Consider the following 57671-nt stretch of genomic DNA (forward strand, 5'->3'; position numbering starts at 1 on the left):
GGTGACGATGCCGAGCAGACCTTCGCTTCCGACGAAGAGTTTGGTCAGCGGCAGCCCCGCCGAGTCTTTGAGTTGCTTGCCGCCGAGCCGGACCGCGCGGCCGTCGGCAAGGACTACCTGGAGGCCGAGCACATAGTCGGTGGTGACCCCGTACTTCACACAGCACAGACCGCCCGCGTTCGTCGCGACGTTTCCGCCGATCGAGCAGATCTCGAACGACGAGGGGTCCGGCGGGTACCACAGTCCGTTCTCAGCGGCGGCGGCCTTGACCTCGCCATTCAGCAGGCCCGGTTGCGCGACGGCGGTCCGCGTCGCCGTGTCGATCGTCAGGTTCCGCATCTTCTCCGTGGATATGGTGATCGCGCCGTCGACGGCCGTCGACCCGCCGGACAGGCTGGTTCCGGCACCGCGGGTGATGATCGGGACCCTGTTCGCGGCACACCAGCGGACGGTTACCTGCACGTCTTCCGTCGTGACCGGTCTCACGAGCGCAAGCGGAGTACCCGCATCCGGATCGTTCGCTCGATCGAATCGGTATGCGCCGAGTATGTCCGGGTCGGTCACCACCATCCCCGGTGCGAGCGTCTCTGCCAGTCCTGTCACATCGGTGGATCCCATGTGGTCACCCTAGTGTCGTGCGCCACTGCGGCAGGCCGGGTCCGCCCGCCACGCGGGACACAACCAGTGAGCTTTCGGCGAGACGGTCCTGTGATTCAATCGTTACGAACCGGATGGCACCGGTTCGTCGAGGGGGGAGCCGCCACGCCCATCCGGGCCGCGCACCGTCTCCCAGCCGCCCGGCTCGTCGACCCCGACTGCCGGAACTGAATGGAGAGTGACCACGTGAAGTTCTTGAAGAAGGCGCTGGTGAGTGTCGCAGCTGTCGCCGCGACCGCAGCCCTGATGCCCGCCGCGACGGCGGACGCCGCACCCCGCGCCACCATCGGCGGCGGTTCCGGCATCATCGTCGGCGGCAACGCTCTGTGCACGCTCACCACGATCGGCCACGATCGTGCCGGCAGGCTCGTGGGTCTGACCGCGGCGCATTGCGGCAACATGGGAGCGTCGATCCGATCCGAACGCAATCCCGGTGCGGGCGTGCTCGGACAGATCGCGACCAAGAGCCCATCCCTGGACGTGGCCGTGATCGTCTTCAATCCCGCACGTACCCGCGCGGTCCGACAGGTCGGCCGCGCGCGGATCACCGGCGTCGGCACATACCCGCGCCCGTACGCGACGGTCTGCAAGTCCGGACGCACCACCGGCTACACCTGTGGTCCGACTCTCGCCAAGAGCAGGGTCGACACCATCAGTTACGTCTGCGCCGACCACGGCGACTCCGGCGGCCCGATCATCGTTGGACGACGAGTCGTCGGGATGTTGAACGGCGGCGTGCGCATCGCGGGAGCAGGTACCCCGTCGATCCCGTGCCTCACCCCCGCCGTTCCGATCCACAGCCCGATCGTGGCGACGAAGATGACGACGATCCTGGCGTCGCTCAACCGCACCACGTTCGCCGGTTCGGGCTTCCGCCCGCTCTGACCTGTACATCTTCGACGACCCCGCCGATTTCGGCGGGGTCGTCGTCGTTCATCAAGAAGGCCGGCCCGACAGGCATACGCTGGAGTGATGCGGGCGAAGAAGATCAGCACCAACATCACCGTCGACGACATCGGCGCCGCGCGGGACTTCTACCAGGACTTTCTCGGCTTGCAGACCGAGGAGTTCAACCTCGGTTGGGTCGCACGATTCACTGACGTCGAGTCCGGAGCACACGTCCAACTGGTGACTCGAGACCTCACCGCTCCGGAGGATTCAGCGATGTCGGTGCATGCCGACGACGTCGACGCCGCCTATCTGGAAGCACAGCGACGCGGCTATGACATCGTCTATCCGCTCACCACGGAGGACTGGGGCGTCCGACGGTTCTTCGTTCGCGCTCCCGACGGAACACTGTTGAACATCGTCCAGCACCGGGAGTGAACCGAGCGCCGCCGTAGCCGCCGAACGCACCGTGAGGACGGACACCCGATCCCGGCCGATACCCTGACGGGCGTGCAATTCGACGAGATCGTCGCCGTCCGACGGACCAGTGCGGCGTGGCGACTCCTGCGTGCGGACAACGCGCCGCTGGTCCTGTCATTCCTCGGCAGGGTGTTCGTCGACGACAACGTTCGCGAGATCTCCGAGTCGGGGCTGATCAGCCTCCTCGACGACGAGCTGTACTCCCTCAACAAACGACTCGGTGACGGGACATACCCCCGAACGCCGAAGGGATACCTCGATGAGTGGTCGGCTCCGGACACCGGTTGGCTGCGGAAGTACTACGTCGTCGAGAGCGACGAACCCCATTACGACGCGACGCCGGCAGTCGAACGTGCGGTCGCCTGGATCCGGTCGCTGGCCGATCGTGAGTTCATCGGCACCGAATCCCGTTTGAATACCGTCTTCGACCTCCTCCGACAGATCGTCTACGGAGCCAACGCCGACCCGGAGGTGCGCCTCGCCGAGTTGAGGCGCCGCCGCGCTGAGATCGACGCCGAGATCGAGGCCGTCGAACGCGGGGAGGTCAGCGTCCTCGACGCATCGCGGCGACGGGACCGGTACCAGCAGTTCGGTGAGGTCTCGCGTGCACTCCTCTCGGACTTCCGCGAGGTCGAGGCCAACTTCCGCACCCTCGACCGGCAGATGCGCGAACGCATCGCGACGTGGCGCGGCACCAAGGGCGAACTGCTCGACGAGATCGTCGGCAGCCGCACCACGATCACCGACTCCGATCAGGGCCGCAGCTTCCAGGCGTTCTACAACCTGCTGCTGTCCGCGGACCGTCTCGACGAGCTCGACCGACTCGTCCGCGAGGCACAGTCGATCGACACTGTCACCGACGCCCGCTTGACCAACATCCACCACGATTGGCTCGACGCCGGAACACGCGCGCAGACCACCGTCCGACGTTTGTCGGAGCAACTTCGTCGGTTCCTCGACGATCAGGCCTGGTTGGAGAACCGGCGCGTGATGGACCTGCTTCGAAGCATCGAAGCGACCGCGTACACGGTTCGCGACCAACGAGTCGACGACTTCGCACACGAGATCGACTCGCCGTCGCCCGGCGTCCACCTGCCGATGGAGAGGCCGCTGTTCCGGCCGACCGCGAGCCTCGAGGTCGATTCCGACGGCATCGAGGACGGAGAGTCCGACGGCGACTCCGACGCCTTGTTCGAGCAGATCCACATCGACCCCGCTCCACTCATCGACGGCGTGCGACGTGCCCTTCGTCGGACCACACAGGTCACCCTGGCCGATGTGCTCGCGACATCGCCGTTGACGCAGGGTCTCGCCGAGCTGATCACGTACCTGTCACTCACCGACGACAGTTTCACCAAGATCTTCGACGACACCTCGACCGAATCGATCACCTGGACCGACGACGAGGGCGCGTCCCGGACCGCACGTGTACCGCGTGTCATCTACACGCACAACCGATCGTCGAGCGCTGCCTCCGGCTCGTCGAGCGACGTCGAGATGGAGACCCCATGAGCCGCACTGTCCCCCGCGACGAGCTGAACCTGTCTCTCGCAGTCACGTCGTTGATGAAAGGCGTGGTCTACCGCGACTCGGGTCAGACCGCGTGGCAGCATGTGGTCGGCCTCGCAGCCCAGGTCAGCGACTACGTCGCCACCCTCGGGCTCTCAATCGTGATCGATGAGGCCGAGGGGTACGCGTTCCTCCGGTCCCGCAGCGACGACGAGCTCGCCGATCTCGGCATTCCCCGCCTCGTCGCGCGTCATCAACTCCCGCTGCACACGTCTCTGTTGTTGGCGTTGCTGCGCAAACGTCTCGCCGAGTACGACACCACCGACGCCGGCAGCCGTTTGATCCTGACAGGCGACCAGCTCCGTGAACTCCTCGCACCGTTCTTCCCGGCGACGACCAATGAGGCGCGCACGACCGACCAGACGGACACCGCGATCCGTCGTGTCACCGAACTCGGATTCCTGCGGCGGATGCCGGGGCAGGACGGCGAGTACGAGGTACGTCGAGTCATCAAAGCGTATGTCGACGCACAATGGCTCGCCGACTTCGACACTCACCTGGCCGAGTACGCCGCGATCGCCGGAGAGGAAACACGATGACCGGCTTGTTCTCCGCCACCGAACTGCAGTCCACCGACTCGGCGAAATCCGGTTTCCGACTCCAGAGGTTCCAGGTTCTCAACTGGGGAACCTTCGACCAACGAGTCTGGACGCTCGAGCTGAACGGCGAGAACGGCCTGCTCACTGGTGACATCGGCTCGGGCAAGTCGACTCTTGTCGACGCCTTGACCACCCTGCTCATGCCGGCGCACCGCGTGGCGTACAACAAGGCGGCGGGTGCCGAGTCCCGCGAGCGCGACCTGCGGTCGTACGTGCTCGGCTACTACAAGTCCGAACGCAATGAGAGCAGCGGCGCATCGCGCCCGGTCGCGTTGCGCGGCATGTCGAACTACTCGGTGATCCTCGGGGTGTTCGCAAACGAGGGGTACGACGAGACCGTCACCCTGGCGCAGGTCTTCTCGATGCGGCACGACAGCGGGCAGCCCGAGCGATTCTTCACAGTCACCGATCGAGCTCTGGACATCCCCACCGACTTCGCCGACTTCGGCACCGACCTCCGAGCGCTCCGGAAGCGGCTCACCGCGGGCGGCACCCGCATCCACGAGCACTTCCCGGAGTACGGCCGCGACTACCGACGCTCGCTCGCCGTCCGCTCGGAGCAGGCGATGGAGTTGTTCCACCAGACCGTGTCGATGAAGGCCGTCGGCAATCTCAACGACTTCGTCCGCGACCACATGCTGGAGCCGTTCGATTCGAGCGGCTGGGTCGACACGATGGTGGCGCACTTCGAGGATCTGACCGCGGCGCACGACGCCGTCGTCCTTGCTCGGCGTCAGCTCGACGAACTCACCCCGATGCTCGCCGACCACGACCGGTACACCAGCCACATCGCGATGTCGGAGGAGTTGAAAGAGCGCCGCTCCGCCCTCCGCCATTACTTCGCGCAGCGTCGTGTCGATCTGCTCGCAGGCAGCCTCGAAACCTACAACCGCGACCTCGCGGCGACGCGCAGCGCATTGGACGCGACCGAGCGCGACCTCGCCGACCTGCGGATCAGCGTGCGCGAGCTCGAATTCCAGCAGGCCGGTCTCGGCGGCAACGACATCGCGACGCTGGAAGCGCAGATCACGGAAGCACAACGCCAACGCGAGGAGCGCGCCGCGGCGTTCGAGCGTTACTCCGCACTTCTCGACGAATCCGGCCTCGGTCCCGTCGAAGACCGTGGACAGTTCGATCACCGCCGGTCGGAGGCGTCCGCCGCCGTCGACGAACTCGACGCCGAGGTCGTCGACATCGCCAACGCGATCACCGAGTTGGTCGTCGATCGTCGTCAACTCGACGGGGAGGGGCGGCGCGTCGCAGGCGAGATCGCCAGCCTGCGCGGACGCACCAGCAACATCCCCGAGCGCAATCTGCGGATGCGCGACATGATCTGCGCCGGTGTCGGCGTCGGGCACGACGACCTGCCGTTCGTCGGTGAACTGATCGGGGTCCGCGCCGACGAGAGCCGTTGGGAAGGCGCCGCCGAGCGAGTGTTGCGCGGATTCGGACTCTCCCTGCTGGTCTCGACAGAGCTCTACGACACAGTCTCGAGCTGGATCGATGCGAACCATCTCGGTGGTCGTCTCGTGTACTTCAAGGTTCCAGAGCGCGTGCAGGGCAAGGGCGCTCCGACTCCCCCGCCGAACGCGCTCGTGCACAAGCTCGACATCAAGGAGGGACCGTTCTACGCCTGGTTGGAGCGGCGGCTCTTCGAACGTGCCAGGCATGTGTGCGCGGACTCTCTCGACGAGTTCCGAACCGCTGAGTACGCCGTCACCGTCAGCGGTCAGGTCCGCTCCGGCGGCGGACGTCACGAGAAAGACGATTCGCGTCGCGTCGACGATCACCGCGACTACGTGCTCGGCTGGAGTAACGAGCAGAAGGTGAACGCGCTGTTCACGGCCGGGCAGCGAGTCCAGGAGGAGCTCAATCGGATCGACGCGGAGATCACCGAGCTCGAAGACGGCCGACGCCGCTCGATGGACCGGCGCAACGCGCTCACTGGGCTCGACGCCTACCCGACCTTCGACGCGGTCGACTGGATGTCCGTCGCGTCCAGGATCGCCGACCTGACCCGCCGGAAGTCCGAACTCGAACACTCGTCGGACGAGCTGGTCGAGATCACCGAGACCATCGCGTCCACCCGCGAGCAGTTGTCGGCGGTGGACGCCACTCGCGACGGCCTCCGCGACAAGGTGTCGCGTCTCGAGATGGCGCGCTCTCAGGCCGAGCAGGCCAGGGACACCGCGCGCATCACCGTCGAGGAGCCCGGATTCGAGGACGCCTCGACTCACTTCGACGCGATCACCGCTGCGGTCGACGACTATCGCGCCAAGGTCGACGGCGGAACCGACACCGAGCTGACCGTCGACGAGTGCGGCGAGCTGGAGACGGCCCTCGGTGAATCACTGACCGATGCATCCGAGCAGCACACGTCGCGTGCCGGGACGTACCAGACTCGTGTCGTGAATCGGATGTCCGAGTTCAATCGAAGCCACCCGGTGCTGACCACCGAATTCGACGCGGACATCAAGTCGGCCGACGAGTACCGCGAACTCCATCGTCGACTGTCCGAGGACGATCTGCCTCGCTTCGAGGACGAGTTCAAGAACTACTTGAACACCAACGCGATCCGCGACATCGCGATCTTCGCCGCGAAGCTGAACAAAGAAGTTCATCTCATCCATTCGAAGATCGACACGATCAACGAGTCCCTGTCGGGCATCGAGTACAACCCCGGGCGCTACATCCGTCTCGAGGCGAACCCGACCGCATCGCAGGAGATCCGGGACTTCCGCGCCGACCTGCGTCGATGCAGCGACGGCGAGATGGAGATCGGCACCGAGGAGGAGCAGTACAGCGAGGAGAAGTTCCTTCTCGTCAAGGCCATCGTTGAACGATTCCGCGGTCGTGAGGGCTTCGCCGACTTGGATCGCCGGTGGACCGACCTGGTGACCGATGTACGGAACTGGGTGAGCTTCGCGGCATCGGAGCGGTACGTCGACGACGACGCCGAGTACGAGAACTACACCGACTCCGACGGCAAGTCCGGCGGCCAGAAGGAGAAGCTCGCCTACACGATCCTGGCGGCGTCTCTCGCGTACCAGTTCGACCTAAAGTGGGGCGCGACCTGCTCACGAGACTTCCGGTTCGTTGTCATCGACGAAGCGTTCGGTCGCGGGTCGGACGATTCGGCACGCTACGCGTTGACCTTGTTCGCCAAGCTCGGATTGCAGCTGTTGATCGTCACACCGTTGACGAAGATCTACACGATCGAACCGTTCGTGTCCGCGGTCGGCTACGTCGAGAATCGCGGGGGCAACTACTCCCAGCTCCAATGCTTGACGATCGAGCAGTATCGGGAGTCGAGACGGTCCCGCGAGTCGTAGCGGTCGGTCGCAGCACTCAGTGCTCGCGCTGCGTCACTCCGAGGCGATCGCATGCCGCTTCGTAGACGGCGACCACCTCGCGCCGGACGGCAGGGCGATCCTCGATGGGCCCACCGGGCCACGGAACGCGGAGCTCACTGACCGCGCCGTTGCGGGTCACGTCCCACACCCCGCCGTCACCGTCGAATCCGGTCATCACTGCCGCGGTGGCTTCAGCGGCGTCGGCGTCGCCGAAGGCACGCGCTATGAGCAGGTTGTCAGCGGTGTGATCGTCGTTCATGTGTCGCAGAACCGCTGCGACCACGGCGTCGTCGAATTCATGGGGCACGCCGCCGACCCTACCGCTCCGATCGCCCCTGCCCGCCCAGCGCAACCCCGATCCGCTCACCTCACCAACAGTCCGCTCACTTCGGCAGACTCGTTCGTGGGCCGTCATCCTTGGGTGACGACGTCGGGACTGTCGGACCCTCGCGCTACGGTGGCGCCATGAACTCCACCAGCGCCGTGATCGGCGTTCCCGTCGCAGGTGTCGTCCAACTGTGGACCGACGCGCCGAGCATCTGGCAGGTCGACGACTTCGACGGCTTCGCCTCCCTGGTCGGCACAGGGCAGATCGCGCGCACCGAGATCGCGCCACGCAGGTTTCGGGAGGTCGGCCTGCTCGACGAGGAGGCGGGGACCCTGACTGTCGGCGACGCCGCCTTCACCCTCACTCCCGCAGATGCATTCGACGGTGACTTCTGGGATTCGCTGAACGCGTCGGTCACGCGCATCGCAACCGACGCGTTCGGACGAGCCGAAATCGTCGTGACCGAACGCGGCGGCTGGGAAACGTCCGACGCCGAGTACTGCCTCGCCGGCGCACTGATCAACGACGGGCAGCCGATCGTGCTCATCGAGACGGCGCCCACGCCAACCGACAACGACTTCTGGCCACCGTCAGACGACCCAGTCGGCCAGACGGTGACCGCTCCCCTGTCCGACGAATCGCTCCCGGGCATCGGCGTTCTCACCATGGCAGCGGTGAACAGCTGGGGCGTCGCGCCATGGGACGTCGCCGTCACCTACCTGGTTCCCGACCGCGACACGGCAGACGAGACTGACTGAAAGGACCCAGCATGACCTCACTGACTCACGACGTGCAGGACCGTGCCCGTGGCGCCCTCATCGGTGGCGCGGTCGGCGACGCACTCGGTGTGCCGTACGAGTTCAGTCAGCGTCTCGCGTCCACCGGCATACCGGTGATGCGAGGCGGCGGGCTCGGAGACTTCGCGCCGGGCGAGTGGAGCGACGACACGTCGATGGCGATGGGTGTCGCGATGGCGGGCGCCCGGCATCGCACGTTCGGCACCCAGTCCGCGCTCGACGACGTCGCCGCAGGGTTTCTCGACTGGTTCGAGTCGCACCCACCGGACATCGGCAATCAGACTCGTGCGGTCCTCGGCGCCGTCCAGCGCGGGGCGTCCGACACCGGGCTGTCAACGAGGACGCTCGACGCATCACGCGACTTCGCGCAGACCGCCAGACACACCGGCGGAAACGGCGCACTGATGAGGACGGCGCCCGTTGCGCTCGCTCACCTGAACGATCGGAACGCGCTCGCCGACGCAGCCCAGAACGTCGCGCGGCTGACCCACTTCGACGACGAAGCCGCCGACAGCTGCGTGCTGTGGTGCGAGGCGATCCGGGTCGCCGTGGTCGACGCTCGAATCGACGTCTACGCCGGTCTCGAACTGATCGACAACAGCCGACGCGACTGGTGGCGGACAAGACTCGACGAGGCACGTGACCAGAACCCGAACTCGTTCACGCCGAACGGATACACGGTCACCGCGCTGCAGGCGGCGGCATCGTCCGTCCTTCACGCTCAAGGCGACGGAGCAGACCACCTCCGGGACGGTCTCCACACCGCGATCAGGATCGGCGACGACACCGATACCGTCGCGGCGATCGCCGGCGGACTTCTCGGTGCACGGTGGGGTCGATCGGCGATCGACGAGCAGTCGCAGGCCGACATCCACGGTTGGCCGATCCGGTCCGGTGTGCCTGCACGAGTTGCGGGTCTGGTGACGCTCGCCGACGGACTCGTCGGCGCGTGATTCACGTCGTCTGATCGGTTGACCGCGTCTGTCGGACTCTACGATCAGCGCCGTGACGAACCCATTCGCCAACCCTTTTGATCCCAGCAACACCGGCGGCGGCGGATTCAACCCGCCTCCGCCGACACCACCGGTTCCGCCGCCTCCGGCGCCGGGCCCGTCCGAGCCGAACAGGCCAGGTACCGCGGCCAAGATCGGCGGCTGGGTGCTCTTGGTGCTCGGAGCGATCGGCGTGCTCGCGTCGTTCACGGCGTGGAGCGAACCGATGCAGGCGATCGGACAGCTCTTGTTCTGGGGCGCCGTCGGTTTCCTCGGGTCGACACTGATCTGGCGCCGGTGGCCGTGGAAGATCGGCGGACCCGTGGCCGCAGGCCTGATCGTCGTGAGCTTCGTCCTCATCTGCCTGGCCGGCCCCGCCGACAAGACGCCCACGCCGGCACCCCTGCTGGACACGTCGTCGTCGAGCACCGCCGTCTCGACGACCACGACCACAGCCACGTCGACGGTCGTGTCGTCGACGACGGTCACCGTCACCGCCGAGACCTCGTCGACGACCCCGGCGGAGGCGACCACCGCGGAACCCGACGTGGATGTCGACACACGTGCACCGCGCCGAACCACACCGGTCTACACGCCGCCGACCACTGAGGACACCGGAGCCGCGTACTACCCGAACTGCGCGGCCGTCCGCGCCGCCGGAAAGGCTCCGCTCTACCAAGGTCAGCCGGGCTACAGCACCGATCTCGATCGTGACCGGGACGGTGTCGCCTGCGACGGAGGCTAGCGGCGGCCACTTGCGGCACAAGCCTGTGGATACCGCCCTTGCGCGATCCGGGCATCGCGGCCATCCTTCACTCCACACGAATTCGTCGGTGACTCCTGCACGGACCCTCACCGCGAAGCCGCGGGCGACGGCCGGTGGCGGGGCCCGGCCGTCGCCCGCAGTCCAACGTTCCGGTGGACGACGCGGACAGCGGCGGCTCGCACCTCCACTATCCTGAACGTCGATGAACTACCCCGCAGAGTGGACCGACGACCGGATCGACGCGATCCTCACGATGTTCGACAACCCCACACTCGCTCGCGGCCGCGACTACGCGTTCAAGGGCATGATCGACGACATCACCTGGGTCGGCAACACTGTGTCGGGATACTCGGAGGGGTCGGGCCGAAAGCGGTATCGCTGCCGGGTGGCGGTCACCTTCGGGTCACGCGCTCGCGCGGTCGCCTCATGCACCTGTCCGGTGTCACAGAACTGCAAGCATTGCGCCGCGCTGATCATCGCGGCGACCAGCGACGCGATCCAGGCGGGCTTGCCCGCCGACGACTCGTCGATGCTGACGCTGTCGCGATGGCGGACACTCGTCGCCGAGATCGCCGCCGACACCACCCGCGTCGAAACGCGTGCGCTGCCGGTCCGCCTCGTGTTCACCGAGGAGTACACATCTACCGCGTCCTCGGTGAAGGTCCGGCCGACTGTGCTGTCGTCGACGGGCCGATGGGTCTCGACGCGAGTCACATGGAAAAAGCTCGTCAGCGGCCAGCACGTCGACCCGGTCGTGGGCCTGGACCCGCTCACCCGGCTGGCCGTCGTCCTGTCCACGGCCCGCGGGAACGGCCCGAACGACGAGTCGATGTCACTCATGTACGCGCCGAGCATCTTCTGGTCCATCCTTCGGGAGGCGGTCGACGCCGGCGTCGAGCTGAGGTACAGCCACACCCATGGACGCGACCTGCCCGTCGACATGGATGCTCCGATCACAACGGCCTTGCGCGTGGAGCCGTCCGACTCCGGGGTCGCTGTTGGACTCCAGGTGCTCATCGACAGTCGGCCCGTGTCGACCACGGATGGGCACCGGCGCTTGATCGGCAGGCCGCGGGTGCACGGCGTCGCGGCCGTCCTCGACGGGATCGCTCACCTCGGGCGACTCCCCGATCTCACCCCGACCGAGTCGATGCTTCTCGTGTCCGACGAGCCCCTCCGCGTCGCCGAATCGGAGATCGACGAGTTCCGCGACGCCCTCGCGTCGGTCGCACCGGAGCGAGTCATCGATGTTGCGCCCGACGCGTTCCCCGCCGCCACGGTGACCGGACCGTTTCCCGTCCTGCGTGTCGGTACGCGGGAGACGATCACCGCCGATTGGCTCATCGGCTACGAAATCGACGGCGAGGTCGTCGAGTACCCGCTCGACGGCGGCGTTTCAGGGCGATATCGCACCCCCGGCGACGAAGCGGCGATGTGGGATCAATACCGTCCGCAGCTCGAAGCCGTTGCTCGCGCAGGTCACGGGTGGGTGGCTGCCGCCGCACAACGACTGCAGGCCGAGCTTCCCCGCTGGCGCGGTGACTTCAAGAAGTACAACCGCCTGTACGCGGTGCTCCGGCAGCTGCAGGGCGGGTGCAGCGTCGACGCCGCGTTCGTGTCGGCGCCCGCCCACCTTCGCACGTCGACGTCCCATTTCAGCCAGATGGAGGCCGCTGTGCTGTGGGCCGAGGTGATCCCGCAGATCACCGACGGAACGGACATCCGGGTGGTCACCGACGGGCCGACGCCGGCCTTCCGCCGTGCGGAGGACGCTCCGACACTTCACTTTTCCGGCGACGCGACGACCGACTGGTTCAACCTGACCATCACAGTCGACGTCGACGGCCACAAAGTCCCTCTCCCCGAAGTCATCTCCGCCCTCGCCGGCGGCCAGACGCACATGATGGTGGACCACAGCACGTACTTCTCCCTCGACGTCCCGGAACTGGCGACACTCCGGGAACGCCTCGAGGAAGCGCGGGACATGGGCGAACTCGAGGGCGACCACGCGTCGTCGCAGAGCCTCAACGCGAGCCTGTGGGACGAACTCCTCGAACTCGGAGTGGTGGACGAACAGCTCGCCGCGTGGCGCGATCGGATGTCGCGGCTGGCGCGCGCCGAACCACCCGAACCGGTCACACCTCCGGTCGGTCTGCGCGCGCAATTGCGCCCCTACCAGCAGGACGGGCTCGACTGGCTGTCGTTCCTCTGGGACAACGGACTCGGCGGCGTGCTCGCGGACGACATGGGCCTGGGCAAGACGGTCCAGACCCTCGCGCTGATGCAGCGCGCCGTCGACGCAGATCCGACCGCGAGGTTCCTGGTGATCGCGCCGACGAGTGTCATCTCCAACTGGGCCGCCGAGGTGCGACGGTTCGTTCCGGACCTCGACGTCATGACCGTCACGGCGACCGAGAAGCGGTCCGGGTCGCCGCTGCACGACCGCGTCGGAAACGCGAACGTCGTCGTCACGTCGTACGCCCTCCTCCGACTCGACGTCGACGCCTTCGCTGCCATGCCGTGGGACGGCGCCGTGTTCGACGAAGCGCAGTTCTTGAAGAACCACAACGCGAAGACGCACCAGGCGGCGCGACGGCTCGACGCACCGTTCAAACTCGCGATCACCGGCACGCCGATGGAGAACCGGGTGATGGAACTGTGGTCGCTGGTGTCGATTGTGGCGCCCGGGCTCTATCCGTCTCCACTGTTGTTCAAGGACCATTTCGCCGGCCCGATCGAGAGCGGACAGGCGCCGGAGAAACTCGAGCTTCTCCGGCGACGAATCCGCCCGATCATGCTCCGCCGCACCAAGGGCCAGGTGCTCACCGATCTCCCCGAGAAGCAGGAGCAAGTGCTGCACCTCGAACTCGAGTCGGCGCACCGCAAGGTGTACGACACCCATCTGGCCCGCCATCGGCAGGAAACGCTCGGGCTCCTCGACGACTTCGACGGCAATCGCATTCAGATCCTGCGAGCGCTCACCCGGCTCCGGCAGCTGAGTCTGCACCCCGGCCTGGTCGACGACGAGCACACCGCTGTGACGTCCGCCAAGATCGAATACCTCGCCGAACAGTTGCCGATCTTGATCGACGAGGGTCACAGCGCGCTGGTGTTCAGCAGTTTCACCGGCTTTCTCGGCCTGGTCGCCGCTCGCCTGGACAAGGCAGGCATCGCGTACAGCTACATCGACGGATCCACTCCGGTCGACAACCGCGCGGATCAGATCGAGCAGTTCACGCGGGGCGCCACCCAGGTGTTCCTCATCAGCCTCAAGGCGGGCGGATTCGGGCTCAACCTCACCGCCGCCGACTACTGCTTCCTCGCCGACCCGTGGTGGAATCCGGCCGCGGAGGCGCAGGCCGTCGACCGCGCGCACCGCATCGGGCAGCATCGCGCCGTCACCGTCTATCGCATGGCGTCCGTCGACACCATCGAGGACAAGGTCATCGAGCTGCAGAACCGCAAAAGGGAACTGTTCAACGCTCTGATCGACGACGGCGAAGCGTTCTCCGGGGCCATCACGGCCGACGACGTGCGCAGTCTGTTCTCGTGAGCCCACTCCTCGACTCGCTGTTCGCACACCCGTGCGAACAACGCCTTGCCCGTGTGAGACAGTACTCATAGAATCCACTGCCTGGAAGGAATCACGCCATGCCTCCACGCCGTCGTTCGGCCCCCGCGTCGGAATCGCTGACACCTGACGACCTCGCGAGGTTGGCGACCGCGCTGGAGGCCGGCAAACGAGCGACTGTTTATCTCCGGGAGGGGATGTCGGGCCTAGGTCTCGCCGAGGGAGCGTCGGCGCGCGTCATCTCGATCGACGGCTCCACGCTCACCGTGAGCCCGACGGGCGTCGACGACGAGCTGCCTTTTGAAGCGGATGAGCTGCGGATGTCCAAGAAGGCGCCGCCGAAGCCCGAGGTCGCGAAACCCAAGCGTCAGGCAAAACCCAGGACTGCATCGGCGGGTGCCAGCGCACCGACGGCGCCCACCCGTACCGCGGATGCCCAGCGAAGCGCCGCACCGGCGCCGCAGCCGACCGACGCACCGCCGAAGCAGACGCCGAAACCTGCGGCCAAACGTGCGGCAGCGAAGAAGGCGACCGCGTCGGTCAGCGTCACGATCCACGGAACCGCCGACAACGAATGGTCGGTGTCTCTCGTGCGGGGTGCACGCAAGCCGCAACGTTCCCGTCCGGTGACCCCTGAAGCCGTCGACGCCGCGATGCGGAGCCTCGGCGACGCCCCTGCGCACGAGGCAGTGACGGCGCTCCTCAACGCGGCCCGCGAGGAGGCCCAACGTCGCGTTGAACAACTGAGCCGCGAACTCGACGAAGCGCGCCAGGCGCTCGCCGCACTCGACTCGCCGTGACGAGTCCCGCGACGTCGGAGCGGCGCCCACTCCTCATTGTCTTGGCGCTTCTGTTCACCACCGGCTGGGCGACGAATCACTTCGTCGCGATGATGCCGGTCCTTCACGAGCGCAGCGGCATCTCTGATGCGGCGCTGGAAGGAGCGTTCGGGATATACGCCGTCGGCCTGCTCCCCGGACTGCTCACCGGTGGCGGGATCTCCGACCGCGTCGGCAGACGTCCCATCGTCTTGTCCGGTGCGGCGGGGGCGGCGCTCGGCAATCTCCTGATGCTGGTGTGGCACACCGAGCCGGGAGTGTTCGTCGGGCGGTTCGCGGTCGGTCTCGGTGTCGGGCTCGCCGTCAGCGCAGGCACAGCGTGGGCCGCCGATCTCGGTGGAGGGCGGGGGACGGTCGCGGCCGGAGCGACATTGACCGCCGGATTCGGCATCGGCCCTCTGGTCTCCGGCCTGATCGCCCAGTTCAGCGGGTCGGCGTCCGTGGTCGCACCGTTCGTCGTGACCGTGACCGGCTCCGCATTGGCTGTCGTGGCCGGATTCAGTGTCCCTTCGGAGCGACACACCCCGGCTGCGCGTTCACGCCGCGACGACGAGAACACGCGCAGCCTGCGCCGCGCACTGGTGACCAGCCTCCCGATGTCCCTCTGGGTGTTCTCCGCCGTCACGACGTCGGTCGTGACGATGGCCGCCCGCATGTCCGACTTCGACGGCCCGTGGGTGCCGGGTGTCGCTGCGGTTCTCGCTCTCGGGTCCGGCGTAGCGATTCAGGTGCTCGCACGGCGAGGCGGATGGGGCCCTCGCTGCGGCGTCGGGGGCGCGCTGCTCGCCGCCGCGGGCTTCACGGTGGTCGCCGCGTCGGGTTCGGACCCGTCGCCTATCGCCTTCGTGGCAGCATCTGTCGCACTCGGTTCGGGTTACGGCCTGTGCCTCCGTGAGGGTCTGCTCGACGTCGAGACGAACGCGCCCACCGATCGGGCGGGCCTCGCGACCGGCGTGTTCTACGTCGGCACATATCTCGGTTTCGGCCTGCCGGTCCTGCTCCGCGCGATCCAGCCTTCGGCGGGCATCACCGCCCCGATCCTCGTGCTCGCCGCCGGAGCCGTCCTGTGCGCCGCGATTCGCGCATTCCAGATCCGGTCGGGAGTCGTCGCGCGCTGAGACGATCCGTCAGCCGAGGTGGGCTTGCACCTCGGCACTCGACTTGTCGAGGCGTTCGAGGCGCCCCTCGGTCATCGACGCGATCTGGTCGATGACGATGCGTGTGCGTTCGTGGTCGTTCTGCGCCCGATTCCATCGCGCGGCGAAGAACGGGTCGAGGCCGCCGGGTGAGGTGACGAGCAGCATCTCGGCGACGCGGTGGATGCGCTCACGCTGCCGATCCTGGCGGGCTCGGTGCCTCGGGTCGGAGAAGATGAAGCGCAATGCGACGGTCTTGAGCACTGCCACTTCGGCGGCGACGTCGTCGGGAACGCAGAGATCGGCGTCGTATCGGCTGACCGGTTGGAAGTCGACGGCTTTCCGAGTCGAGGTGATCGCGGTCGACGCGAAACGCCCGATCAGTTCAGAGGTGAGTCGTTTGAGGCGCACGGACGCATCGAGCGAACCGTCGAACTCACCGAGCCGAGCGAAGATGTCCATCTCAGACAGTCGCTGCGCCGCGTCGACCAACGACTCCCGGTCGTCCCCGCCGAAGTACTGCATGCCGAGATCTGCCAGTGCCGTCTGGTCGTCTTGTGAACCGAGTTGGCGGAGGTCGATTCGTCCGCCGATCACTCCGTCCTCGAGGTCGTGGACCGAGTAGGCGACATCGTCGGACCAGTCCATGACCTGTGCTTCAAGGCAGCGTCGGCCGTCCGGTGCGCCGGAGCGAACCCAGTCGAGTGCGGCTTCGTCTTCGACGTAAGCGCCGTACTTGCTTCCGGGTGCCGAACGCGACCACGGGTACTTCAGCGTGGAGTCGAGGGACGCTCGGGTGAGATTGAGGCCCGCGCTCTGTCCGTCCGGCCAGAGGATCTTGGGTTCGAGCGCGGTGAGGATGCGCAGATTCTGCGCATTGCCCTCGAATCCGCCTCGGTCGCGGGCGACCTCCTCCAGCGCACGTTCACCGTTGTGCCCGTACGGCGGGTGTCCGATGTCGTGCGCTAGACCGGCCAGTTCGACGAGGTCCGGGTCGCAGCCCAGACCGACCGCGATTCCGCGGCCGATCTGGCCCACTTCCAAGGAATGTGTCAGGCGCGTGCGGGGATTGTCACCCTCACGCGGCCCGACGACCTGCGTCTTGTCCGCGAGGCGCCGGAGTGCTGCCGAGTGCAGCACGCGGGCGCGATCGCGGGCGAAGTCGCTCCGATGGTCGGTTGTGGGATCGACGACGGCGAGCTTGGGCGCTTCGGCCACCATGCGTTCGACGTCGTCTGCGCTGTACACCGCCATAGGCGGGTCAGCAGCGAACCGACCAGCAGGTCCGGAATTAATCGTTCGACCACCCACGCGCAGCGGCGAGGTCGAGGATCCGCGAACGGATCGCCGTGATCTGACGCGCGGTCAGGTCGGGCGACGAATCGAGGAGCAGCTCGGTGATCTCGTTCGACAGCGGGCCGCCTGCGTTGCGACTCGGACGACGCGGGCCGCGGTCGCCGCCACGATCACCGCGGTCGTTGCGGTCGAAACGGTCACGACGGTCGCCGCGATCTCCGCGGTCGCGGTCGCCGAAACGACCACGGGTGTCTTCACGACGGTGAGCGCGCTCAGCGGCGGGATCGCCTGCCGGAGCCTCCTCGGTCACCTTCACGTTCGTGGCCTTCGAGCCACGGTCGGTGCTCTCGACGTCGAACTCCACAACTGCGCCGGGGCGCAGCAGGTTCTCGTCGATGCTGATGTCATTGATGTGCAGGAACACGTCGTCCCCACCGTCGACCGGTGCCAGGAATCCGAACCCGCGATTCGAGTCGAAATGCACAACCTTGCCGCTGACAGCCACCACAATCTCACTCTCTGAATATGCGCCCACATCGCGGACCCCTTGCCCGCGCGGCGCACTCGCCTTCAATCATGCCTTATCAGAGGCTTTCGCACCTAGAGAAAACGCCTGGTCTAGACGCGAATCACTCCCCGTGTGCATCGCGGTCGGGAGCGCCGCGGATCGGTCCACTACATTCGGCAGGGTGATCGTCCACGTGCCCAGCAGCAATGTCCGGATCGAACCTCTCACCTCCCCTCACCAGGTGAGAGAGGCGTTCGCCGTCTTCGGGCGAGCCATGATCGGACTCGACTTCGGCGATCTGGACGCGGCGACGATCACCGAGGACGGTCGCTACTTCGGTGCGTTCGACGGCGAACGGATCGTCGGCGGCGCCGACTCGTACGCAACGTCGCTGACCGTGCCCGGTGGGGCGCGTCTCCCGCATGCGGCCGTCACTCACATCGGCGTGCTGCCGACCCACCGCCGTCGTGGTGTGCTGACCGCCCTCATCGCCAGACAGCTCACCGAAGCGGCGGCTCGCGGCGAAGCGGTCGCGACCCTGCGAGCATCCGAGGCGGTGATCTACGGACGGTACGGATACGGAATCGCGTCGCACAGCCGCTCGGCTCGAATCGATCGGATCCGGACCGGCCTGCGCCAGCTTCCCGACGATCCCGGCGCCGTACGGATCGCGGACGACGTCGACGTCTCGTCGTTGGCCGCGATACACGAACGGATCACGACACCCGGCGCGACCACACGGTCGGCGTCCTGGTGGGTCAATGCAGAACGGCGGGCGCACGCAGAGCCGCTTCGCTACGTGATCGTCCACAGCACCGACGGCGTCGACGACGGGTACGCCGTCTACCGTCCGCTCGATTCCGCGACGTGGTGGACCAGCCGGAATCGGACCATTCAAGTCACCGATTTCGTCGCTCTGAACAGCGCCGCACATCGTGCGCTGTGGGCCCACCTGTTCAGCCTCGATCTCGTCGACACGATCACCGTCGCTTCGCTGTCCGTCGACGATCCGCTGCCCCTGCTCGTGACCGATCAGCGATCGGTACAGCTCGGCGAGGTCCACGATGAGATCTGGCTCCGGCTCATCGACGTCGAAGCGGCGCTGGCCGCCCGCTCGTACGGGCACGGACGACCCGTCACGATCGCCGTCCGCGACCGTCGGCTCCCGTCCAACGAGGGGCGGTACCGAATCACCGCAGACGGCGCAGAGCGCAGCTCGACCGCCGCGGACGTCACCGTCGACGTGGCCGACTTGGCGTCGGTCTACCTCGGCGGCACCCGCTGGCGTCAACTCGCTGCAGCCGGACGGCTGCACGAGGGTTCGGCCCATCCCGGCCCGGATGTGATCGCCGCCCTCGACCTGCTCTTCGCCACCGATCACGCACCTTTCTCGGGCACCATGTTCTGACGCCAGACCACAACAGCCCCGTGTAAGACGACGTAAGGGCCACGACAGGTCAACCGAGCAGAGTGCTCGGCATGACTTCAATTCTCGCGCCGCACGGCGCCACCGCATCGTCGCCGAGGGCCGGCGTGGAACTCGCCATCGACGCCCGCGGCCTGGTCAAGCGCTTCGGCGACAACACCGCGGTCGACGGCGTCGACCTGCAGGTTCCCGCCGGCTCCGTCTACGGGGTCCTCGGTCCAAACGGGGCAGGCAAGACCACCACCGTCAGCATGCTCGCAACCCTCCTGCGGCCCGATGCCGGAGAGGCGACAGTGTTCGGGTACGACGTGGTCGACGACGCCGTCGCCGTCCGCTCCCTCATCGGCGTCACCGGGCAGTACGCATCCGTCGACGAAGATCTGAGCGCCCGCCAGAACCTGATCCTGTTCGGCAGACTGCTCGGAAGGTCGAGGAGCCGGTCGAAGGCCCGCGCCGACGAACTCCTCACCGACTTCGCACTCGAAGAAGCCGCCGATCGCCCACTCAAGGACTTCTCCGGCGGCATGCGACGACGCCTGGACCTCGCGGCCAGCCTGATCGACACGCCTCCCCTCCTGTTCCTCGACGAACCGACGACGGGCCTCGACCCGCGTACTCGCGCCCAGATGTGGGAGACGATCCGGAAACTGGTCGCTCAGGGCTCAACCGTCCTCCTGACCACCCAGTACCTCGACGAGGCGGACCAGCTGGCCGACCGCATCGCCGTCATCGACCGCGGTCGCGTGATCGCCGACGGAACCGCCGACCAGCTCAAGCAGTCGATCGGCACAAGCACCCTGACGCTCACGCCAGTCGACCACGCCCACGCCGCGACTGTCGCCGAGCTCGCGGAAGCAGTCCTCGGCGAACCGGCGACGTTGAGTGCCGAAGCCGGCCGCGTCACCACTCCCCTGCACCGGCAAGACCTGGTGCCCGACCTCCTCATCGCCCTCCGGGACCGCGACATCACCGTCGACGAGATCGCCGTGTCCAAGCCCAGCTTGGACGAGGTGTTCCTCACCATCACCGGCCGCGACTGAGCGAAAGGACTCCTTCACCATGACAACCACTCTCGAGCGGACATCGATCAGCATCGACTCGGTCCGCAGTTCCGCAAAAACCTCGGTCAGCGTCGCCGACGCGGTCCGCCAGTCGTTCTCGTTCGCGTTCCGCGGCCTGGTCAAGATGCGCCGCAACCCCGAACAGTTCTTCGACGTCGTGCTGCAGCCGATCATCTTCACACTGATGTTCACCTACATCTTCGGCGGAGCGATCAGCGGCGACGTCAGTTCCTATCTGCCCGTCATCATCCCCGGCATCCTCGTCCAGACGGTCATCGTCACCTCCATCGTCACCGGCACGCAGCTGCGCGAGGACATGAACAAAGGCGTCTTCGACCGATTCCGGTCGCTGCCGATCGCACGGATCAGTCCACTCGCGGGAGCCCTGTTGGCCGATGTCGTCCGTTATCTGCTGGCGAGTGTCATCACGTTCACGGTCGGCATCGCGATGGGTTGGCGTCCCGAACCCCTCGGTGTCCTCGCATCTGTCGTCCTCGTCTTGATCTGCAGTTTCGCCGTCTCGTGGATCTTCGCGCTGATGGGGTGCCTCATGAGCAAGGCGTCGTCCGTCCAGGGCGTGTCGATGATGATCATGTTCCCGCTCACGTTCATGTCGAACGCGTTCGTGCCCGTCGAGACGATGCCGGGTTGGCTGCGCAGTTTCGTGAACGTCAATCCGATCAGTCATCTCGTCTCGGCCGTCCGTGAACTCTGCAACGACGGTCACGTCGGAACGCACGTCCTCTGGAGCCTGCTCGGCGCCGCTGTGATCGTCGTGATCTTCGCGCCGCTGGCCGTCCGGGCGTACATCCGCACCGCTAAGTAGCAGCCGCTGACCGGCGCTCGGCGAACTGCTCGTGCAGTTCGTCGAGCGCCTTCTTCCGCGACAGCGCAGCGGTGTCGGCGACGACCGCCTCCCATTCGGCGCCACTGCAGCCAGACAGGCTTTCCGCGTCCTCGATCAGTTCGTGGACGGCCGGGTAGTCGTGGCGGGGCCGCAGCCGCAGACCCAACGCCATCCACCGGGCCCCCGCGGGGTCGCCGGGCGCCTGGAGGCAGCGCCGGACACCGCTGACGAAGGCGACGCCCGCGCTGTGCGGGACATCGACCCAGCCTGCGTGATCACGCATCGACAACACCGCATCGGCCAATGCGAGGAGACTCTCGTCGACGCCCTCGGTTGTTCCGAGTCTGATGCGCGCGGCGACCGTCGCCGTCACGCACCCCATCAGCCCCGGGTCCCGAGACGTGTCGTCGCTCTGTCCGAGAAGGAGGTCGGCGGCTCGCTGCAGCAGGCCGACGATCGCACCGACCGGTTCGGTGGCGGCGAGCCGCTGGTACTCGGCCATAACGATCATCATCAGCGCGACTGTCTCCGGATTCCCTTGCGGAGTCGGATCATTCGGCTTCCACCCATCGCTGAGCTCATCGATCGCCACTCGCGCACGGTCGAGTTCCCCCAGCGAGAGCAGCATCGCGATGATGTACCCGTCCACCTGCCGTGCGTCGTCGACGGCGCCGAGCTTGTTCAACCGGTCGACGGCCCGTTCGTACAGGGTCAGCGCCTGCGCCCAGCGGCCCTGCTGTCCGATGACGCTGGCCGTCGTCATGTCGGTCATCGCCGCCGCGAACGAGTCCGGACGCTCGGCGAGAGCCGCGACCTCGCCGCTGTCGGCGAGCGCCCCGTCTAGATCACCCGCGTTCTCGCGCACGTTGAACCGGATCGTGAGCGCCACCCACCGGACACGGTCCGGCCGATGAGGTTCGAGGCCGCGCAGAACCGTGCGATAGGCCTTCAACGGACGACGCGCCAACGACACCGCGACCAGAAACTCCACCACGTCGTCGTAGGTCCGTTCCGGCCGATGCAGGCGGCGCAGTCGATACGCGGCGGTCGCGACCCGACGCAGGTCGCGGTGCGGGAGCAGGTGCACCGCACCGATCAGCAGCGTCAGTTGCCACGCGGTTCGTGTGTCGTCGTCCGGATCGGTCGGCGGCGTTCCAAGAGCGTCGATGACCCGGACACCCCACGCGCCCACCTCCTGGTGCAGTCCTCGGCTGGCCCAGAACGCCGCGATCACGGGAAAGACCGCGACGACGACGTCCACGGCGGGTGCGTTTCCGGCCGCGACTGCGCGGCGCAGCACCCACACGAGATTCTCGCTCTCGACGTCGACTTCCGCCGCCAGCACACTGTCCGGCGACTGGTCGTAGCGACCGCGCACGTCTCGGCACATCTCGCGCGCCCACTGTCCCATCCGGGCGGTCGTCTCGGCGACCTCACCCGCCTCGGACGCGCGTCGCTCGCCGAACTCTCGAACCATCTCGAGCATCCGAAAGCGGGTGCGGCCGCCGGACTCGTCCACCTGCAGCAACGACTGATCGACCAACGCCGTCAACGCGTCGGCCAACACCGCTCCCGACACGCCGACGACGACTGCCGCGGCCGCGTTCGAGAAACCATCAGGAAACAGGCACGTCCGACGCAGTGCGACTCGGGCATCGTCGTCGAGCAGGTCCCAACTCCAGTCGATGACCGCCTCGAGTGTCCGATGACGATGCGGCGCCGTCCGATCGGCGGATCGGAGGAGCCCGAATCGCTCGACCAGACCGTCGCTGATCTCGCCGACGCTCATCACTCGAGTTCGAGCGGCCGCCAACTCGATGGCCAGCGGCACACCGTCGAGGTGGGCGCAGAGTGCCGCGACCGCGACCGGGTCGAGTTCCGCGTCCGGACGCACGGACAGCGCGCGAGCGGTGAACAGTTCCACTCCCGCCGACGCCGCCCCTTCTGTGTCGAGCACGGGCAGCCGATACACCTGCTCCGCAGCGATGAGCAGCGGCGACCGGCTGGTGACGACGACGCGCAGCGCGGGCAGAGCGGTGATCAGCCCCTGGACCAGAACCGCGCAGGCATCGATCACCTGCTCGCAGTTGTCGAGAACGAGAACGGCGTCGACAGCGCGCAGCGCGTCACCGAGGCTGTCCGTGAGATCACGCAGATGCAGCCTGGGCACCGACGAGGTCCGCACGTCCGACTCGCCGACGCCGAGTGCCGACGCCACCACACCGATCAAGTCGTCGTCGTCGCGGACAGCGGCGAGCGGAACATAGAAGACGGATGCCCCGCTGTCCGAGAGGTCGTCGCCCATCGCAGAGGCGATGCTCGTCTTACCGACTCCGCCGGGACCCAGAACGGTCACGACCCGGTGCCGGGCGATCAGGTCGTGAAGTGACGCCAGATCCTCGGCACGTCCGATCAGGGGCTCGGGGCGCAGCCTGGGTGACCGACGTGTCGCCCTCGTCTGCGGTCTGCCTGCGACGAGTGCGGCGTTCAGAGCCGTCGCCTCCGCGCCCGGATCCGCGCCGAGTTCCTCCGCGAGTGTGCGCCTGAGCGCGGCGTACACGGCGAGCGCCTCGTTCTTTCGTCCGTCGGCGGCGAGTGCACGCATCAGCAGCACGTGCGCGGATTCGTCGAGACGGTCGTCGGCCATCCGGGCGCGGGCGATGTCGGAGGCCGTCGCATAGTCGCCTGAAGCGAACGCCGAATGCGCCCGAGCGTCGTCGAGGTGAATGCGCAACCGGTCGGCTTCGACGCGGAGCCGTTCCGCGGGGCCGTCATCGGTGCCGAGGTCGGCTCCCGGGATGCCGCGCCACAGGCGTACCGCGGCCTCCGGATCGCCTCGCGTCAGCAGCCGTTCCACTGATTCGAGGTCGGTGGCGAGACCGGTCAGGCGATAGGAGCCGTCCGAACCCGCGAGGTCCGCGTCACCCACCAAGGGACGCAGACGGGAGATCTGAGTGTGCAGCGCCGCCTGCGCCGACTTGGGCCGATCGTCGCCCCACACGTCGTCGATGAGGGCAGCCGACGACACCGGGCGTCCACCTGCGAGAACCAGTGCGACCAGGAGTCTGCGGGCGCGAACGCCCGGCACGGCACGTCCGTCGACTGTGACCGGACCGAGCAGCCCGATCACCGGCGGCACGAGCGGCTCCCGACTGTCCGACGACATTTCTCCAACCCTACAAGCGTCAACGGCGATCCACTCGGACCCACAGTCCGTCGTCGTCGACGATGCGGGCCTTGACGTCGAAGACGGACGCCACAGTCTCCTCGGTGAGAGTTTCTGCCGGAGTTCCGTCGGCGACGACTCTGCCGCCCGCCAAGACGACGATGCGGTCGCAGTAGGCCGCGGCGAGGTTGAGGTCGTGCAACGCGACGATCGCAGCCGCGGACGTCTTCTGAACGTGTGTCGACACCAGGTCGAGCAGACTGAGCTGATACTTGACGTCGAGATGGTTCGTCGGCTCGTCGAGGATCATCACCTCGGGCTCCTGGACGAATGCCCGTGCGATCTGGACTCGCTGACGTTCACCTCCCGACAGTGCGCCGTAGCGCTCGCCGAGCAGCCCTTCGATGTCGGTTTCCCGCGCCACGGTGGCGATCACTCGCCTGTCCCGATCCGAGCCGATCGCCCACGACCGACGGTGCGGCGTGCGGCCGAGTTCGAGTACGTCGGCCACTGTCGGATTCTGATCGGTGACGGCGGCCTGTTCGACGAACGCGATTCGACGTGCGGCGGTGCGCCTGGACACCGACCTGAGGTCGTCGCCGTCGAGGTCGACCCGCCCACGCGTCGGACGGCGGAGTCCGGCGAGGAGCCGCAGCAACGACGACTTCCCCGACCCGTTCGGCCCGATCAACCCGACGACGTCGCCCGCGCCGACGGTGAGATCCACCCCGGTCAGGATGGTCCGCCGTCCCACGTCCCACCCGATGTCGTGCGCCTGGAGGATCATCGTCTGCCCTCTCGGATCAGGACCACGACGAACGCCGGGACACCGACGATCGCGGTGATCACGCCGATCGGCAGTTCACGCGGTTCGATGAGCACACGGCCTGCGACGTCCGCCCACACGAGGAACAACGCTCCGAGCAGCGCAAGCGTCGGCATCATCACTCGGTGCCGCACCCCGACGATCGCCCGCGCTGCGTGCGGCAGCACGAGACCGACGAATCCGATCGCGCCTGCGACACTGACCACCACAGCGGTGATCAGGGCCGTGACCGACAGGAGCACGAGCCTCGTGCGCGCCACGTGGATCCCGAGGGACGCTGCCGCATCGTCGCCGAAGGAGAACGCGTCGAGCGCGCCGGCGTACAGCAGACACACGATGAGCCCGGCCACCGTCACGGCTCCGCACATCGCGACCTCGGTCCACGACGGAGACGACAACGACCCGAGCAACCAGAAGAGCACTCCACGGGTCTGCTCAGCATCCGCGGACGTGTAGACGATGAACGAGGTCAACGCCGAGAAGAGCTGCGTCACGGCGATTCCAGCCAGCACCACCCGGTCCGTCGTGCCGCCCGCGAGCCGAGCGAGGAGAAGGACGAGCGCAAACGCGGCGATGGCGCCGACGAACGCGCCGCCGGCCATGCCGATGACACCCGCGCCCACCCCGAGGAGGATCACCGACACCGCGCCGACCGACGCTCCCGAGGAGACGCCGAGGACGAACGGATCGGCGAGCGGGTTCCGCAGCAACGACTGCAGCACACCGCCGCACACCGCGAGGCCCGCGCCGCACGCGGCGGCCAGGACCGACTGCGGGAGCCGGAGCCGCCAGATGATCGACTCCTCGAGCCGACTCAAGCCGGACGTGCCGCCGACGATCTCCGCGCGTAGAGACGCGGCGACGTCGGACATGCCGAGACCGGAAGGGCCGATCGTCACCGCGAAGCCGATCGAGATCATCAGCAGCACCAGACCGCCCAGCCACAGTGCGGCGAGGGCGGTCGGTCGGGTCTGCAGGCGGTGGATCATCGGCCCAGGCCGAGCCGTTTCAATCCGGCCGCCACATCCGAGATGCCGTAAACCGTCCGCAGCGAGGGATTCATCGCGGCCCCGGACAACAGGATATAGCGCTTGTTCTTCACTGCTTCCATCTCACGGGTGACCGGATTGGACTCGAGGAACGCGATCTTGCCCTTCGCTGATTCGCCGGTCTGGATGTCGCGCGTCAGGTCTCCGAGGACGAGGACCTCCGGATCACGGCTCGCGACCACTTCCCAGTTGATCTGCGGCCATTCGTCGTGCGTGTCGTCGAAAACGTTCTTCAGGCCGAGTGCGGAACTGATCACCCCGGGCGCGCCACAGCAGCCTGCGAGATAAGGCGACTCGGAGTCGGAGAACCAGTACGCGACCCGCGTCCCGCGTGCATCGATCGAATCGGCGGCCGCCTGAGCGCGACTCCTCAGATCCGCGATCACCGCGGCCGCCCGGTCCGCAGTCGCGGTGAGAGTCCCGAGTTCGGTGATCTCCTTGTAGACCGAGTCGAGGGTCATCGGTTCGTCTCGGGAGCCGTCCCCGCCGGAGTCGTTCTTGCCTTCGCAGTCCGACGGCGCGAGGTAGGTGGGCACGCCCAGGTCGGTGAACCGTTGGCGCGGCGCCGTGCCGCCCTTGCCGAGCGTGGAACCGAACGACGCCGTGACCAGGTCCGGCTCCTCGGCGAGCACCGCCTCGAACGACGGCCAGTCGTCGGAGATCCGCTTCACGCGTGCATTGGCGTCGGCGAGCGACGGGAGGACAGGGTCGGTCCACGTCGCGGTACCAGCGATACGGTCGGCCAGGCCCAGCGAAAGCAGGACCTCCGTGCTGCCCTGGTTCAGCGAGACGATGTGTCGAGGCGGCGCGTCGACAGCCACCGACTGGCCGCAGTTCTGGAGGGTCACCGGAAAGCCTTCGGCGGAGGCAGTTGACGATTCCGGATCGGTCGCTCCACATCCGGCGACGGCGAGAATGAGAACGGTCGAGCCGATCAGGATATGACGTGCGGTGAGAGACATGGAGTCCTTCAGCGGGTCCGAGTCTGTTTTCGCGAGACTCTCAGCGGATCCTGCGGACCGCTGCCCGCCGGAGCCAGCAGGTCTTCGGACTCGAGGTCTGCCGCTTGCCGAACGCCTTCCCAGTGTTCTCACCAGTGGCATCGTGTCCGGAACGTCGCTCTCACCGCTGCGCGTCAGTTCCGGATTCGCACCGGATTCCCTACCCGACTCGTCGGGCGCGCTGGCCCGTCCATCGTACGGTCCGGCCACTCGCCGCACACAGCGCCGCCCTCCCCCGCCGATGGGCGGAGGAGGGCGGCTGCTGAGTACCGGCGAACTACTTCGCGGTCGCGATGCCGAGCGACGGGAAGAAGTAGCAGGTGGCGTCGCCCTTCTTCACCGATCCGTAGATCGCGGAGAGCACGGTTCCCGACCCGGTGTCGACGATTCCGCCGCGCACTCCGTTGGACGGAATCAGGTTCAGAGCAGGCTTGAGGGTCGTGTCGACTGCGAGCTGTGCGGCCCCTTTCAGTCCGGGCGCGAGCTTGCCGATCCGCTTCGCGACGCCGTCGAGGATGACATCCGTGATGCCACCCATCGGAGCACCGAGACCGCCCTTCATCGTGTTGATGTTGAACCACGCCGCCTGCATTCCGGACTTGTCACCGGAGTCGTTGAAGGCTCCGATCGGCACAAAGCCGTACAGGATCTCGCCCTTCTGCACCGCGTTCAGGTCGATGTCGACAAGCGGCACCGTCAGGTCTCCGATAGGCGGCGTGTACGGACCCGGAACTGCGCCGCCGAGCGCCAGCGGGAAGGTGAAGTCGGTGCAGGCGCCGATGGTGGGCGTGAATGGAGTGATACCGAACTGCTTGAGGATCGCGTTCGCGGCTTCGATTCCGCCGGTGACGTCTGCGGCGTCCGTCGGCTGGGGGTTGATCGAATCGAGCGCGTTCTTGGCGGCTAGGGATTGGCCGGTGGGCGCGGCGTGGGCCGGGGCGGTGGCGACACCGCCGAGCAGGGCTGCGGACGCGGCGACAGCGACGGCGGCGAGACGGATCTTCATGAGGGCACTCCAGAATTGACGAAGAACAGGGATCGGGTGCAGACGATGGTGTCGTGAAATCACTCTCGCCACATCGGTCTCGTGCCGAAATGTGATGAATGCGTGCCCAATCGTGACCTGCGTTCACACGTTCGTACTACACGGCGCTGTGCTGTCGTTCGTCCGTTCGAAGTAATAGGGACCTGGCGTTCGATCATCAGTGACCCGGCGGACGTACTCTGCGCTGGTGAACGAACGTCGTCGTCTGGTCGCCGTCGCTGTCCTGTCGCTCGCCACAGTCCTGGCCGGATGCTCCGTCGAAGGCTCACCGGCCCGAGTCGCAGGCTCCGCTCCGACGTCCAAGGCGATCACCGCGATCGCGCCGACAGCGTTGATCATCGACGCATCGGACTCGATGCTCACCGCAGATGCGCCAGGACCGCGGATCGATGCGGCGCGATCAGCCGCCACCGGTCTCGTCGACTCGATACCCGCCGGGTCGCGACTGGCAGTTCTCGCCTACGGCACCGGCACAGGGAACGCCCCGAAGGAGCGCCGCGCCGGGTGCCGAGACGTGCGAGTCCTCATCCCGCTGGGGTCAGTCGACAAGGATGCCGCGAGGTCAGCGATCGCCGGCGTCACTCCGCGCGGATTCACACCGATCGCGGAATCGCTGAAGCGCGCAGCCGAACAACTGCCGACCGCCACCAGCGCATCGATAGTTCTGATCTCCGATGGCGAGGACACCTGCGGCACTCCACCGTGCGACGTCGCGAAAGAGCTCAAACGGTCCCACCCCAAGCTGTCGATCTCAACTGTCGGATTCAAGACGTCAGGCGCGGCGAGCGACCAACTACGGTGCGTCGCCGGGAGCACCGGCGGGATGTTCGTCGGCGCAGCGAACCGGGCCCAGCTGGAAGCTCGACTGTTGGCCACACAGGACGAGAACGCACAAGCCACCGTGCTCAACGGCCCGTCGTTCAACGGGATCGAGTTGGGCGAGAAGATCGACGGCATCCGCCGGGAGCATGGCGACTTCCCGACGTCGTCGACACGAGACGGCGACCTGACCGTGTACCACTGGCACGACTGCGACTGGGCGTTCAACACAGACGGCGAACTCGTCGAGATCCGTCCCGGAAGCGGGACGACCACCATCGACGGCATCGGGAGCGGCAGCAGTGTCGCCGATGCGACCAGGTTCTACGGCGTGCCGGTGTCGGATACAGACAACGGCGACGGAACCCGCACCGTCGTCTTCGACGCGGGTACAGCTGACGGCACCGGGTACCGCGCGACAGTTCAGGGCGAGGGCGCCGCCGGACGCATCGTGGCCATCGTCGCCTGCGGCTGCGCCGCACAACCCGCCGCGCATACTCGACTTCCCGATTCACCGCCGCAGTCCGGGTCCTGCCCGACCTCGATGACCGGACAGACCGACGTGAAACACCCGCAGTTGGGAACGGTCCGGGTGTTCCTCGTCGCGCCGGGCGATTCGGCGGGCTCGGGATGCGTGATCTCGGTGACCGAGACGGGCGCGGTCCTTCCGACCATCAAGGTCGGTGTCTACAACAACAGCCTGTCGTTCTACTCCCCCGCGTCGGACACCACCGGCAACACGTTTGTGAAGTACAACCCGGGGCGATACGACGGGGTCCTGATCCTGGTCCCGACTCCGACCGGATTCGCCGATCCCGGCATCGACGAATCCGGATACACCGGCAAATTTCTGTTCTACTACGCCGAGGCGAAGGGCCCGGGGCCCGACGGACGGTACGTGATCGAACAGAGCAGCAACAATTGCACACCCGACTGCGCAGGCGGAACGATCACCAAGAAGACACTGCGGTGGAACGGACGCGACTACACCGAATGACGGTCAGGCGCCGTTGACGCGTCGACGTGATCGAGCATAAGTCGACCTGTGGCATAGTGATCGAAACTACTGGAACGTGTTTCAGTTTCTTGCTGCCGACCGAAGGCTGGATCGATGAGTAGTACACGCCGGGACCTCGGCTCCCGACTGCCCGCCAACGTCCGGATCCCCAACGTGGAGATCCCCGACGGTCGCATGGTCAACCTCCCAGGCCGCGGATCGACGTACGTCACCGACACATCCGGCCCGACAGACGACGCACCCGCCATTCTGCTGCTGCACGCACTGTCCACCACCGGCCTGCTCACGTGGTTCCCGAGCATCCCGGCACTGTCCAGGAAGTTCCGCGTCATCACGATGGACCAGCGGCTGCACGGCCGCGGCATCGACACCGACAAGTTCACCCTGCACGACTGCGCCGACGACGCTGCCGCCGTGTTGGACGCACTCGGCATCGACAAGGCGATCATCGCGGGGTTCTCGATGGGATCACTCATCGCGCAGCGGGTCTGGCGACAGCATCCCGATCGTGTCGGCGGACTTGTGCTGTGTGCCAGCACCGACCAGTTCCAGACCAACACGACCGAGCGGCTGTTCCACCGCGCCATGGGAATGTCCCTCGGTTCACCCCGACGACGGACGCCCGTCAAAGGCGTGGCACCGCGACCGGTTGATCCCGCCGACGACATCCACCGCTGGGCGCTGGCCGAGTTCAAATCCACTCGTCCAGCCGCGGTCGGACGTGCCGTCGCCGCCATCGGCGGCCACCACACCAAGCCGTGGATCCGCGAGATCAACGTGCCGACCGCGGTTGTCGTCCCCTTGCGCGACAAGGCGATACCCCCGGCCCGTCAGATGGCGATGGCACGACGCATTCCGGGTGCCACCATCCACGAGGTCGACGCAGGACACTCGTGCTGCGTGATGAACGCCGACGCGTTCGTCCCGGTGCTCATCGAGGCGACGAACACCGTCCTCGCGCGCTGGCGCGAGAACAGCACCCGCAACTGACTACCCTCCCGCTCGGTGGGAGCGAACACGCTTCGCCGGGGTGAGCGGGAGTACGCACTGAGGATGGACATGAACGCAACCCGCATCGCCGTTGTCACCGGAGCATCTCGCGGTGCAGGCAAAGGCATCGCCCTTGCACTCGCCTCGACCGGTGCCACCGTCTACGTCACCGGCCGGACCGCGGCCGAGGGTCAAGCCGACCTGCCCGGGACCGTCGCGCAGACCGCTGAAGAGGTCACGGCGCGCGGCGGAGTCGGCATCCCCGTGATCGTCGACCATTCCGACGACGCTCAGGTCGCCGCCCTGTTCGATCGAGTCCGCGCAGAGCAGGGCAGGCTCGACATCCTCGTGAACAACGCGATCGCCATCCCATCGGCTCTCACGAAGAAGGGGCCGTTCTGGGAGAAGCCGCTGGACCTCACCGATCTGTTCGACGTCGGCATGCGTTCGTCGTACGTGTCATCGTTCTACGCCGGCCCGTTGCTCGCCGCCAACGGTTCGGGGCTGGTGGTCAACACGTCGTCGTTCGGCGGATCCTGCTACATGCACGGCCCCGCCTATGGTGCCGGAAAAGCCGCCGTCGACAAGATGGCCCACGACATGGCCGTCGACTTCAAACCGTTCGGCGTCGCCGTGATCTCCCTGTGGATGGGCCTGCTCAAGACCGAGCGGACGATGGCCGCCTTCGCCGAGAACCCAGCGATGTACGAGGGTCTGGCCGCGACCGCGGAGACCGTCGAGTTCCCCGGTCGAATCATCGACGCTCTACACCGCGACCCGGCGCTGATGGAGCGCACCGGACAAGTCCTCGTCGGAGCCGAGATCGCACAGGAACTGGGAGTGACCGATGTCGACGGCAACCAGCCGCCGTCGCACCGCCCGTTCCTGGGCGACCCGCCGACGTTCAGCGCCGCCGTCGTCGAATGATTCCGCGGTCTAGTCGACCGCGCTGACGCCCTCTTCGGCCACTTCCTTGAGCCTGGCGAGTTCGCGCGGGAAGTGTTCGACCATTGTCTGCGGGTTCCGTACGCTCTGTTCGGAGGCGATGATCCCGACGTGCACGACACCGTTGTTCGACAGCACCGTGATGTTGAGGCCAGCGCCGTGGAACACCGGACCGAGCGGGTACAGACCGTCGATCCGCGCACCCATGAAGTAGAGCGGGATCGGCGGGCCGGGCACGTTCGAGATCACCAGATTGTGCACCACCGGATGCTTCTCGGCGAGGCGCAGACCCGCGTAGGCGCGGACCGCGAGGCCGAAGGTGCGCGGTGCCGCGAACTCGGCCCAGTCCTGCAGTGTGTCGGCGGGGATCGCCTTGTGGTGCTCTTTGGCATTCTTGTTGGCCTCGGTCATCGATTGGAGGCGCTCCATCGGGTCGTCGATGTCGGTGCCGAGTCGCGCGAACAGAGCAGAGACCTTGTTCGCACCGCCTTCACGCTCGGACTCGCCGCGGACGGATACGGGCACGGACGCGAGAAGCGGCGCTTCCGGCAGCTCGCCCCGCTCGTCGAGGTAGGCGCGAAGCGCTCCACCCGCAACACTGAGGACGATGTCGTTGACAGTGGCACCGGTGGCTCGGCGAACTGTCTTGATGTCCTCGAGATCCATGTCGGCGACGGCGATCGTGCGGTGACCGTCGATGGTCCCGTTGAACGAGGTTCGCGGGGCCGTGAAGGGAGGCGCCATAGCTGTGCCTTCGCGTGCGCGGCCGATCGTCGCGGTGATCAGCCCCACCGACGGCATCACCATCTTCGGGATCGACAAGGGACGAGCGAGGGTGTCGAGCAGCCCACGACCGAAGAGTTCCAGACCGCCGGGACCGCTCTCGTTGCGCGCGTCTGCGTCGGGAGCGAGCGGCGGCGCGTCCGGTTCGAGGCTGCACAGGTACGAGATGAGGTTCGAGCCGGACGCGCCGTCGACCGTCGCATGGTGCATCTTCGAGAAGATCACGACGTTCTCTACGTCGTTCGAGTCGATATACCCCTCGATCAGCCACATCTCCCACAGGGGACGGTTCCGATCCATCGGCAGGCCGGCGAGATGTCCGCATACTTCCACGAGTTCGGCGTAGCTCGCGGGTTTCGGCAAGGCCATCCGGTGGAAGTGGTGATTGATGTCGAAGTGGTCGTCGTTCACCCAGATCGGATGCCCGAGATCGAGGGGAACGCGCCGGATCTTGCGAGTGAACTGCGGAACCTTCCGCACTCGCGATTCCAGCGTGTCTCGCATCGTGGCGTACGAGTAGCCGCCTGGCATCGTCGTCGTGTCGAGGACGAGGAGTCCACAGACATGCATCAGTTGCTCGGGGGTCTCAAGGTAGAGGAAGCTTGCGTCAAGGCCACTCAGTCGGTCCATGCCGGCGACACTACATCAGCAAACTAGAACAGGTTCTAGTTTGTTTGGAAAATGTGCTCACCCGCACATTCAGCAGGTCACAGCGTCGCTCGAACGACCGATCGGTGTTTCACTGAGGCCATGGGAAATCGCTACCAGCACATCGTGTTCGGCGAATCCGCCCGCGCGCGACAACGTTCCGCCGGCAGCATCGGAGCCTACGGCGGTGAGGCCTCAGACAACTGCGTCTCCGACGACGAGGGCCCGCAGGAACTCGGCACACGCGAAGTGGCGATGCTGACATCCGCCTTTCAATTCCACCTCGCCACCGTCACCGAATCAGGTTGGCCATATGTCCAATACCGAAGCGGTCCAGCCGGATTCGTCCACCACCTCGGTGGCAACCGAATCGCTTTCGCGGACTTCCGCGGCAACCGGCAGTTCGTCTCCACAGGCAACATCGACGCAGACGGCCGGGTCGCGATCTTCGTCGCCGATTACCCCTTGCGCAGTCGTCTCAAGGTGTTCGGCCGCGCACACGTGTCCAACGACCCCGAGTTCCTCCGACGACTCCGCCGGGTGGACGGCGGCGAGATCTCCGCGACGTGCGAGCGCAGCATCGTCGTCGACGTGGAGGCCTTCGACTGGAACTGCTCTCGCAGCCTGGTCCCCCAGTACACGGCGGACCAGGTCCGTGAGCGGGTCCAGCCGTACATCGACCGGATAGCCGAACTGCAGAGTGAGGTCGCCGCACTCCGGGCCGCGGCCGAGGAGAAGCCCTAGCGAGTCCGCTGCCGGTACACCCAGAAGCCGAGGATCGCCAGCCAGACCGGCACGGCAATCGCGAGCATCATCCACTGCTGCTGACCGACCATCATGGCGCAGGCGACGAACATCAGCACACAGGCGAAGAAGATGAGAAATCGGGGGTTCACATGTGAACAGTACCGACTACGCTCTGCAGGAATGGCAGTCCTGCATCAGGCGACGATCACGCCCACCAAACTCGAACTCGTCATCGCACATCTCGATGCGGTCCCGTGGGGCGGATCGGGCGAAGTCACGATGATCGGCGGATATCGTTTCGACGACCCAGCGGGCAGAGTCGGCGTCGAAGCACTGCTGGTCAATCGCGGCGGCCGCGTGCTGCACGTTCCGCTCACCTACCGCGACGCTCCCCTGCCGGGCGCTGACGCACACCTCATCACAACCATGACCCACTCCGTGCTCGGCGACCGGTGGATCTACGACGCCGCCGCCGATCCCGTGGGCGTCGACTGCTTCACGCGAGCGCTGCACGGAGATCTGCAGCAGGCCGAACTCGAAGTCCACAAAGCCGACGGGACCGTCGTTCCGATGGACCCGCCCGTCCGGATACGCCTGGAGGGCACGTCGCCGGGGAACGACATCCTCTTCACCCACGACCTCGCCGAACCCGCCATCGGCGACGCACGGCTCGTGGCAGGTTGGGACGACGGCTTCGGCGTCGTCGCCGCACTCGCCTGACACACTGCGCCTACAACGAAGCCCGCCACCGGTCGTGCGGTGGCGGGCTCGTCGTCGAACGGGGTCAGGACCCGATGAGCTTGCCGCCGAGATACTCGACGACCTTGTCCAGCGAGACACGTTCCTGGCTCATGGTGTCGCGCTCACGGATCGTGACAGCCTGGTCGTCGAGTGTGTCGAAGTCGACGGTCACGCAGAACGGCGTGCCGATCTCGTCCTGGCGGCGGTAGCGCTTGCCGATGCCCTGCGCGTCGTCGAACTCGACGTTCCAGTGCTTGCGCAGTTCCGCGGCGAGGTCGCGGGCCTTCGGCGACAGCTTCTCGTTGCGCGACAGCGGAAGCACTGCGGCCTTGACCGGCGCGAGACGACGATCGAGCTTGAGGACCGTGCGGGTGTCGGTGCCGCCCTTGGCGTTCGGGACCTCTTCGTCGGTGTAGGCGTCGCACAGGAACGCCATCATCGACCGGCCGAGTCCTGCGGCGGGCTCGATGACGAACGGCGTGTACTTCTCACCGGTGGCCTGATCGAAGTAGATCAGATCCTCGCCGGAGGCCTTGCTGTGCGTCGCGAGATCGTAGTCGGTACGGTTCGCAACACCTTCGAGCTCGCCCCACGGGTTGCCGCTGAAGCCGAACTTGTACTCGACGTCGACGGTGCGCTTCGAGTAGTGCGACAGCTTCTCTTTCGGGTGATCGTAAAGACGCAGGTTCTCCGGGTCGATGCCGAGGTCGACGTACCAGTTGTAGCGGGCGTCGATCCAGTGCTGGTGCCATTCCTCGTCGTCACCCGGCTTGACGAAGAACTCCATCTCCATCTGCTCGAACTCTCGAGTGCGGAAGATGAAGTTGCCGGGGGTGATCTCGTTGCGGAAGCTCTTGCCGACCTGCGCGATGCCGAACGGCGGCTTGCGCCGCGAGGTGGTCATGACGTTCTTGAAGTTGATGAAGATGCCCTGCGCCGTCTCCGGGCGGAGGTAGTGCAGTCCCTCGGAGTCGTCAACGGGGCCGAGGAAGGTCTTGAGCAGACCCGAGAACGACTTCGGTTCGGTCCACTGCCCCTTGGTTCCACACTCCGGGCAGCCGATCTCCGACATCGGAACGGTGTCCGGGTCGTCGATGCCCTTCTTAAGCGCGTACGCCTCCTGGAGGTGATCCTGGCGCTGACGCTTGTGGCAATTGGTGCACTCGATGAGCGGATCGGTGAACACGTCCACATGGCCCGACGCCTCCCACACCCGACGCGGGAGGATGACCGACGAGTCGAGGCCGACGACGTCGTCACGCGAGGTGACCATGGTGCGCCACCACTGACGCTTGATGTTGTCCTTCAACTCGACGCCCAGCGGGCCGTAGTCCCAGGCCGAGCGCGTACCGCCGTAGATCTCACCGCAGGGGTACACCAGACCGCGCCGCTTGGCGAGGTTGACGACAGCATCGACTTTGGACTGCACAGCCACGGTTTCTGATCTCCACGACGTTGGGGTTGGGGAACAGTCACCAGGGTAGTCGTTGCGTGCAGCACCGCATCACTACCCTCCACGACGAAAGGGCAAATGACAATCACTTCCTTTAAGATGGTGGAATGGTTCACCCGAGTCCCTCCATGGCGCCGATGACAGACCATGCGGGAAACGCCGCTGCCGCCGATCTCCTGCGGTCCCTCGCCTCGCCCGCCAGAGTCGCCATCGTCCTGAGCCTGCGTGAACGATCGATGTGTGTCCACGAGCTCGTCGACACGCTGCACCTGAACCAGCCGCAGGTGAGCCAGCACTTGAGTGTTCTGAAGAAGTCCGGCGTTGTCGTCGGAACCCGGCGCGGCAGGGAGATCGACTACGCACTCGCCGACGACCACGTCGCCCACATCGTCGTCGACGCCCTCATCCACGCGTCGGAACTGCGTGAGACCAAGCCATGAGCGAGAAGCCCGCCAAGCCGGTGACCGGCCAACGATCCACCAAACAGCGTGCCGCGATCGCCGACGTGCTGGCGTCCACCGACGACTTCCTGTCGGCACAGCAGCTGCACGACAAGTTGCGTGACCGAGGCGAGTCGATCGGCCTAACCACTGTCTATCGGAATCTCACCGCTCTCACCGAGGCGGCCCAGATCGACGCCATCTGGGACGGCTCCGGCGAGACGCGCTACCGCCACTGCTCCACCGGCCACCATCACCATTTGGTCTGCCGGGAGTGCGGCACCACAGTGGAGGTCCAGGCTGATCCCGTCGAACGCTGGGCCGCCCGCATCGCGTCCGACAACGGCTTCAGCGACATCAGCCACACGGTGGAGATCTTCGGCACCTGCGCCGCCTGCTCCTGAGATCGGTCGCCCCATCCAGGTCCGACGGCATAGTGTCGCCGAACGTCGATACAACGACCGATCTTCGGAGTATCCCCAACCAGGATGGAACCGATTTCCCGTTCTGCGCGTCCAACCTTGTATGGACGACTCCGGTGTGTACACACGCGCACAACTCCTGGCGATGGGCTACGACGACGATCAGATCCGCCGAGCAGTGCAGTCCGGCGTCCCGGCCCGACGCCGCGCCGGCTGGTAGGGACTGGGACGGCGTACTTGCCATCGTCAACCAATGGTTGACGCGCAACTGTCTGTCAACCTACGGTTGACGCATGGCCGAACCGACACGACTCGACTCCATCAACCTCGACGACCTGATCCGGGGCATCACCGAGAACTCCGACGACCCACTGGACCGTCTCACTTCGGCAGTCCTGACCGGGGAACACCTCGATCAGACGTCAGATCATCTCGTCGGCCACTTCGTGGACGCGGCTCGCGCTGCGGGCGCCTCGTGGAACGACATCGGAGGGTGCCTCGGAGTGACGAAGCAGGCCGCACAGAAGCGGTTCACCCCGGGCGCTGTGAAACTGGACCCGAGCAAAGGCTTCGCCGCCTTCACCGAACGCGCTCGGAACGTGCTCGCTGCAGCGCACAACGACGCCACGTCGGCAGGGAATCCGGAAGTCACCGCCGCGCACTTGGCAGCCGCGCTGCTCGACGACGAGACGTCCCTCGCCACATTGCTCCTGACGCGCCAGGGCGTGGACCCGGTCGAGGTCCGGAAGGCCGTTGCGGCAGCGTCGCCGATCATCGACGGCGAGGCCCCCGACCTGGTCCCCTACGACGCATCGGCGCGCAAAGCACTCGAGCTCACCTTCCGCCACGGACTACGGCTCGGCCACGCCTACATCGGCACCGAGCACATCCTGCTCGCGCTCCTCGAAGTGGAGAACGGCGAGGGACCACTCGCCGATGCGGGCGTCGACCGCGCCGCACTGGAATCGGACCTCACCGCGATGCTCGACGCGATGACTCCCTGATCAGGTCAGGCGCTGCCGAAGCGGCGGTCGCGTTTGGCGTACTCGAGGCACGCGGCCCACAAGTCGCGACGGTCGAAGTCCGGGAAGAGCTTCTCCTGGTACACCATCTCGGCGTATGCGGACTGCCAGAGCAGAAAGTTGGACAGCCGCTGCTCACCGGACGGCCGCAGGAACAGGTCGACGTCTGGCATGTCCGGCTCATCGAGGTATTTGGCGAACGACGCCTCGGTGATCCGCTCGGGGTCTATCTCCCCTCGGGCGGCGCGGCGGGCGATCTCTCGTGCCGCGTCGGCGATCTCGGCACGTCCGCCGTAATTGACGCACATGGTGAGCGTCATGACGGTGTTGTTCTTCGTCAGCTCTTCGGCGACCTCGAGCTCTTTGATGACGCTGCGCCACAGGCGAGGGCGTCGACCGGCCCACCGGACACGTACACCCATCTCGTTCATCTCATCGCGGCGACGACGGATCACGTCGCGATTGAATCCCATCAGGAACTTGACCTCGTCGGGGCTGCGCGACCAGTTCTCAGTGGAGAACGCGTAGGCGGACAGCCACTTGACGCCGATCTCGATGGACCCGCACACCGAGTCCATCAGCACTGCTTCGCCGCGCTTGTGTCCTTCGGTTCGAGGCAGTCCCCGCTCCTGCGCCCATCGACCGTTGCCGTCCATCACCAGAGCGACATGATTCGGGACGAACTCGGCGGGGATCGCGGGCGGCACAGCGCCGGACGGGTGGGGGTCCGGCGGCCGGACCACAACGGGCTCCGTCGGCGTCGGACGTCGGCGCAAGCTTGCCATCAGCTGACCTGACCTTCCAGGGGATGTTCATCGGTGATGATCGCGTGCGGCGCGTGCCGTTCGATCAGCGGAAGTGTGCGTAGTTGCCGTTCCAGGTGCCATTGCAGGTGAGCAGCTGTGAGACCGCTCGCCTGCCGACGCTGGGAGTCGGTGGCGGCGCTGACGTGGTCCCATTCGCCGCGTGCGAGCGCGTCCATCACGTCGAGCACTCCGACCGACGGGGTCGCTGCACCCGCCGGACGGCAGTGGATGCACACGGCTCCCCCGACAGCGACGTGAAAGGCACGATGCGGTCCGGGTTGTGCACACCGGGCGCATACGTCCAGGGCCGGCATCCAGCCGGCCGTCGACATCGCGCGCAGCAGGAAGGCGTCGAGGATCCACTGTCGATCACGACGGTTCTCGGCCAACGCCTGCAGTGCTCCGACCGTCAGCCGGTGCAGCTGTTTGGCCGGTGCCCGCTCCTCCCCGGCAAGACGCTCCGCGGTCTCGAGCACCGCGCACGCCGTTGTGTATCGCCCGTAGTCGGCGGCGATGTCGTCGGAGAAGGCGTGCAGGCTGTGCACCTGGGTCACGATGTCGAGGTTGCGGCCAGGGTAGAAGTGCACGTCGACGTGTGCGAAGGGTTCGAGTCTCGCGCCGAACTTGGAGCGGGTACGGCGAATCCCCTTGGCCACCGCGCGCACCAGCCCGTGCTCTGCGGTGAGGAAGGTGATGATGCGGTCGGCTTCGCCCAGCTTGTGCTGGCGCAGCACCACCGCTTCGTCGGAGTAGAACCTCACCAGGTCATTGTCCCACCCGCCACCGACATTCGGCGTATCCGACCCGCCCGCCCGGGCTCTAGTGAGCGGTGACGAACAGATCGAGTTCAACCGCGACCCGTTCGGGCTGGTCAAGCGGCAGCAAGGTCCACGAGTCGTCGACCTCGACGAGCTTCGCATTGGAGAACTCGTCAGCCATCCGCCGCGCGTGTTCAACCGGCATCATGCGGTCCTCCGTCGCCCACAACAGCAGCACCGGTCCGTCGAAGGTGACGACTTCACGGTGCCAGTGATCGAGCACTTCGCGCGATGGAGTTCCCGTCGCGAACTTCTTGAGATCGCGCCTGATGTCGGCGTCGCGCAGTGCCGGCGCGAACCACGCGTCGAGCAGACCGTCGTCGATCCCCCGCTTCGCAAGGCCGCCGTATGCCTGTCTTCCTCGACGGAACATCGGTGTCCGCGTGAGTTGCATGAACAAGGAGGGTCCGCCCGGCAATCGGCACAGTGCAACGCCCGGTCGTGCAGGCTTGGGCGGGAAGTTGTCGTACGCCTCGCACGACGCGAGGACCAGTCGGCCGATCCTGTCGTGACGTGCCTCCGACACGATGAACTGTCCTCCGCCCCAATCGTTGAGGACGAGCGTCACCTTCGACAGATCCAGGGCGTCGAGGAAGTCGGCGATGATCCGGGAGATTCCCGCGTGATCGAGTGCCGCGTCGGCGTGCATAGGACGGCGGTGCGCACCAAGAGGCCACGTCGGCGCGATGCACCGGTAGCCGTCCAGGAGGGGAATCACCTCACGCCAGAGATTTCCGTCCATGAGCAGTCCGTGGCCGAAGACGATCACCGGACCGTCGGATCCGGTGTCGGTGTAGTCGATCGGGCCCGCGGGCAGCTCGACGGTCGGCATGTTCCCAGCGTGCAACGCGGGCACGAGTGTTGTCCACCGTTCGGGCCGGCGAATCTACTTCTTGGCCCTACGGTCGAGGGCGTCCTCGATCGCCTGGTCCTTCGCCTTCGCGCTGCTGCGTGCCTCCCGCCACTTGGTGACGACCAGGAACCCGATGCCCCACGTTCCGAGGGCGGTGATCAGCCAGATCAGCACAGTCGACGAGATCCAGGCCGCGGCGCCGGAAATGCTCAGCGAGCTCCCGACGATCGACGTGATGAGCAACGACAGCAGCGTCGAGACGAGGCCGATGCCTCCCAGGACCGCCGACGCGTACTTGCGCGCCATGTTGAACACGAACGGGCCCATCACCGCCTGCACGGCGGTGAAGATCGCGACGGCGATGACGAAGCCTTGGGCTCTCAGGTCGAAACCGTCGATCAGCCAGGCACACACGAGCAGTGCGACGGCCGACGAGACGAGACTGACCCCGACGTTCAGGAGGAAGCGAATCATGGCAGGGAGGAACCTTTCGCAAAGTCCGACGAAGGTCGAACACTTCCCATTCTAGAACCCGAGGCGACCGAGTTGCTTGGGATCGCGTTGCCAGTCTTTGGCAACCTTGACGTGCAGGTCGAGGTACACCTTGGTGCCGAGCAGCCGCTCGATCTGACCGCGCGCGGCGGTACCGACCTCCTTGAGGCGCGCGCCCTTGCGGCCGATGATGATGCCCTTCTGACTGTCACGTTCGACGAACAGATGCGCGTACACGTCGACGATCTCCGAACCGTCGCGAGGGACCACTTCTTCGATGACGACCGCGAGGGAGTGCGGAAGCTCGTCGCGGACCCCTTCGAGCGCGGCCTCGCGGATGAACTCCGCCATGAGGACCTGCTCGGGTTCGTCCGTGAGTTCACCGTCGGGATAGAACGCAGGACCTTCGTCGCACAGGGAGACGAGAACGTCCGACAGAGTGTCGAGCTGTCGACCCGACTTCGCCGAGCACGGCACCACTTCGGCGTCCGGGCCCATGAGCCGCGCGAGCGCCATGAGCTGTTCGGCGACCTTGTCCGGGCTCACCCTGTCGATCTTGGTGACGACGCCGACCTTCTTGGTCTTCGGCGCGATCGTCTGCACCTGCTCGACGATCCGGCGGTCGCCGGGACCGATCGCTTCGTCCGCAGGAATACAGACGCAGATCACATCGACCTCGGAGTACGTGTCGCGAACGACGTCGTTCAACCTCTGACCGAGTAGCGTGCGCGGCCGGTGGAGTCCCGGCGTGTCGATCAGGATGAGCTGCGCATCGGGCCGGTTCACGATGCCGCGGATCGCATGACGGGTGGTCTGCGGCCGGTTCGACGTGATCGCGATCTTGTCGCCGACGAGCGCATTCGTCAGCGTCGACTTGCCGGTGTTGGGACGGCCGACGAAGCAGACGAAACCGGACCGAAACTGCGGGCCGGTGGACGAGGGTGTGCTCAAGCGGATTCTCCGATCGGATCAGTGTGTGTCTCAGGCAGCGTAGCCCCCTGATGCGTGTCGGCGGATTCGTCGTCCGACCAGTCGTCACGGTCGGCCCCGTCGTCCCGCTTCTTGGCGCGCCGCACGACGACAGTTGTCACCCGTTGCCTGCCGAGCCGGTTGGGGCCGCCCTCTGCAGTCATCTTCAGGCCGTGCGACTTCACTTTGGCACCCGGCAGCGGGACACGACCGAGTCGAAGTGCGAGGAGCCCACCGACGGTCTCGACCTCGTCGTCGTCGATCTCGATGCCGAACAGTTCGCCGAGATCCTCGACGGGCAGCCGCGCCGACACCCGGTAGCGGTCTTCGCCTAGCTTCTGGATCGGGGCGACCTCGTCGACGTCGTACTCGTCGGAGATCTCGCCGACGATCTCCTCGAGCACGTCCTCGATGGTGACGAGGCCGGCGATGCCGCCGTATTCGTCCACGAGCAGCGCCATGTGGTTGCGCTTGGTCTGCATGTCGGCCAGCACGTCGTCGAGCGGCGCGGAGTCAGGGACGAACTCGGCGTCGCGCATCACGTCCGACACCGTGAAGCCGGCGAGTGGGATCTTCGGCAGGATCCTTCCGACGAGGTCCTTGAGGTAGACGACGCCGACGATGTCATCGGGGTTCTCGCCGATCACCGGGATCCGCGAGTGCCCGGACCGGACGGCCAGACTCATCGCCTGCGTCGCCGACTTGTCGTTCTCGATCCAGATCATCTCGGTGCGCGGGACCATCACCTCGCGGGCGTTGGTGTCGCCGAACTCGAACACCGACTGGATCATGCGGCGCTCGTCGTCGTCGACCACACCGCGCTCCTGCGCCAGGTCGACGACTTCGCGCACCTCGACTTCGGTCGCGAACGGGCCGTTGCGGTAGCCCTTGCCCGGCGTCAGTCCGTTACCGATGAGGATCAGTAGTCGAGTGACCGGGCGCAGCAGCACGCCTATCGCGGTCAGCACAGGTGCGGCGATCAATGCGATCGAGTACGCGTGCTGTCGACCGAGCGTGCGCGGGCCGACGCCGACCGCGATGTACGACACGAGGGTCATCACCACGATCGTCACCGCCAGACCCCACCCGACGCCGATGCCGTCGACGGCGATCACGGCCACCAGGCCGGTGGCGGCCGTCTCACACACCACACGCATCAGGACCGCGAGACCGACGTACGTCCCGCGTTGGTCGAGGATTGATCGCAGGCGTTTCGCGCCGGCGCGCTGGTCCTTGAGCATGTCGTCGACCCGGGCGGTCGACACAGTCTGTACCGCGGTGTCGACCGCGGCGAACAGGCCGGCAAGAACGGTCAGCGCGACGGCGGCACCGATGAAGACGATGTCGCGAGTCATATCAGTCAGCTCCCGGCCGCGTCGCCGGAGAAACCGGTGTTCCGAAGCAGCCTTGCGTCGCGTTGCGCCTGCTCCTGAAGCCGCACGCGGTCGTCACGCGCCGAATACCAGTCGACGATGATCTGCCCTTGCAGGCCGAACATCTCCTTCTCGTCGTCTGGTTCGGCGTGGTCGAACCCCAGCAGATGCAGGACCCCGTGGACTGTCAGCACGGCGATCTCGTGTTCGAAACTGTGCCGTTGGCTCTTGGCCTGGTCGGCCGCGAACTCGGGGCACAAGACGATGTCGCCGAGCATCGCCGGACCGGGGTCGGCGGCGTCGGGCCGACCGCCGGGGGTCAGCTCGTCCATCGGAAAGCTCATCACGTCAGTCGGCCCCGGCAGGTCCATCCACTGCACATGCAGATCGGTCATGGCCTGCAGGTCGACGAGTTGGATGGAGAGTTCGGCTGCGGGGTGGACGTCCATCCGTGCCATGGCGAAGCGCGCGGCTTCGATGATCAGTTGCTCGGGCACGTCGACGCCCGATTCGTTGAACAGTTCGATGCTCATCGGCGCCGTCCTCCCTGTCGCAGACCGTCACGCCTCATGGCCCGGTTGCCCTCGGCTTCCTCTTCCGCACGGCCGTAGGCGTCGACGATGTCGGCGACAAGCCTGTGCCGGACCACGTCGGCACTGGTCAACTCGGCGAAATGGATGTCGTCGATTCCGTCGAGAATGCGCGCTGCGACGCGCAACCCACTGGTGGCGCCACCAGGAAGATCCACCTGAGTCACATCGCCGGTGACGACCATCTTCGCGCCGAATCCGAGGCGAGTCAGGAACATCTTCATCTGTTCCCCGGTGGTGTTCTGCGCCTCGTCAAGGATGATGAAAGCGTCGTTGAGCGTCCTGCCACGCATGTATGCCAGGGGCGCGACCTCGATGACGCCCGCCTCCATCAGTTTCGGAATGGCCTCCGGGTCGAGCATGTCGTGGAGGGCGTCGTACAGCGGACGCAGGTAGGGGTCGATCTTCTCACTCAGCGTGCCCGGCAGGAAGCCGAGCCGTTCACCGGCCTCAACTGCGGGCCTCGTCAGGATGATGCGGTTGATCTCTTTGGCTCGCAATGCCTGCACTGCTTTCGCCATCGCGAGGTAGGTTTTTCCGGTGCCTGCCGGGCCGAGTCCGAACACGATGGTGTTCTTGTCGATCGCGTCGACGTAGTGCTTCTGGTTGAGCGTCTTCGGCCTGATCACCTTGCCGCGGTTCGACAGGATGTCGAGGCTGAGCACCTCAGCAGGCGATTCCTTCTGCCCGGTCGCGAGAATCGACGTGCTCTGCCGGACCAGGTCGGGAGTCAGCTGGGTGCCGGTGCGGACCAGCTTGACCAGTTCGGAGATCACTCGTTCGGATCCGGCCACGTCGGCGGGAGTCCCGGTGAGGGTGATCCTGCTGCCTCGGACGTGGATGTCGGCGGGAAGCTGCTGTTCCAGGGTCCGGAGATTCACATCCGTCGGCCCGAGAAGTCCGACCGCCAGATCTTGCGGCACATCGATCCGAGACGTCGCCACCGCGTCGGCCTTCACCGTTTCGCGGCTCAAGTCACTCACTAAATCCGTCACTCCTCGACGTTCAGTTGTTCCCCGCGCCCGCGGGGATGGTCTTCTCAGTCTATCGCCGACGCGGCAAACCGCATCTGAGATGATTCGGGGTCAGACGCCGATCACCCGCAGGGTCTGGCGCATGGCCGCCGACGTCGGGTTCACGAAGGCGTCATGGCCCTCCCCCGGCACCTCGTAGAGGACAGCGGATTGGCCGCGCGCGGTCGCGTCGGCGACGTAGCGCCGACTCATCTCGATCGGCACCGATTCGTCGTCGACCGTGTGGATCACGACGACAGTCGAGTCGAACGGAGACTGCTCGGACGGTGACGCGTCGCGGTACCGATCCGGGGCCTCGTCGAACGGCGCGCCCAACAGATCGACCACCGACGGCCGGTCGTGAGCGCCCGTCTCGGTCAAGTCGAGAACCGGCGACTGCGCGATCACAGCGCCGATGCGGAACCGCTCGGTGGCGCCGTTAAGGCGTGCGGAGGCCCATACCGCCAGGTGCCCGCCCGCAGAATGTCCGATGACGGTCGCACTCGATGCGTCGACCCGGATGCCCGCAGTCGCGAGTTGGTCGGTGACGGGGCCGTCCAGTGCTCGGATCGCGGCGATCACGTCGCGCCCGGTACCGGGCCAACCGCCGCCCGCCTCCTCGCGTCTTCGGTATTCGACGTTCCACACCACAACGCCCCGGTCGGCGAGGGCTCGTGCGACCCCCGTGTACACCACGAGCGAGTACTCGGTGGACCAGAATCCACCGTGAACGAGCACAACGATCGGAGCGCGTCCCTCACCACGTTTGTCGGCGTCCGGCAGGTAGAGATGACCGAAGGTGCTCGGCGCGTCGCCGTAGGCGATCTTGACGCGGCGCACGGGTCACCGGCTCCAGCGATCCGTGGCCGCCCCGAGAGCACCGAGTGCCACGGCACCGGCCGCGGCCGTGCGGAGAACCTCGGGGCCGAGGACCACCGCTTTCCCACCGAGCGCGGTGAGGTCGGCGATCTCGTTGTCGTCGAGCCCTCCTTCGGGCCCGATGACCAGAACGACCTCCGACGCCGACGCGAAATCGACAGACCGGAACGGCGTCGCTCCGGCTTCGTGGAGCAGAGCGACCACTCCACCGTCCGCGACGGCACGGGCGCACAGGTCGCGGACGTCGGTGGTGGTCGCGAGATCTGCAACGTCTGGAATCCACGGTCGACGGGCCTGTTTGGCGGCGGTCGCCGCGGTCGCCCGCCACTTCTCCACACCACGCTCGGCTTTCGATCCGGCCCAGCGGGCCACACACCGCGACGCCTGCCACGGGACCACCGCGTCCACTCCGGCTTCCGTCATGAGATCAACGGCGAGTTCGCCACGCTCCGATTTCGGCAACGCCTGCACCACCGTGACGAGGGGTTTCGGTCGAGTGTTGAACTCGACACGACCGACTCGGACGGACAGTCGGTCTTTTCCCGACACGTCCGTGACCTCGCAGTCCGCGAGCGTGCCCCGCCCGTCGCCGAGCGTCACCGACTGCCCCGGACGGATCCGGGTCACGGTCACCGCGTGTCTGCCCTCCGAGCCCGACACCGTCGCGGTGTCACCCGCGGCGGGGACGTCGTCGACCCAGAAGAGCGGCGGGGTCATCGGCCCACGAATGCGTTGCGCAGTTTGGAGAACAGACCACCGGATGCCGACTTCGACGACGCCGTCACGATCTCGACATCGTCTCCGATCGCGTCACGCAGACTTCGCAGGAGGTCGGCCTGCGCGGAGTCGACCTTGCGCGGCACGACAACTTCGAGGTGAGCGTGCAGGTCGCCTCGCATTCCGGTGTTGAGATGCGGCATCCCGTGACCGCGGACTCGGACCACGGTGCCGGGCTGGGTGCCCGGCTCGATGGTCACGGTCGCGGTGCTGCCCAGAACGGTGTCCACCTGAACTTCGCCTCCCAGCGCGGCGTCGGCCATCGGGACGCGGACGGTGCAGTGCAGATCGTCGCCGTCTCGAACGAAGACGTCGTCGACGGCTTCGCTGACCTCGACGTAGAGGTCGCCTGCGGGACCGCCGCCCGGTCCGACCTCACCCTGGCCGGTGAGGCGGACGCGCATGCCCTCTTGGACGCCCGCTGGGATCTTGACTGTCATCGTGCGTCGGGAGCGGACGCGGCCGTCGCCACCGCACTTGAGGCAGGGGTCCGGGATGATCTCACCGGCGCCGCGGCACTCGGGGCATTCGCGGACTGTCATGACTTGACCGAGGAACGAGCGCTGAACCGACTGGATCTCTCCGGCGCCCTTGCAGGTTCCACACGTCACCGGCTTCGAGTCGTCGCGGGTGCCCGATCCGGTGCACGAGTCGCAGAGGATCGCGGTGTCGACGGTGATCTCCTTGCGAGCACCCTCGGCCACCTCGTCGAGATCGAGGGTGACGCCGACCAGCGCGGGTTCACCTGGGCGCACGCGGCCGCGCGGTCCTCGTCCGCTGCCACCGCCGAAGCCGCCTCCGCCTCCCCCGAAGAAGGTCTGGAAGATGTCTCCGAGCCCACCTCCGCCGAACGGATCGCCGCCGAAGCCGCCTCCGCCCGGACCAGCCAGCGGGTCGCCGCCCGCGTCGACCACGCGACGCTTCTCCGGATCGGACAGCACTTCGTAGGCGGTGGTCACCTCTTTGAACCGGTCCTCGGCGTCCGGGTTGACGTCGGGGTGCAGTTCGCGGGCGAGCTTCCGGTACGCGCGCTTGATCTCCTGATCAGTCGCGCCCTGCGCCACGCCGAGAATGCCGTAGTAATCACGAGCCACGGTGAAAATCGTCCTTACACATAACTATCGATCGGCGAGAACTTCGCCGACGTACTTCGCAACCGCGGCGACCGACGCGATTGTTCCCGGATAGTCCATCCGGGTGGGGCCGACCACACCGACGCTGCCGAACACTGTGCCCGAAGCACCGTACCCGGTTGAGACGACGGACGTGTTCCGCAGGTTCTCGGTGTTGGTCTCCTCGCCGATCTGCACGGTGACGGTGCCGGTCCGCTGAGTGTGCGCCAAGAGCCTCAGGACCACCACTTGCTCTTCGAGAGCTTCGAGGACCGTGTCCATGCCGCCGGTCGCGGGGGTGAAGTCGGCGGCCGACCGTGCGAGGTTCGATGTGCCGCCGAGCACCAGCCGGTCCTCGCTTCGCTCGACGAGCGTCTCCACCAGCACTGTCGCGACCGTCACGACCGGCTCCTGCAGTTCACGCGGTGCATGAGTCGCGAGTTCGGCTACGGCGACCGAAGCGTCCTCCAGACGTTGCCCGTCGAGGGCTTTGGAGAACATGTCGCGCAGGGTCGCCAACGTGTGGTCGTCGATCGGAGCTCGGAGCGTCGCCATGCGCTGCTCAACACGCCCGGTGTCGGTGATGACGACGAGCAGCAGTCGAGAAGGACTCAACGCCACCACTTCGAGATGTCGGACGCGCGCCGTCGACAGCACCGGGTACTGGATGACGGCAACCTGGCGGGTCAACTGCGCGAGCAGTTTCACCGACCGACGCAGCACGTCGTCGAGGTCGACACCGGAGTCGAGGACGGTGAGGATCGCACGTCGTTCCGCCGACGACAGCGGTTTGATCTCGCTGATCCTGTCCACGAACAGGCGATATCCCTTGTCGGTCGGCACACGTCCCGAACTCGTGTGGGGTTGGGTGATGTATCCCTCGGCCTCGAGGAACGCCATGTCGTTGCGGACCGTCGCACTGGACACGCCGAGCTGATGCCGCTCGACGAGAGCCTTCGATCCGATCGGCTCCTGGGTGTCCACGAAGTCGGTGACGATGGCGTGCAGGATCTCGAAGCGACGGTCGTCTGCTGTCGACACCGGGCACCTCCTCGCGCTGTTGCATAGAGTGGACATGTTCATTCTACGAAACCGACTTCAAAGGCCAGGCGGCGATGATCTTCAAGGGCGTTCACGACGGGAAGCCCTACCCTGATCACGGCCTGACCCCACGCGAATGGGCGAAGATTCCACCTCGCCAATTCCGCTTGGATCAGCTGACACCGGTCACCACGGTTTTGGCCCTGGACAAACTGCTGTCGGAAGACTCGACGTTCTACGGCGATCTGTTCTCGCATGTCGTGCAGTTCCAGGACGTCCTGTACCTGGAGGACGGCCTTCACCGCGCCGTCCGGTCGGCTCTGCGGAACCGCACGACGATCCACGCCCGCCTGTTCGATCTCGATGCCCATCTGGCTCGTCTCGGGAAGCTGCCGGGACAGGACGAGCTCGACCTGGAGACGACAGCCCCGCTGAGTCCGGTCTCCACGCCTCTCCCCGTCCACCCGCGACGCCGAGTCCGCACCGCGGGCGTCCATCGCCTCGACTGAGCTCTTCTGCCCGCCGAACGTCACGCCCCATCGTGATTCAGGCCAATGATGCTTGGGACGGAAGCGGATTCGGGCTTCCACTGTCCCGCGTGTGACTCCCTGCTGCGTGCCTCACCTCAGCGAACGTTCCTCAACACGACCGACCAGCCTGAGCTCAGGCTGGTCAGTGACGTTGAAGCACGATTGGGAGACTGTCTCGACTCCGCTTGAAGAAACGACCGTCAGGCCCGCGCGAGCGGGTTGAGGAGGATCGGCAACCGGGCGCCCGCGCGCCACAGGACGGCCGCACTCGAATACGGACGCCGCTGAACCTCAACCTTCATCGCGTCACAGAACGCCTGCGTGAAGCCGTCGCGCGAGTGGGCCGCCTCGGTGACGGCGACGAGTCCCGCATCGAGCTCACGTAGTCGGTGTCCCACGACGTCGAGGTTCACTGCCGAGTGAAGGCACCGCGCGATCGGTTCGGTCGGCGTCGCAGGATGAAAGTGGACAGCGATCGCACCACGCACGACGTCTGCATCGGCCGACGATCGGTGGCGAGCGACGAGAGCAGCCGCAGCATCGCCCCCGATGGCGGCGAAGCACCCGTACCCGTCGACGTCGGGTCCGCCGAGCGCCAGGTCGTGCAGCATAGTCGCCGCCCAGAGCTGCTCAGGATCGGCGACGAGCCCATCGACCTCGGCGAACGCCGCTGCCCACTGGAAGCATCGGCGGCTGTGTGCGAGCATCTCGCGCGAGAGTTCGTCGGACGCGCGTTCAGCGACCTCCATGGCGAACCTCGAATCGGGCGGCGACACCAGCTGCCCGCCCGAACCCGTCGGAACTCGGCGCAACTGACCTGGAACAGCCCTTGCAGCTGCCGCAGCCGCCGACATCGCGGCGGCGAGCCGCTCGGACCGAGTGAGCTCACCGATCCTCATTCGACGCCGATCCGCGAGGCCAGGTCGGACCGCACCATGGCGAGAAGCTCCTCGACCTCTGCGGCCGTCGCGAAGCCCTGCGCCCCGAGCGCGATCATCCCGTTCACCGTCCCCCACAGTCGGAGGGCTTCGATCCGCGCGGCCCGTCGGCTCAGAGTCGATGCGGCCACTGCCTCGTCCACGACGCCGGTGAGCAGAGTCCGAACCACGCGACGCGCCTCGTCCACGAGATCGGAGTCGCCGCTGCCCACGTCGGACAGTCCCAGGATCCGGAAGGCGTCGGGATTGTGTGCGTGAAAGCGCAGGTAGGCATCGAAGACCGCCAGTTCAACTGGCCCGTCTGCCGTCGAGATGGCATCCGCCATCTCCTTCGCGTGATCCCTGGCGATCCGGCACGCCAGCGCAGCGTAGACGTCGGCCTTGCCGCCGGGGAAGTTCGCATAGATGGAGCTGAGGGCGACATCGGCGACGCGCGCCAGTTCGTCGACGGATGTCTGCCGGAAGCCGTTGGTCGCGAACAGGGCGGCGGCCGCGTCGAGAACCGCCTTGTGAGTACGGCGTCGACGACGGTCGGTCGGCTCGATCAGCGGAACTGTCATGCACAAAACGTAACAGCACTATCTATTCGTAGTCCAATTATGATTTCATAACCACACTACGACTCGAAGGAGATAGCATGACTGATGAACCCGCCACTGGATCCGAGGCGATGCGGATGTTCTTTCCAGGTTCACCGTTCATCGGAACCCTCGGCGTCGAGGTCATCGACCTCGGCGAAGGCACGGCGCGGTTGCGCATGCCGTTCGTCGACGCGAACACGACGATCGGCCCGATGGTTCACGGCGGCGCGATCGCGGCATGCATCGACCTCGGCATCATGGCCGCCGCTTGGGCAGGCCAAGGACCTGTTCCCGAACAATTGCGCGGGGTGACCGTGTCCATGTCAGTCAACTTCATCGCACCGGCGATGAACGACGACATCGAGATCATCGGCACCCGTCTGCGACGCGGCCGCAAGCTGTCGCACTGCTCGGTGGAAATCCGGACGAGGTCCGACGATCAACTCGTCGCCACCGGATCGGGCGTCTACCAGGTCGGCTGACCCCGGCCGTGGGGCCTTCCCTGGTCGACGAGCGACGGAACACGTCAGTCGAGAATGTCCCGGACCACGCCGTCTGCGAGGAGGCGGCCTCGGTCGGTGAGGACGTAGGCGTCCGACTCGACGACCAGGAGTCCGGCGACCACCGCGATGTCGGCACGTGCGCGTTCGGCATCGTCGAGCATGCTCGCAGCCAGCCCCTCACGCATCCGGAGACGGAGCATCACCGCTTCGGTGTGCACGTCCTCGGCCGAGAGGATCTCCTGGCCCCCGATCGGAAGCCTGCCCTCGGCGAGTGATGCCGAGTAGGTCGCGGGGTGCTTCTGATTCCACCAGCGCACACCGTTGACGTGGGAATGCGCGCCCGGGCCGACACCCCACCAGTCATCGCTCCGCCAGTACGCCTCGTTGTGCCTGCATGCCGAATCCGACTGCGGCCGGGCCCAGTTCGACACCTCGTACCACGTGAGGCCGGCCGCCGAGAGCCGGGCGTCGAGCATCTCGTAGCGGGCAGCGAGGACGTCGTCGTCGGGCATGGGCACCTCACCGCGTCGCACTTTCCGCGCGAATGCCGTTCCGTCCTCGACGATGAGCGCGTATGCGGACACGTGATCGACCGGCACGGACAGCACAGCGTCGATGGATGCGGCGAGATCGGAGTCCGACTCCCCCGGCGTTCCGTAGATGAGGTCGAGATTCAGATGCTCGAAGCCGGCGTCGACGGCCTCCCGCGCCGCTTGCAGCGCACGTCCCGGAGTGTGCGTGCGCTCCAACACCGAGAGAACGTGCGGCGCGGCGGACTGCATGCCGAGCGAGATCCGCGTGAATCCCGCCTCACGGAGTCGACCGAAGAACTCCGGCGACGTCGACTCGGGGTTCGACTCGGTCGTCACCTCCGCTCCGGGCGCGAGATCGAACGAGTCCCGGACCGCGCCGAGGAGCTCCGAGAGCCCTTCGCCGCCGAGCAACGACGGCGTGCCTCCGCCGACGAACACCGTCGACACTGCTCGCGCGGGCGTCAGCAACGCGGCAGCCGAGTCGAGTTCGCGGCGAACCCCCTCCAACCACGACTGTGGGGACGACGACGAGCCGAGCTCGCCGGCGGTGTACGTGTTGAAGTCGCAGTAGCCACAGCGCGTCGCACAGAACGGGACATGCAGGTAGAGACCGAACGGACGACCCTCGTCCACCGCGCCGAACGCCTCCAGCGCCTGTTCCGAGAGCCGCTCAGGGGCCTGCCGATTCACCACTGAACCATCATCCCGCATCCAGCTCGAGCAGGTAAATCGACTCTGCCGCGGTAATTAACATCACCATGATCGAAAATAACCCCAAGTAGACGACTCGCCATCGCGCGTGGCACTATGGAGGACGTGACTTCCCCAGGAGTGTGGCTCGCCGAGCGGCGGCACATCGACCTCAAGCGCGTGTGCAGCGCTTTCTGTCGGCTCTAGCCGACGATCCGACCGTTTCCGTGCAGTTCTGCGCGTAGAGACAAGCGGTCCACGATCGGCCCGCCTCCTGGCCCAGCCGATTCTCGTCACTCATTCTGATTTTCAGCCCGACGCCGTGCTGCCCTGCCCGCAGTATGTCTTGTAGGAGAATTCATGACGCTCACGTCAACCGAGTCGGCCGACGCCGCAGCCGACGCTCCCGCAGCGCCGCGCAAGCGTGCGCGGCCGGTGAAGCGCAAATCTGAGGGCCAGTGGGCACTCGGCTATCGCACGCCGCTCAATCCGAACGAGCAGAACAAGCGCGATGACAATCCGCTGAACGTCCGTGCCCGCATCGAGAACATCTATTCGAAGCAGGGTTTCGATTCGATCGACAAGGCCGACCTGCGTGGGCGCATGCGCTGGTGGGGTCTGTACACCCAGCGCGAGCAGGGCTACGACGGCACCTACACCGGTGACGAGAACATCGATCTCCTCGAGGCCCGGTACTTCATGATGCGAGTGCGGTGCGACGGCGGCAAGCTCGACGCCGCCCAGGTGCGCACTCTCGGTGGGATCTCGACGGAGTTCGGCCGGGACACCGCCGACATCTCAGACCGTGAGAACGTCCAGTACCACTGGATCGAGATCGAGAACGTTCCCGAGATCTGGAAGCGGCTCGAAGCCGTCGGCCTCAAGACGACCGAGGCGTGTGGCGACTGCCCCCGCGTCGTCCTCGGATCGCCGCTCGCCGGCGAATCGTTCGACGAAGTCCTCGACCCGACTCCGGCGATCGACGAGATCGTCCGGCGCTACATCGGCGACCCCGCGTACTCGAATCTGCCGCGCAAGTTCAAGACGGCGATCTCCGGCCAGCAGGACGTCGTCCACGAGATCAACGACGTCGCGTTCATCGGCGTGAATCACCCCGAGCACGGACCCGGTCTCGACCTGTGGGTCGGAGGCGGCCTGTCGACGAACCCGATGCTCGCCCAGCGGGTTGGCGTGTGGGTGCCGCTCGACGAGGTGCCCGACGTGTGGGAAGGCGTCGTCTCGATCTTCCGCGACTACGGATACCGCCGCCTGCGTTCCAAGGCACGCCTGAAGTTCCTGATCAAGGACTGGGGCATCGAGAAGTTCCGCCAGGTCCTCGAGGACGAGTACCTGAAGCGGAAACTGATCGACGGTCCCGCGCCCGAGCAGCCTGCCCGCCCGATCGACCACATCGGCGTCCAGAAACTCCGCAACGGCCTCAACGCCGTCGGGTTCACGCCGATCGCGGGCCGCGTGTCAGGGACTATTCTCACCAAGGTCGCCGACGCCATGGACCGTGTCGGCTCCGACCGGGCCTCATTCACGCCCTACCAGAAGCTGATCGTCCTCGACGTGCCCGACGACCAGGTCGAATCGCTCATCGACGAACTGGCCCCGCTCGGACTGCAGGCCCGGGCGTCCAACTGGCGCCGAAACCTGCTCGCATGCAGTGGCATCGAGTTCTGCAAGCTGTCGTTCGTCGAGACGCGCAAGCGGTCGCAGGTGCTCGCGCCCGACCTCGAAGAGCGACTGGCCGACATCAACGCCCAGCTCGACGTCCCGATCACCGTGAACATCAACGGTTGCCCCAACTCGTGCGGCCGGTCGCAGATCGCCGACATCGGCTTCAAGGGTCAGCTCGTCGAGAACGACCAGGGCGAACAGGTCGAGGGCTACCAGGTCCACCTCGGCGGCAGCCTCGGCCTCGACTCCGGCTTCGGCCGCAAACTACGCCAACACAAGGTCGTCAGCGTCGACCTCGGCGACTACATCGAGCGAGTCGTCCGGAACTTCATCGAGCACCGTGAAGACGGCGAACGTTTCGCCGTGTGGGCCGTCCGAGCAGAAGAGGAGCACTTGCGATGACTGATCTCGACTTCGCTCGACCAGCAGACGAAACCGTCGACGACCTCCGCGCGATCGCCGAGGCCGGAGCGGCACAGCTCGGCCCGGACGCGACCGCGGCGGAGCTGCTCGCGTGGACCGCGGAGACGTTCGGGCCCGACTTCCTGATCGCGGCGAACATGCAGGACGCCGTGCTCATCGACGTCGCAGACAAGGCCATCACCGACAAGGACGCCGTCGGCGGAAAGCTGAAGGCACTGTTCCTCGACACCGGCTATCACTTCGCCGAGACTCTTGGAACCAGGGACGCCGTCGAATCGGTGTACAACCTCGAGTTGATCAACGTCACCCCGGAACAGACCGTGGAGCAGCAGAACGAACTCGTCGGACGCAACCTGTTCGCGTCCGACCCGGGTGAGTGCTGCCGGCTGCGCAAAGTGGTGCCGCTCAAGGCGTCGCTCGCGCCGTACCGCGCGTGGGTGACCGGCATCCGCCGCGTCGAGGCGCCGACGCGTGCGAACGCACCACTCATCTCGTTCGACGACGCGTTCGGATTGGTGAAGATCAACCCGCTCGCCGCGTGGACCGATGAGGAGTTCCAGAACTACATCGACGCCAACGGCGTCCTCGTGAACCCGTTGGTCGACGAGGGCTACCCGTCGATCGGGTGCGAACCGTGCACCCACAAACCGAAAGCCGGAGAAGATCCGCGCAGCGGCCGTTGGGCCGGGCGCGCCAAGACAGAATGCGGGCTGCACGCATCATGACCATTTCCGAGAATCCCACCCGGTCATTCGACCGCGCGGACGAGTTCACCACGCTCGACGCACTCGAGTCGGAGTCGATCCACATCTTCCGCGAGGTCGCGGGCGAATTCGAGCGACCGGTGATCCTGTTCTCCGGCGGCAAGGACTCCACCGTCCTGCTCCACCTGGCGTTGAAGGCGTTCTGGCCCGCACCGCTGCCGTTCTCGCTGCTGCACGTGGACACCGGCCACAACCTCCCCGAGATCATCCAGTTCCGCGACGAGATCGTCGAACGCCACAACCTGCGTCTGCACGTCGCGAAGGTCGAGGATTACATCGCGGACGGTCGCCTGACCGAACGTCCGGACGGCATCCGCAATCCGCTCCAGACCATTCCGCTGCTCGACGGCATCACCGAGAACCGGTTCGACGCGGTGTTCGGCGGTGCGCGACGCGACGAGGAACGCGCCCGCGCCAAGGAGCGGATCTTCTCGCTGCGCAACGCATTCGGCCAGTGGGATCCGAAGCGTCAGCGACCTGAACTCTGGAACCTGTACAACGGCCGCCACGCACCGGGCGAACACGTGCGTGTGTTCCCGCTGAGCAACTGGACCGAACTCGACATCTGGCGTTACATCGCTCGCGAGCAGGTGCTGCTCGCTCCGCTGTACTACGCGCACGAGCGCGACGTGTACGAGCGCGACGGCATGTGGATGACGTCCGGACCGTGGGGCGGTCCGCGCGAAGGCGAGGAAGTCCAGACGCGGACCGTGCGATACCGCACCGTCGGCGACGGCTCGACGACCGGCGCGGTCCTCTCCGACGCCGCCGACAACGAAGCCGTTCTGGCCGAGGTCGCGGCGTCACGCCTCACCGAGCGTGGCGCCACCCGCGGAGACGACCGCGTCTCCGAGGCCGCAATGGAAGACCGCAAGCGCGAAGGATACTTCTGACATGACCGCAACTGTTTCGGGGCTCGCCCCGTCCCCCGACCTGCTGCGCATCGCGACCGCCGGATCCGTCGACGACGGGAAGTCGACCCTTGTCGGCCGACTTCTGTTCGACACCAAGTCGGTTCTCGCCGATCAGATCGACGCCGTCACCAAGGCGTCCGTCGACCGCGGCATGGACACGCCTGACTTGTCTCTGCTCGTCGACGGCCTCCGCGCCGAGCGTGAGCAGGGCATCACGATCGATGTCGCGTACCGCTACTTCGCGACGCCTGCTCGCTCGTTTGTCCTCGCCGACACCCCCGGCCACGTGCAGTACACCCGCAACACGGTGTCCGGTGCGTCTACCGCCCAGCTGGTGATCCTGCTTGTCGACGCACGAAGCGGCGTCGTTGCGCAGACTCGACGCCACGCAGCGGTGATGGCTCTCCTCGGCGTTCCGCGTCTGGTCCTGGCCGTCAACAAGATCGACCTCGTCGACAATCCGGCCGAGGTGTTCGCGGAGATCTCCTCGGAGTTCAACACGATCACCGCGTCGCTGGGCTACTCATCCGACCAGGTGCAGGAGATCCCCGTCTCGGCGCTCCACGGCGACAACGTCGCGATCCGGTCGGAGAACACCCCGTACTACGACGGCCCGACCCTCATCGAGCACCTCGAGAGCGTTCCGAACGACGTCGACCGGGGTCGTGCACAGGACGGCGAGGAGCACGTCCATTCGGTCGGCCTGCGGTTCCCGGTCCAGTACGTGATCCGCCCGCGGACCCCCGAGTACCCCGACTACCGCGGGTACGCCGGTCAGATCGCAGCGGGCCGCGTGTCTGTCGGAGACGAGATCGTCGTCCAGCCGTCGGGCATCCGCACAACCATCGCGAAGATCGACACCGCGGACGGGGAACTGGAGGCCGCTCACACCGGGCGCAGTGTCACTCTGCTGCTGACAGACGACGTCGACATCTCTCGAGGTGACCTCATCTCGTCGGTCACCGATGCACCCGAGCCCGCCCAGCAGTTCACCGCAACCGTCTGCTGGCTCGCGGAGAAGGCCCTGCGGCCGGGAGCACGTCTGCTCCTCAAGCACGGCGCCAAAACGACTCAGGTGATCATCTCTTCGCTCGACGCACTCTTCGACGAGCAGGATCTCGCCGTGCTCGACGCACCGGAGACGGTCGAGCTCAATCAGAT

General features: G+C 66.4%; 55 protein-coding genes and 1 riboswitch (2 of these 56 cut by a window edge). Of the genes, 28 read left to right on the top strand and 27 right to left on the bottom strand.

What is annotated here, in order from left to right:
• A protein-coding gene (locus JVX90_RS11070) for an FAD-linked oxidase C-terminal domain-containing protein (protein ID WP_205328836.1) crosses the window boundary here: on the bottom strand, nt 1-618 show its 5' end (the start). 750 nt of this gene lie to the left of the window's left edge; the window shows 618 of its 1368 coding nt (coding positions 1-618); the start codon lies at nt 616-618; its stop codon lies off the left edge, out of view.
• A gap of 225 nt (nt 619-843) precedes the next feature.
• On the opposite strand from JVX90_RS11070, the gene JVX90_RS11075 reads away from it, so the two are divergent.
• The 5 genes from JVX90_RS11075 to JVX90_RS11095 all read left to right on the top strand — a co-directional run bounded on the left by JVX90_RS11075 (nt 844) and on the right by JVX90_RS11095 (nt 7525).
• A complete protein-coding gene (locus JVX90_RS11075) occupies nt 844-1542 on the top strand; it encodes a S1 family peptidase (RefSeq protein ID WP_205328837.1) in 699 nt (232 codons plus the stop codon).
• A gap of 87 nt (nt 1543-1629) precedes the next feature.
• Nucleotides 1630-1983, top strand: coding sequence for a VOC family protein (locus JVX90_RS11080; RefSeq protein ID WP_205328838.1), 354 nt, complete (start codon nt 1630-1632; stop codon nt 1981-1983).
• A gap of 72 nt (nt 1984-2055) precedes the next feature.
• Nucleotides 2056-3537, top strand: a complete 1482-nt coding sequence (locus JVX90_RS11085) for a DUF3375 domain-containing protein (protein WP_205328839.1) — start codon at nt 2056-2058, stop codon at nt 3535-3537.
• Nucleotides 3534-4133, top strand: coding sequence for a DUF4194 domain-containing protein (locus JVX90_RS11090; RefSeq protein ID WP_205328840.1), 600 nt, complete (start codon nt 3534-3536; stop codon nt 4131-4133). The genes JVX90_RS11085 and JVX90_RS11090 overlap by 4 nt, the downstream gene beginning before the upstream one ends.
• Entirely contained in the window at nt 4130-7525 is a 3396-nt protein-coding gene (locus JVX90_RS11095; RefSeq protein WP_205328841.1) for an ATP-binding protein, read from the top strand. The genes JVX90_RS11090 and JVX90_RS11095 overlap by 4 nt, the downstream gene beginning before the upstream one ends.
• Before the next feature lie 16 nt (nt 7526-7541).
• On the opposite strand, the gene JVX90_RS11100 is transcribed toward JVX90_RS11095, so the two are convergent.
• On the bottom strand, nt 7542-7853 hold the full coding sequence (locus JVX90_RS11100; RefSeq protein WP_240193859.1) for a DUF2470 domain-containing protein: 312 nt from the start codon (nt 7851-7853) through the stop codon (nt 7542-7544).
• A 158-nt stretch (nt 7854-8011) separates the two neighbouring features.
• On the opposite strand from JVX90_RS11100, the gene JVX90_RS11105 reads away from it, so the two are divergent.
• The 6 genes from JVX90_RS11105 to JVX90_RS11130 all read left to right on the top strand — a co-directional run bounded on the left by JVX90_RS11105 (nt 8012) and on the right by JVX90_RS11130 (nt 15957).
• On the top strand, nt 8012-8632 hold the full coding sequence (locus JVX90_RS11105) for a hypothetical protein (protein ID WP_205328842.1): 621 nt from the start codon (nt 8012-8014) through the stop codon (nt 8630-8632).
• A gap of 11 nt (nt 8633-8643) precedes the next feature.
• The gene (locus tag JVX90_RS11110; protein ID WP_205328843.1) at nt 8644-9624 is read left to right on the top strand and encodes an ADP-ribosylglycohydrolase family protein; all 981 of its coding nucleotides are present in this window, start codon (nt 8644-8646) and stop codon (nt 9622-9624) included.
• Between the two features lie 52 nt (nt 9625-9676).
• Nucleotides 9677-10408, top strand: coding sequence for an excalibur calcium-binding domain-containing protein (locus JVX90_RS11115; RefSeq protein ID WP_240193860.1), 732 nt, complete (start codon nt 9677-9679; stop codon nt 10406-10408).
• A 223-nt stretch (nt 10409-10631) separates the two neighbouring features.
• Nucleotides 10632-13982 carry a DEAD/DEAH box helicase gene (locus tag JVX90_RS11120; RefSeq protein WP_205328844.1) on the top strand — a complete coding sequence of 1117 codons (3351 nt, stop codon included), beginning with the start codon at nt 10632-10634 and terminating at the stop codon, nt 13980-13982.
• 98 nt (nt 13983-14080) lie between these two features.
• Nucleotides 14081-14800: a DUF6319 family protein gene (locus tag JVX90_RS11125; RefSeq protein WP_205328845.1), complete on the top strand. Its 720-nt coding sequence runs from the start codon at nt 14081-14083 to the stop codon at nt 14798-14800.
• Nucleotides 14797-15957 carry an MFS transporter gene (locus JVX90_RS11130; protein ID WP_205328846.1) on the top strand — a complete coding sequence of 387 codons (1161 nt, stop codon included), beginning with the start codon at nt 14797-14799 and terminating at the stop codon, nt 15955-15957. Before JVX90_RS11125 ends, JVX90_RS11130 begins: the two co-directional genes overlap by 4 nt.
• A gap of 9 nt (nt 15958-15966) precedes the next feature.
• Here the strand turns inward: JVX90_RS11130 and JVX90_RS11135 are convergent, their stop codons facing one another.
• On the bottom strand, nt 15967-17229 hold the full coding sequence (locus tag JVX90_RS11135; RefSeq protein WP_205328847.1) for a deoxyguanosinetriphosphate triphosphohydrolase: 1263 nt from the start codon (nt 17227-17229) through the stop codon (nt 15967-15969).
• A 37-nt stretch (nt 17230-17266) separates the two neighbouring features.
• A complete protein-coding gene (locus JVX90_RS11140) occupies nt 17267-17776 on the bottom strand; it encodes a cold shock domain-containing protein (RefSeq protein ID WP_205332388.1) in 510 nt (169 codons plus the stop codon).
• A 277-nt stretch (nt 17777-18053) separates the two neighbouring features.
• On the opposite strand from JVX90_RS11140, the gene JVX90_RS11145 reads away from it, so the two are divergent.
• The 3 genes from JVX90_RS11145 (at nt 18054) to JVX90_RS11155 (ending at nt 21092) form a co-directional block, all read left to right on the top strand.
• Complete coding sequence (locus JVX90_RS11145; RefSeq protein WP_205332389.1) at nt 18054-19187, top strand: GNAT family N-acetyltransferase; 1134 nt, start codon at nt 18054-18056, stop codon at nt 19185-19187.
• 71 nt (nt 19188-19258) lie between these two features.
• A complete protein-coding gene (locus JVX90_RS11150) occupies nt 19259-20245 on the top strand; it encodes an ATP-binding cassette domain-containing protein (protein ID WP_205328848.1) in 987 nt (328 codons plus the stop codon).
• A 19-nt stretch (nt 20246-20264) separates the two neighbouring features.
• Nucleotides 20265-21092 carry an ABC transporter permease gene (locus JVX90_RS11155; protein WP_205328849.1) on the top strand — a complete coding sequence of 276 codons (828 nt, stop codon included), beginning with the start codon at nt 20265-20267 and terminating at the stop codon, nt 21090-21092.
• Here JVX90_RS11155 and JVX90_RS11160 read toward each other — a convergent pair.
• The 5 genes from JVX90_RS11160 to JVX90_RS11180 all read right to left on the bottom strand — a co-directional run bounded on the left by JVX90_RS11160 (nt 21085) and on the right by JVX90_RS11180 (nt 28161).
• A complete protein-coding gene (locus tag JVX90_RS11160) occupies nt 21085-24279 on the bottom strand; it encodes a BTAD domain-containing putative transcriptional regulator (RefSeq protein ID WP_205328850.1) in 3195 nt (1064 codons plus the stop codon). The genes JVX90_RS11155 and JVX90_RS11160 overlap by 8 nt on opposite strands.
• 19 nt (nt 24280-24298) lie before the next feature.
• Nucleotides 24299-25066: an ABC transporter ATP-binding protein gene (locus JVX90_RS11165; RefSeq protein ID WP_205328851.1), complete on the bottom strand. Its 768-nt coding sequence runs from the start codon at nt 25064-25066 to the stop codon at nt 24299-24301.
• On the bottom strand, nt 25063-26094 hold the full coding sequence (locus JVX90_RS11170; protein WP_205328852.1) for an iron chelate uptake ABC transporter family permease subunit: 1032 nt from the start codon (nt 26092-26094) through the stop codon (nt 25063-25065). Before JVX90_RS11170 ends, JVX90_RS11165 begins: the two co-directional genes overlap by 4 nt.
• Nucleotides 26091-27116 (bottom strand): ABC transporter substrate-binding protein, encoded by a 1026-nt coding sequence (locus JVX90_RS11175; RefSeq protein WP_205328853.1) that lies wholly within the window; start codon nt 27114-27116, stop codon nt 26091-26093. Before JVX90_RS11175 ends, JVX90_RS11170 begins: the two co-directional genes overlap by 4 nt.
• Before the next feature lie 57 nt (nt 27117-27173).
• A riboswitch (cobalamin riboswitch) is annotated at nt 27174-27356 on the bottom strand.
• 76 nt (nt 27357-27432) lie between these two features.
• Complete coding sequence (locus JVX90_RS11180; RefSeq protein ID WP_205328854.1) at nt 27433-28161, bottom strand: hypothetical protein; 729 nt, start codon at nt 28159-28161, stop codon at nt 27433-27435.
• A gap of 226 nt (nt 28162-28387) precedes the next feature.
• Here JVX90_RS11180 and JVX90_RS11185 point away from each other — a divergent pair, with 226 nt between their 5' ends.
• The 3 genes from JVX90_RS11185 to JVX90_RS11195 all read left to right on the top strand — a co-directional run bounded on the left by JVX90_RS11185 (nt 28388) and on the right by JVX90_RS11195 (nt 31954).
• The gene (locus JVX90_RS11185) at nt 28388-30016 is read left to right on the top strand and encodes a VWA domain-containing protein (RefSeq protein WP_205328855.1); all 1629 of its coding nucleotides are present in this window, start codon (nt 28388-28390) and stop codon (nt 30014-30016) included.
• Between the two features lie 114 nt (nt 30017-30130).
• On the top strand, nt 30131-31027 hold the full coding sequence (locus JVX90_RS11190) for an alpha/beta fold hydrolase (RefSeq protein ID WP_205328856.1): 897 nt from the start codon (nt 30131-30133) through the stop codon (nt 31025-31027).
• Between the two features lie 69 nt (nt 31028-31096).
• On the top strand, nt 31097-31954 hold the full coding sequence (locus JVX90_RS11195; RefSeq protein WP_240193861.1) for an SDR family NAD(P)-dependent oxidoreductase: 858 nt from the start codon (nt 31097-31099) through the stop codon (nt 31952-31954).
• Between the two features lie 9 nt (nt 31955-31963).
• On the opposite strand, the gene JVX90_RS11200 is transcribed toward JVX90_RS11195, so the two are convergent.
• Nucleotides 31964-33385 (bottom strand): wax ester/triacylglycerol synthase family O-acyltransferase, encoded by a 1422-nt coding sequence (locus tag JVX90_RS11200; RefSeq protein ID WP_205328858.1) that lies wholly within the window; start codon nt 33383-33385, stop codon nt 31964-31966.
• Between the two features lie 120 nt (nt 33386-33505).
• On the opposite strand from JVX90_RS11200, the gene JVX90_RS11205 reads away from it, so the two are divergent.
• Nucleotides 33506-34147: a pyridoxamine 5'-phosphate oxidase family protein gene (locus tag JVX90_RS11205; protein WP_205328859.1), complete on the top strand. Its 642-nt coding sequence runs from the start codon at nt 33506-33508 to the stop codon at nt 34145-34147.
• Here the strand turns inward: JVX90_RS11205 and JVX90_RS11210 are convergent.
• The gene (locus tag JVX90_RS11210; protein WP_169332789.1) at nt 34144-34299 is read right to left on the bottom strand and encodes a hypothetical protein; all 156 of its coding nucleotides are present in this window, start codon (nt 34297-34299) and stop codon (nt 34144-34146) included. The genes JVX90_RS11205 and JVX90_RS11210 overlap by 4 nt on opposite strands.
• A gap of 31 nt (nt 34300-34330) precedes the next feature.
• Between JVX90_RS11210 and JVX90_RS11215 the strand changes: the two genes are divergently transcribed.
• Complete coding sequence (locus JVX90_RS11215) at nt 34331-34870, top strand: hypothetical protein (protein ID WP_240193862.1); 540 nt, start codon at nt 34331-34333, stop codon at nt 34868-34870.
• Nucleotides 34871-34934: 64 nt separating this feature from the next.
• Here the strand turns inward: JVX90_RS11215 and JVX90_RS11220 are convergent, their stop codons facing one another.
• Entirely contained in the window at nt 34935-36326 is a 1392-nt protein-coding gene (locus JVX90_RS11220; RefSeq protein WP_205328861.1) for a glycine--tRNA ligase, read from the bottom strand.
• Nucleotides 36327-36481: 155 nt separating this feature from the next.
• Between JVX90_RS11220 and JVX90_RS11225 the strand changes: the two genes are divergently transcribed.
• The 3 genes from JVX90_RS11225 to JVX90_RS11235 all read left to right on the top strand — a co-directional run bounded on the left by JVX90_RS11225 (nt 36482) and on the right by JVX90_RS11235 (nt 38210).
• The gene (locus JVX90_RS11225; RefSeq protein WP_240193863.1) at nt 36482-36784 is read left to right on the top strand and encodes a metalloregulator ArsR/SmtB family transcription factor; all 303 of its coding nucleotides are present in this window, start codon (nt 36482-36484) and stop codon (nt 36782-36784) included.
• Nucleotides 36781-37188: a Fur family transcriptional regulator gene (locus JVX90_RS11230; RefSeq protein ID WP_205328863.1), complete on the top strand. Its 408-nt coding sequence runs from the start codon at nt 36781-36783 to the stop codon at nt 37186-37188. Before JVX90_RS11225 ends, JVX90_RS11230 begins: the two co-directional genes overlap by 4 nt.
• Before the next feature lie 311 nt (nt 37189-37499).
• A complete protein-coding gene (locus tag JVX90_RS11235) occupies nt 37500-38210 on the top strand; it encodes a Clp protease N-terminal domain-containing protein (RefSeq protein WP_205328864.1) in 711 nt (236 codons plus the stop codon).
• A gap of 5 nt (nt 38211-38215) precedes the next feature.
• Here the strand turns inward: JVX90_RS11235 and JVX90_RS11240 are convergent, their stop codons facing one another.
• From JVX90_RS11240 to hrcA, 12 genes are all read right to left on the bottom strand, one after another.
• Nucleotides 38216-39013 carry an isoprenyl transferase gene (locus JVX90_RS11240; RefSeq protein ID WP_205328865.1) on the bottom strand — a complete coding sequence of 266 codons (798 nt, stop codon included), beginning with the start codon at nt 39011-39013 and terminating at the stop codon, nt 38216-38218.
• Nucleotides 39013-39795 (bottom strand): DNA repair protein RecO, encoded by a 783-nt coding sequence (gene recO / locus JVX90_RS11245; RefSeq protein WP_205328866.1) that lies wholly within the window; start codon nt 39793-39795, stop codon nt 39013-39015. Before recO ends, JVX90_RS11240 begins: the two co-directional genes overlap by 1 nt.
• Nucleotides 39796-39853: 58 nt before the next feature.
• Nucleotides 39854-40684, bottom strand: a complete 831-nt coding sequence (locus JVX90_RS11250; protein ID WP_205328867.1) for an alpha/beta fold hydrolase — start codon at nt 40682-40684, stop codon at nt 39854-39856.
• Between the two features lie 54 nt (nt 40685-40738).
• Nucleotides 40739-41179: a phage holin family protein gene (locus tag JVX90_RS11255; protein ID WP_205328868.1), complete on the bottom strand. Its 441-nt coding sequence runs from the start codon at nt 41177-41179 to the stop codon at nt 40739-40741.
• Between the two features lie 51 nt (nt 41180-41230).
• The gene (era, locus tag JVX90_RS11260) at nt 41231-42148 is read right to left on the bottom strand and encodes a GTPase Era (RefSeq protein WP_205328869.1); all 918 of its coding nucleotides are present in this window, start codon (nt 42146-42148) and stop codon (nt 41231-41233) included.
• Nucleotides 42145-43521: a hemolysin family protein gene (locus JVX90_RS11265; protein WP_205328870.1), complete on the bottom strand. Its 1377-nt coding sequence runs from the start codon at nt 43519-43521 to the stop codon at nt 42145-42147. The genes era and JVX90_RS11265 overlap by 4 nt, the downstream gene beginning before the upstream one ends.
• A gap of 5 nt (nt 43522-43526) precedes the next feature.
• On the bottom strand, nt 43527-44072 hold the full coding sequence (gene ybeY, locus JVX90_RS11270) for an rRNA maturation RNase YbeY (RefSeq protein ID WP_205328871.1): 546 nt from the start codon (nt 44070-44072) through the stop codon (nt 43527-43529).
• Nucleotides 44069-45112 carry a PhoH family protein gene (locus tag JVX90_RS11275; protein ID WP_205328872.1) on the bottom strand — a complete coding sequence of 348 codons (1044 nt, stop codon included), beginning with the start codon at nt 45110-45112 and terminating at the stop codon, nt 44069-44071. Before JVX90_RS11275 ends, ybeY begins: the two co-directional genes overlap by 4 nt.
• Nucleotides 45113-45214: 102 nt before the next feature.
• Complete coding sequence (locus tag JVX90_RS11280) at nt 45215-45982, bottom strand: alpha/beta hydrolase (RefSeq protein WP_205328873.1); 768 nt, start codon at nt 45980-45982, stop codon at nt 45215-45217.
• A 3-nt stretch (nt 45983-45985) separates the two neighbouring features.
• Nucleotides 45986-46738 (bottom strand): 16S rRNA (uracil(1498)-N(3))-methyltransferase, encoded by a 753-nt coding sequence (locus JVX90_RS11285; protein WP_205328874.1) that lies wholly within the window; start codon nt 46736-46738, stop codon nt 45986-45988.
• Complete coding sequence (gene dnaJ, locus JVX90_RS11290; protein WP_205328875.1) at nt 46735-47892, bottom strand: molecular chaperone DnaJ; 1158 nt, start codon at nt 47890-47892, stop codon at nt 46735-46737. Before dnaJ ends, JVX90_RS11285 begins: the two co-directional genes overlap by 4 nt.
• Before the next feature lie 24 nt (nt 47893-47916).
• Complete coding sequence (gene hrcA / locus JVX90_RS11295) at nt 47917-48951, bottom strand: heat-inducible transcriptional repressor HrcA (protein ID WP_205328876.1); 1035 nt, start codon at nt 48949-48951, stop codon at nt 47917-47919.
• A 74-nt stretch (nt 48952-49025) separates the two neighbouring features.
• On the opposite strand from hrcA, the gene JVX90_RS11300 reads away from it, so the two are divergent.
• Entirely contained in the window at nt 49026-49460 is a 435-nt protein-coding gene (locus tag JVX90_RS11300) for a type II toxin-antitoxin system VapB family antitoxin (protein ID WP_205328877.1), read from the top strand.
• A 221-nt stretch (nt 49461-49681) separates the two neighbouring features.
• Here the strand turns inward: JVX90_RS11300 and JVX90_RS11305 are convergent, their stop codons facing one another.
• Together JVX90_RS11305 and JVX90_RS11310 are read right to left on the bottom strand one after the other, a co-directional pair.
• Nucleotides 49682-50380 (bottom strand): hypothetical protein, encoded by a 699-nt coding sequence (locus tag JVX90_RS11305; RefSeq protein WP_205328878.1) that lies wholly within the window; start codon nt 50378-50380, stop codon nt 49682-49684.
• Nucleotides 50377-50979: a TetR/AcrR family transcriptional regulator gene (locus JVX90_RS11310; RefSeq protein ID WP_205328879.1), complete on the bottom strand. Its 603-nt coding sequence runs from the start codon at nt 50977-50979 to the stop codon at nt 50377-50379. Before JVX90_RS11310 ends, JVX90_RS11305 begins: the two co-directional genes overlap by 4 nt.
• 77 nt (nt 50980-51056) lie before the next feature.
• Between JVX90_RS11310 and JVX90_RS11315 the strand changes: the two genes are divergently transcribed.
• The gene (locus tag JVX90_RS11315) at nt 51057-51482 is read left to right on the top strand and encodes a PaaI family thioesterase (protein WP_205328880.1); all 426 of its coding nucleotides are present in this window, start codon (nt 51057-51059) and stop codon (nt 51480-51482) included.
• Between the two features lie 44 nt (nt 51483-51526).
• Here JVX90_RS11315 and hemW read toward each other — a convergent pair whose 3' ends face one another.
• Complete coding sequence (gene hemW / locus JVX90_RS11320; protein WP_240193864.1) at nt 51527-52729, bottom strand: radical SAM family heme chaperone HemW; 1203 nt, start codon at nt 52727-52729, stop codon at nt 51527-51529.
• A gap of 357 nt (nt 52730-53086) precedes the next feature.
• Here hemW and JVX90_RS11325 point away from each other — a divergent pair, with 357 nt between their 5' ends.
• The 4 genes in view from JVX90_RS11325 to JVX90_RS11340 are tightly spaced (at most 1 nt apart) and all read left to right on the top strand, a layout consistent with a single transcriptional unit that may run on beyond the window.
• Nucleotides 53087-54811 carry a nitrite/sulfite reductase gene (locus JVX90_RS11325; RefSeq protein ID WP_205328882.1) on the top strand — a complete coding sequence of 575 codons (1725 nt, stop codon included), beginning with the start codon at nt 53087-53089 and terminating at the stop codon, nt 54809-54811.
• Complete coding sequence (locus tag JVX90_RS11330) at nt 54808-55557, top strand: phosphoadenylyl-sulfate reductase (protein ID WP_205328883.1); 750 nt, start codon at nt 54808-54810, stop codon at nt 55555-55557. The genes JVX90_RS11325 and JVX90_RS11330 overlap by 4 nt, the downstream gene beginning before the upstream one ends.
• On the top strand, nt 55554-56489 hold the full coding sequence (gene cysD, locus JVX90_RS11335) for a sulfate adenylyltransferase subunit CysD (RefSeq protein ID WP_240193865.1): 936 nt from the start codon (nt 55554-55556) through the stop codon (nt 56487-56489). The genes JVX90_RS11330 and cysD overlap by 4 nt, the downstream gene beginning before the upstream one ends.
• Before the next feature lies 1 nt (nt 56490).
• Nucleotides 56491-57671: the 5' portion of a GTP-binding protein gene (locus JVX90_RS11340; protein WP_205328885.1), read on the top strand. The gene runs 172 nt beyond the window's last position; the window shows 1181 of its 1353 coding nt (coding positions 1-1181); it begins with the start codon at nt 56491-56493; the stop codon falls past the right edge of the window.

It is taken from the genome of Gordonia sp. PDNC005, from assembly GCF_016919385.1.
Classification (GTDB): Bacteria; Actinomycetota; Actinomycetes; order Mycobacteriales; family Mycobacteriaceae; genus Gordonia.

Coding starts and splice junctions, on each gene's coding strand:
- JVX90_RS11110 (WP_205328843.1), top strand. CDS start 8,644: ATGACCTCACTGACTCACGACGTGCAGGACCGTGCCCGTGGCGCCCTC.
- JVX90_RS11265 (WP_205328870.1), bottom strand. CDS start 43,521: ATGACTCGCGACATCGTCTTCATCGGTGCCGCCGTCGCGCTGACCGTT.
- JVX90_RS11300 (WP_205328877.1), top strand. CDS start 49,026: ATGATCTTCAAGGGCGTTCACGACGGGAAGCCCTACCCTGATCACGGC.
- JVX90_RS11330 (WP_205328883.1), top strand. CDS start 54,808: ATGACTGATCTCGACTTCGCTCGACCAGCAGACGAAACCGTCGACGAC.
- JVX90_RS11170 (WP_205328852.1), bottom strand. CDS start 26,094: ATGATCCACCGCCTGCAGACCCGACCGACCGCCCTCGCCGCACTGTGG.
- ybeY (WP_205328871.1), bottom strand. CDS start 44,072: ATGAGCATCGAACTGTTCAACGAATCGGGCGTCGACGTGCCCGAGCAA.
- JVX90_RS11150 (WP_205328848.1), top strand. CDS start 19,259: ATGACTTCAATTCTCGCGCCGCACGGCGCCACCGCATCGTCGCCGAGG.
- JVX90_RS11200 (WP_205328858.1), bottom strand. CDS start 33,385: ATGGACCGACTGAGTGGCCTTGACGCAAGCTTCCTCTACCTTGAGACC.
- JVX90_RS11240 (WP_205328865.1), bottom strand. CDS start 39,013: ATGGCAAGCTTGCGCCGACGTCCGACGCCGACGGAGCCCGTTGTGGTC.
- JVX90_RS11090 (WP_205328840.1), top strand. CDS start 3,534: ATGAGCCGCACTGTCCCCCGCGACGAGCTGAACCTGTCTCTCGCAGTC.
- JVX90_RS11250 (WP_205328867.1), bottom strand. CDS start 40,684: ATGCCGACCGTCGAGCTGCCCGCGGGCCCGATCGACTACACCGACACC.
- JVX90_RS11120 (WP_205328844.1), top strand. CDS start 10,632: ATGAACTACCCCGCAGAGTGGACCGACGACCGGATCGACGCGATCCTC.
- JVX90_RS11315 (WP_205328880.1), top strand. CDS start 51,057: ATGACTGATGAACCCGCCACTGGATCCGAGGCGATGCGGATGTTCTTT.
- JVX90_RS11135 (WP_205328847.1), bottom strand. CDS start 17,229: ATGGCGGTGTACAGCGCAGACGACGTCGAACGCATGGTGGCCGAAGCG.
- JVX90_RS11180 (WP_205328854.1), bottom strand. CDS start 28,161: ATGAAGATCCGTCTCGCCGCCGTCGCTGTCGCCGCGTCCGCAGCCCTG.
- JVX90_RS11285 (WP_205328874.1), bottom strand. CDS start 46,738: ATGACCCCGCCGCTCTTCTGGGTCGACGACGTCCCCGCCGCGGGTGAC.
- JVX90_RS11230 (WP_205328863.1), top strand. CDS start 36,781: ATGAGCGAGAAGCCCGCCAAGCCGGTGACCGGCCAACGATCCACCAAA.
- JVX90_RS11175 (WP_205328853.1), bottom strand. CDS start 27,116: ATGTCTCTCACCGCACGTCATATCCTGATCGGCTCGACCGTTCTCATT.
- JVX90_RS11305 (WP_205328878.1), bottom strand. CDS start 50,380: ATGAGGATCGGTGAGCTCACTCGGTCCGAGCGGCTCGCCGCCGCGATG.
- cysD (WP_240193865.1), top strand. CDS start 55,554: ATGACCATTTCCGAGAATCCCACCCGGTCATTCGACCGCGCGGACGAG.
- JVX90_RS11145 (WP_205332389.1), top strand. CDS start 18,054: ATGATCGGACTCGACTTCGGCGATCTGGACGCGGCGACGATCACCGAG.
- JVX90_RS11195 (WP_240193861.1), top strand. CDS start 31,097: ATGAACGCAACCCGCATCGCCGTTGTCACCGGAGCATCTCGCGGTGCA.
- JVX90_RS11215 (WP_240193862.1), top strand. CDS start 34,331: ATGGCAGTCCTGCATCAGGCGACGATCACGCCCACCAAACTCGAACTC.
- JVX90_RS11190 (WP_205328856.1), top strand. CDS start 30,131: ATGAGTAGTACACGCCGGGACCTCGGCTCCCGACTGCCCGCCAACGTC.
- JVX90_RS11105 (WP_205328842.1), top strand. CDS start 8,012: ATGAACTCCACCAGCGCCGTGATCGGCGTTCCCGTCGCAGGTGTCGTC.
- JVX90_RS11165 (WP_205328851.1), bottom strand. CDS start 25,066: ATGATCCTCCAGGCGCACGACATCGGGTGGGACGTGGGACGGCGGACC.
- JVX90_RS11095 (WP_205328841.1), top strand. CDS start 4,130: ATGACCGGCTTGTTCTCCGCCACCGAACTGCAGTCCACCGACTCGGCG.
- JVX90_RS11125 (WP_205328845.1), top strand. CDS start 14,081: ATGCCTCCACGCCGTCGTTCGGCCCCCGCGTCGGAATCGCTGACACCT.
- JVX90_RS11160 (WP_205328850.1), bottom strand. CDS start 24,279: ATGTCGTCGGACAGTCGGGAGCCGCTCGTGCCGCCGGTGATCGGGCTG.
- JVX90_RS11235 (WP_205328864.1), top strand. CDS start 37,500: ATGGCCGAACCGACACGACTCGACTCCATCAACCTCGACGACCTGATC.
- JVX90_RS11155 (WP_205328849.1), top strand. CDS start 20,265: ATGACAACCACTCTCGAGCGGACATCGATCAGCATCGACTCGGTCCGC.
- JVX90_RS11225 (WP_240193863.1), top strand. CDS start 36,482: ATGACAGACCATGCGGGAAACGCCGCTGCCGCCGATCTCCTGCGGTCC.
- JVX90_RS11255 (WP_205328868.1), bottom strand. CDS start 41,179: ATGATTCGCTTCCTCCTGAACGTCGGGGTCAGTCTCGTCTCGTCGGCC.
- JVX90_RS11325 (WP_205328882.1), top strand. CDS start 53,087: ATGACGCTCACGTCAACCGAGTCGGCCGACGCCGCAGCCGACGCTCCC.
- JVX90_RS11310 (WP_205328879.1), bottom strand. CDS start 50,979: ATGACAGTTCCGCTGATCGAGCCGACCGACCGTCGTCGACGCCGTACT.
- JVX90_RS11080 (WP_205328838.1), top strand. CDS start 1,630: ATGCGGGCGAAGAAGATCAGCACCAACATCACCGTCGACGACATCGGC.
- JVX90_RS11205 (WP_205328859.1), top strand. CDS start 33,506: ATGGGAAATCGCTACCAGCACATCGTGTTCGGCGAATCCGCCCGCGCG.